Origin of the sequence: Pseudomonas sp. SMN11 (assembly GCF_052041945.1) — a bacterium.
GTDB lineage: Bacteria > Pseudomonadota > Gammaproteobacteria > Pseudomonadales > Pseudomonadaceae > Aquipseudomonas.
Genome location: NZ_JBKGGW010000030.1, coordinates 1 through 57,201 on the forward strand (window position 1 = coordinate 1; position 57,201 = coordinate 57,201).

A 57,201-nucleotide genomic window follows, 5' to 3' on the forward strand; every position below is an offset into this window, starting at 1 on the left:
CGGTGGCGAGTCGATTTCCACTAGCCCGCAACCGCGGACTGTGCGCACGATTTCGCGCTTTCGCGTGCTCAACGACGATGGCGTCAACGTCACGGTGCGTGCTGCACAGAACATCCGCGAGTTCCGCAAGGAAAGCCTCAAGCACTACAGCGCCGACCTGACCTACACCCTGGTCCGCGCCGAGGGTGGCTTCAAGATCCACCGCAAGGTGATCAGCCTGATCAACAGCGACGATGCCCTCGCCGGCATCGGCTACATCCTCTGAGGTGCATGCCATGAACCAAGTCGCATTGGTAACCGGCGCCGGCCAGGGACTGGGCCAGCGCTTCTGCGCCCGGCTGCTTGCCGCAGGCTTCGATGTGGTGGTCTCGGACCGTGACCTGGCGCTGGCCCAGGCCACCGCCAAACAGCTGGGTGGCCGCACTTTGGCAGTCAAGCTCGACGTCGGTAGCAAGGCCGACTTCGAACAGGCACTGGCCCAGGTGCTGGAGCACTTCGGCGCCCTGCACGTGGTGGTCAACAACGCCGCCGTGACCAAGACCACGCCGCTGATGCAGATCAGCCCCGAAGAGTTCGACGCCGTGGTCGGCCTCAACCTGCGCAGCGTGTTCCTCGGCTGCCAGGTACTCGGCGCGCACCTGGCCGAAGCCGGCTACGGGCGGATCATCAACATGGCCTCGCTGGCCGGGCAGAACGGCGGCACCGCCACTGGCGCGCACTACGCGGCGAGCAAGGGCGCAATCGTCACCCTGACCAAGATCTTCGCCAAGGAATTCGCCGCCCGTGGCGTCACCGTCAATGCCGTCGCCCCTGGCCCGATCGACTCGCCTGCGGTACACGCCGCGGTGCCGGCCGAGCGCATGCAGGGCCTGCTGGCGAACATTCCGGTGCAGCGCCTGGGCGATGCGGATTTTCTGGGCGACCTGATCGTGCAACTGGCGCGGCCCGAGGCCTACTTCACCACCGGGGCGACCTGGGACGTGAACGGCGGCCTGTTCATGCGTTGATATTTTCCGGGGCGCCCACGCGCCCCTCTGTTAGGCGGGACACCGGCCATGAATGAACAACTGTTGAACGTAGTCGTGCGCAAGCGCGAGATCCAAGGGGCCGACGTGGTCGTGCTCGATCTGGGCCGGGCCGATGGTGCGGCGCTGCCGGCCTTCGAGGCGGGCGCGCATGTGGACATCCATGTCGCCCCGGGCCTGGTGCGCCAGTATTCGCTGTGCAGCGACCCGGCCGATGCCTCGGTGTATCGCCTGGGCGTGTTGAAAGACCCGGCTTCCCGCGGTGGCTCGGTGAGCGTGCACGACACCCTGCTGGAAGGGCACGCGGTGCAGATCAGCACCCCGCGCAACCTGTTCCCGCTGGCGGCCGATGCCCACCGTTCGATCCTGCTGGGTGGCGGCATCGGCATCACGCCGATGATCGCCATGGCCCACGCCCTGCACCAGCAGGGCGCCGAGTTCGAACTGCATTACTGCGGGCGCTCGCGCAGCCGCAGCGCCTTCCTCGATGCCCTGGCCAGCGCACCGTTCGCCGCTCGGGTGTTCACCCACTTCGACGACGAGGATGCGGGCCAGCGGTTGAACCTGGCGGACGTGCTCGGCAGCGGCACGCCCGGCACCCACATGTACACCTGCGGCCCTTCGGGTTTCATGGACTGGGTGATCGCCGGCGCGCGCCAGCAAGGCTACAGCGAGGATCACATCCACAAGGAGTACTTCCAGGTCGAGGTCGACGCCAGCGGCGCAGGCTTCGAAGTGGTCGCCGCGCGCAGCAACAAGACCGTGCAGGTCGCCGAGGGCCAGAGCATTCTCGACGCCCTGGCGCAAGTGGGCATCAAGATCGACATCTCGTGCGAGCAGGGCGTGTGCGGCACCTGTATGTGCGAAGTGCTCGAAGGCGAGCCGGACCATCGCGATGTGTACCTGACCGATGAAGAAAAGGCCGCGAACGACCAGATCCTGGTGTGCTGTTCGCGGGCCAAGTCGAACAAGCTGGTGCTGGATATCTGAGGAGCATGACCATGGTTGACGTATCGCAATTTCGCAACGCAATGGCGCTGCTCGGTGGCGCCGTATCGGTCATCACCACCGATGGCCCCGCCGGCCGCTTCGGCTTCACCGCCTCGGCGGTGTGCAGCGTGACCGACTCGCCACCCACCTTGCTGGTGTGCATGAACCGCGCCTCGTATTCCAACGAGCAGTTCAAGGCCAATGGCGCACTGTGCGTGAACGTGCTGGCCGGCACCCACCAGGAACTGTCGGGGGCGTTTGCCAACCGCAACCTGAACATGGACGAGCGTTTTGCCGTTACCGACTGGACAGTGCTGGAGAGTGGCGCACCGGTGATGCAGGAAGCCCTGGTGAACTTCGATTGCCGGATTGCCCAGGTGCATGAGGTGGGTTCGCACAGCATCTTCTACTGCGAAATCCAGGACATCCGCCACGGCGGCGCTGATGACGGGCTGGTGTATTTCAACCGGGCCTATCACCGGGTCTGTGAATCTTCTAAAGCCTGCTGAAACGGGGGCTGCTGTGCAGCCCTTTCGCGACACAAGGCCGCTCCTACAGGGATCGCGCTCTTCTGTAGGAGCGGCCTTGTGTCGCGAAAGGGCCGCACAGCGGCCCCGGCGATCTAACGATTTACAAGGTCTCGAGGTTGTGGAACACCACTTCCAGCATCTTGTTCAACCGCTGCACCTGCGCCTCGGTCAGCCCCTTGAAGCTGCGCTGGAACAGTTCGCGGGTCACGTCCTGCATGCGTTCGATGTTCTGCAGGCCGACCTCGGTGATGCGCACCTGGGTCACGCGCCCGTCTTCAGGGCTGGGCGCGGTGTCGACCAGGCCATCTTCCTTCATGCGGTAGACGATCTTGGTGATGGTCGACAGCTTGGCGATGGCGTGGGTGGAGATCTCGGAAATGCTCGATTTACCGTTCTCGTTGAGGATCCACAGCACGCGCCAGCGCGGCACGTCGAGGTCGACCTTCTTCAGCAGACGTTCCATGTTCTGGGTGTAACGGCCGTGCACACGGGCCAGCCAGTAGAAGGGGAAATCTTCCTTGCGAAATTCATCGCTGGCCGGGTCGTGATGGCTGTGGCCTTTGTTTTTCGAAATGCTCATCGATTCACTACTTGTGCGGAAATAGTCGCGACATCATAGACCTTTCCGCGCATTTGACCACCGCAACCGTGCCAGGAATTACGGGAATGTTCAGTTGACATTTCCACTAATTGACACGCATGTTCATGGCTGGGCCACGGTCCGGCATCCATTCTTGAAAAGGGCTCCACGAAAATGACAATCATAGTAGAAACCCTTGATCTGGGCGGCAGCGGCCCCCGGGTCGTGGTCAAGGACACCATCGACGTCGCCGGTACCGCGACCCGCGCCAGCAGCCAGGCGCTGGAGCATGCGCCGCTGGCCGAACGGCATGCCGAAGTGGTCAGCCAGTTGCTGGCCAACGGCGTGCGCCTGACCGGCAAGGTCAGCCTGCATGAACTGGCGTTCGGTACCACCGGCATCAACCACTACACCGGCACAGCGGCCAACCCACGCTTTCCCGGGCGCATTCCGGGTGGCTCGTCCAGCGGTTCGGCGGCAGCGGTGGCTGCAGGCCTGGCCGACTTCAGCCTGGGCACCGACACCGGTGGCTCGGTGCGTGTGCCGGCTTGCTGCTGCGGTGTGTTCGGCTTCAAGCCGACCTTTGGCCGGGTCAGCCGCAAAGGCGTGATGCCGGCACACACCAGCCTCGACTGCGTCGGCCCGTTTGCCGCGAGCCTGCCGATGCTGGTGCGGGCGATGACCATGATCGACCCGACCTTCACCCCGGCGCAGGTCCCGGCCAGGGCCCGAATCGGCGTGCTGCGGGTCACTGCCGAGGCGGCGATCCACAAGGTGGTGCAGGGCGCCCTGACGGCCAGCGGCCTGGCGCTTGGCAATGTCGAGCTCAAGCATTTCGGCGCGGCCTACGAGGCCGGCATGGTGGTGATCAACCGTGAAACCTTCGCGGGCTGCGGTCATCTGCTGGAAACCGGCAAGGTCGGTGCCGATATCGCCGGGCGCCTGGCTGCGGCGGGGCAGACCAGCGACACCGCGCTGGCCGAAGCCGAAGAGGTGCGTCGGCGCTTCACCGCCGAAGTCGACCAGGCCCTGGCCAGCTACGATGTGCTGGCGCTGCCGACCCTGCCGGACTTCCCGCTGCGCCTGGAAGACGCCGCCGATACCCGGGCGGTGCTGGGCATGACCTCGCTGGTGCGGCCATTCAACCTGTCGGGGCACCCGGCCCTGAGTATCCCTTTGGGCAGCGAAGCCGGCCTGCCGGTCGGGCTGCAACTTGTGGGGGCCAAGGGCGCCGACGAGAAGCTGCTGGCGGTGGCCGAGCGCTTGCTGCTGAACCTGTACTGAGGTGGCGATGACCGATATCCATGAACTGCAGGCCCGCCTGCAACGCTTCGAAGATCAGCAGGCCATTCGCGTGTGCATCAACCGCTACATGGAGCTGTGCGACCAGCTTGACGCCAGCACCCCGCTGGACGAGCTGGCCGGGCTGTTCACCTGCGAGGCCCTGTGGGAAGGCAAGGGCGCCAAGTATGCCGCGAGCTTTGGCGGCTATCGGGGGCGTGAGGCGATCCGGGCGATGTTCGCCACCTACATGAAGACCCCGGCGCACTTTGCCTTGAACGTACATTTCCTGACCAGCGAGGTCATCCAAGTGGACGGCGGGCAGGGGCTGGGGCGTTGGGTGATGCTGCAGACCAGCACCTTTGCCGATGGCGCCTCGCACTTGAATGCGGCGCGCCTGACGGTGCGATTCGCGCAGGAAGAAGGGCAGTGGCGGATGGCGCATTTCCAGACCGAGAACCTGTTCAGCCGGCCCGTGACGGCCTGGAACAGTGAAGCGCCGTTGCCGGTGCCTGAGCGGTAATCCGGGCTGGCTTCTTCGCGGGCACGCCCGCTCCCACAGGTACTGCACTGGTTTCGTGAGCTGTGCAGTACCTGTGGGAGCGGGCGTGCCCGCGAAGAAGTCGGCTCAGAAGGTACTGACGAACACCACCTGGCTATACAGGTTGCGGTTGTCATTGCCCAGCTGCGTCCCGCCTTGCTCCGCACTGCGATCCGGCTGGTACAAGCCCACCAGCGGCACGATCATCAGGTGCTCGTTGATCGTCCACTCCGCATACAGATCCACTTCATGCCCGTCGGCATTGCCCAGGCTGCGGTCGAGGGTGTCGAACTTGAACCCCAGCAGTCCGACGTTGAGCGACTGGGTCGGGCTCACCGTCAGCCCCACTTTCTGAATCCGCGCATTGCTGTTGAACGGCCCGGCATAGTTGCCGGCCACTTCACCCTGGAACCAGGTGCCCAGGCCGCGGCCCAGCCCGTAGAACAAGGTGTCATAGCCTTCGGAGAAGCGGCTGTAGCGGTAGCTGATGTTCGGTTGCCACGGCACGTCGGCGAAGGTCCAGCCGGCTTCCAGGTACCAGGCATCCTCGGTGGCGGTGTGTGGTTTGTCCTGCTTGGCGTACTCGCCGGACAGGAACAGGTTCTCCACCCCGGCATTGCCCTGGCCGCGCAGGCTGTAGGTCTTCATGCCGTCGCGTTCCAGCTGCTGCGGCGAGGCAAACTCCTTGTCGACGTGGGTGGTGTCGATGTAGGTCAGGCCGACCGTGCCGGCATCGGCCACGTGCTCCAGAGTGGCAACGTGCATTTCGGTCTTGGCCTGGGCGCGGTTGTCCGACTGCAACCACATCAGGTCGCTGCGCCAGCCCTGCTTGCCGCCCAGGCGCAGCACGGCGGTCTTGTCGAAGCTCTTGCGCGCCGCCAGGTAGTAGGCGCCGCCGCGGTTGAACTGGCCATCGGCCAGGCCGTGGCCCACGTTGAGCGAGTCGCCCTGGATCAGGAAGCCGTCACCGACCGCGACCATCTGCTTGCCGAATGACAGGTCGATGCCGTCCTCGCCCAGCGCTGGCACCAGGTTGCCGGACTTCCAGCCCAGGTAGGCATCCTCGATCTTGGTGGTGCGCTCGCTGCCGTCACTGAAGCCCGCGGCGTCGCCATCGCCCCAGGTTCCGGAGCTGAGCAGGGCGAAGGCGCCGTACAGCGAGCCGCTGCCACCCAGGCGCTGGTCGCCGCTCAGGCCGTACTTGACGTAGCCCTCGCGCCACGAGGTGGAGCCGGGCTGGTCGCGGGCGATGGCGTAGCTTTCTTCGCTGTGGAACACACCGAACACGGCCTCCACGTTGGCATTGAGGTGGCGCTCGTCATCGCCGTAGAGCTCCAGGGCGGACGCCTCAAGCGAGACCCCGGCCAAGACTGCGGCCAGGGTGAGACGGAACGGGCGGTGGTGCATGGTCTGGCTTCCTTTGTTATGGGTTTGGCAGAAGTTCCGAAGACATGCCAAGGATCATGCAGGAAGCCCGGGAGCCGGCTTTTGTGCTGGCTGCCAGTTGATTTGGGTGCTGTGCCAAGGCGACGGCAGGGCGCAAATGCAAAAGGCCCCGTTGCGGGGCCTTCGTGGGTTTGCTCAGCGTGTCAGTTGGCGTGGCGTTTGCGGTATTCACCGGGGGTCATGCCAAAGCGGCTCTTGAACGCGGTGCTGAAGTAGCTGGAGTCGGAAAAGCCCCAGGCATAGCCCAGCGACGAGACTTTCTGGTCCATGGCCGGGTTACGCAGGCTTTCGGCACAGAAGTCCAGGCGGCGGTTGCGGATGTACTGGGCGATGACCAGTTCGTGCTTGGCGAAGATGCGGTACAGGCTGCGCATCGAGATGCCCACTTCGCGGGCGATGAACTCGGGGCTAAGGCCTTCGCAGGTGATGTTCTGGTCGATCAGCGCCAGGGCCTTGCGGAACATGCGCTCGTGGCTGCCCGGGATGGCGTCCTGGGCAATGGCGGGGCGCAACACGGTGATCAGGGCGTCTAGCACCGCCTGGCTTTCGTGGTTGGCCATGTGCGAGGTGCGGCCGGCTTCGAGCATCATCAGGCGGGCGATGCTGGCCAAGGGCGTGCTGGCCTCGATCCGCCTGGCGCAGGCCACGCCAACGCCACGGGTGCCGCTTTGCACCTGGCTGCGCGGGAGGATCAACGACAGCTGGCGTGAGCGCTGGTGGAAGTGCATGTCCAGCGGGGTGCTGGCATCGATCAGGGTCAGGTCGCCGGCCTGCAGTTCGATACAGGCGTCCTGGTGCTCGATGCGCGAGGTGCCTGCCATCTGCAGCACGGCGTAGTAGTGGTCGGCACTGCTGGCACGGATTTCCCGCTGGCCACGAAACAGGTTGACCTGGGTCATGTCGACGATGCTCATGGAGATCTGGCCGACCTGGCACTTTTCCAGCTGGCCGATGAAGCCGGGGTCGAGCTTGCGGCCGTTGAAATGGCCGCAGGCTTCATTGACCTGGCTCAGCCAGGCCTGGAAGTGGTCGTCGGAAACGCGGCTTGCAGGGGTCATGGATGCCTCACGCAGTAGAACTTGACGTGGATCGCTCGGGCGAACTCTAGGTCTTTGGGCTTGCATTACAAATCACTTGAATATTCAAGCAAAAAACAGGCCTGAAGACCTCCGCGATCATCCTGTATGCGAGGTAAGGCATTGATATAAATGAGGTAATTAACGCGTTTTGGCAGCTTGGAGCACACCCGTCATGCGGCGAGCGCCGTGATGGCGCTTCGAAATGTAGCAATGTGAGACCGCAGTGTTTCCACCTGCGCCTCAGGTGTGTGGCACCGCCTTTGCCGCCGGCGTGCCGGCATATTGGGGCTTCAGATGGCCCTGCTCATCGAGCAGGTAGGCATCCATGACTTCGCGCACCACCGGCCCGGCAACGCGGCCGCCGGCCTCGCCGTTCTCGATCATCACCGCCACCACCATGCTCGGGTGGTCGGCCGGGGCGAAACCGACGAACAGGGCATTGTCGCGATGCCGTTCGAGGGTCTTGTTGCGGTTGTAGCGCTCACCTTGCTTGATCGCCACCACCTGCGCCGTGCCGCTCTTGCCGGCGATGCGGTACTGTGAGCCCGCCGCGGCGGCGCGGGCGATGCCGCGCGGGTCGTGCATGACCATCTGCATGCCGACGTTGACCTGGTCCCAGGCGTGCTTGTCGTGCAGCACGATATCAGGCATCGGGTTGGGGTCGACCGGGGTTTCGCCACCCACGGTCATGGCCAGGTGCGGGCGATGCCACACGCCCTTGCTGGCCAGCAGGCTGGTGGCCTGGGCCAGCTGCAGCGGGGTGACCTGCATGTAGCCCTGGCCAATGCCGAGGATCAGCGTCTCGCCCGGGAACCAGGCCTGGCGGCGGGTAGCGCGCTTCCAGGCTTGCGAAGGCATCAGCCCGGGCGCCTCCTCGAACATGTCCAGCGAGACCTTCTGGCCCAGGCCGAACTCGGCCATGTAGTCGTGCAGGCGGTCGATGCCGAGCTTGTGCGCCAGGTCGTAAAAGTAGGTGTCGTTGGAACGCATGATGGCGGTGTACATGTCTACCCAGCCATCGCCGCTGTGGTTCCAGTTGCGGTACTTGTGGTCGTAGTTGGGCAGCTCGTAGTAGCCCGGGTCGAACACCCGGCTGCCTGGGGTGATCACGCCACTGTCGAGGCCGGCGATGGCCACTTCCGGCTTGACCGTCGAGCCGGGTGCATACAGGCCGCGCAGCACGCGGTTGAACAGGGGCCGGTCGATCGAGTCGCGCAGTGCGGCGTACTGCTTGAAGCTGATGCCTTTGACGAACAGGTTGGGGTCGAAGCTCGGGTTGCTGACCATCGCCAGCACGTCGCCGTTGGCCGGGTCGAGCACCACCACCGAGCCGCGACGGTCGCCCAGGGCCTTTTCGGCGGCCACCTGCAGGTGCGAGTCGATGCTGAGGACGATGTCCTTGCCGGGGATCGGGTCCTTGTGGTTGAGCACGCGCATCACCCGGCCCTGGGCGTTGGTTTCCACTTCTTCGTAGCCGACGTGGCCGTGCAACTGGGCTTCGTAGAAGTGCTCGATGCCGGTCTTGCCGATCGACTGGGTGCCACGGTACTCGGTGCTGTCGAGGGTCTTGGCTTCTTTTTCGTTGATGCGCCCGACGTAGCCCACCGAGTGGGCAAAGTGTTCGGCCAGCGGGTATTCGCGGATGAACTGGGGTTCGACGTCCAGGCCGGGCAGGCGGAACTGGTTGACCGCGATCAGGGCGATCTGTTCTTCGGTCAGGCCCACCATCAGGGTCACTGGCTCGAACGGCTTGCGACCGCGGCGCAGGTCCTTGTCGAACTGCTTGCGGTCGTCTTCACCGAGGCTGAGGATTTCCGCCAGGCTGTCGAGCACCTTGGCCGAGTCACCGGCGCGCTCGCGGGTCATGGTCAGGTCGAAGCTGGGCTTGTTGTCGGCCAGCACCACGCCGTTGCGGTCGTAGATCAGCCCGCGTTCGGGGGCGATGGGCAGGATGTGCACGCGGTTGTTTTCCGAAACCGCGCTCTGCTGGTCGTGCTGCAGTACCTGCAGCACATAGAGCCTGCCCACGAGGACGGCGCACAGGCTGAACACCAGGGCGGCGCAGGCCAGGAGCCGGCGGTTGACCAGGTGTTTTTCCTTTTCGTGGTCCTTGAGGGGGATCGGTTGCGGCATGGGGGCTCTGTGCAGTAGCGGATTCGGCAGGCGAGGGCTTCGCCCTCGTTCGCGGGGCAAGCCCGCTCCTACAGGAAAACGCGATCACCTGTAGGAGCGGGCTTGTCCCGCGAATGGGCCGCCCAGCGGCCCCGGGGCCGGCGATGCTACGCAACCCCGCCCCCCGCCTCAAGGCAAACGCGCCCCGGTCACAGCCCCGGATCGAGCATCCACCCCACCATCAGGGCGTTAACGGCCAACATGAAGATTTGTTCATGTGGTTTCAGGTTTGCCGGTCAGTGAGCGTGCTCTGCCTGTTTTCTGGCCGCTGCCGGAGCATGCCCGTGGGCCTCATCCACTTCGATGATTGGCACTTCCTTGCCGTCACAGTCAAACAGCTTGCCATCGCGGAAGAAGTCGCCTTCGTTGAGCCAGGCTACGTCGTGGTAGCGCAGGGTCCGCTCGCTGGCGGCGACGAACACCGACTGCTGGTCGGAGTTGCCGGCGCGCAGGTGGTTGAACAGCAGGTTGAGCAGGATCGCCATGATCGCCGACGAGCTGATGCCGGAGTGGAAGATGGTCTCGAACCAGCTCGGGAATTGGTGGTAGAAGCCCGGTGCGGCAATCGGGATCATGCCGAAGCCGATCGAGGTGGCGACGATGATCAGGTTCATGTTGTTGCGGTAGTCCACCTGGGCCAGGGTACGGATGCCGCTGGCCGCGACGGTGCCGAACAGCACCACTCCGGCGCCGCCGAGCACGGCGGTCGGCACTGCGGCCACCAGCCGGCCCATCACCGGCAGCAGGCCGAGGGTGACCAGGATCAGACCGGCGCTGGCGACCACATAGCGGCTTTTGACCCCGGTCACCGCCACCAGGCCGACGTTCTGCGCGAAGGCGCTCTGGGTGAACGAGCCGAACAGGGGGGCCAGGGCGCTGGAGATCATGTCTGCACGCAGGCCGTTGCCCAAGCGCCGGGCATTGACGTCGGTGCCGATGATCTCGCCCACGGCGAGGATGTCCGCCGAGGTTTCGACCATGGTCACCATGATGACGATCAGCATCGACAGGATCGCCGCCAGCTGGAACTCGGGGGTGAAGTGCAGCACCTCGGGCAGTGCCACCGAAGGGCCGTCCAGCGCCCGGGAGAAATCCGCCATGCCGAATGCCATGGCCACCAGGGTACCGATGACCATCGCCAGCAGGATCGACAGGCGCGACAGGCTGGCGCTGCCCAGCTTGCTCAGCAACAGCACGCAGGCCAGGGTGAACGCGGCCAGGCTGATGTTGGCGGTGCTGCCGAAGTCGGCCGCCTGGCTGTTGCCGCCCATGGCCCAGCGCGCGGCCACCGGCATCAGGGTCAGGCCGATGGTGGTGATGACGATGCCGGTCACCAGTGGCGGGAAGAACTGGATGATGCGCGAGAACAGCGGGGTGATCAGCAGGCCGATCAGTGACGACACGATCACCGCGCCGAACACCACCTGCAGGCCGTTGGTGCCGTCATTGCCGATGATCGCAACCATGGTCGCCACGCTGGCGAAAGACACCCCCTGGACCAGCGGCAGGCGGCAGCCGAAGAACGGGATGCCGAGTGTCTGCAGCAAGGTCGCCAGGCCCCCGGCGAACAATGAGGCAGCAATCAGCATGCCGACATCGGCCGGTGACAGGCCGGCAGCCTGGCCGATGATCAACGGCACGGCAATCATGCCGCCATACATGGTCAGCACATGCTGCAGGCCGTAGGCGAAGTTGGCGCCAATGCCGAGGTTCTCGTCCTCCGGACGAGGTGTAGCGGGAGAAGTCATGGTGAGTAGCTCGCTTTTGTTTTTGTTACGCGTCTAACTGCACGGATTCAGTCGCATTTCGGTACAACAGGTGTAACCGCAGCGCGGGTTACAGGGCGCAGCCAGGCGCGCCGCGCTCTTGCGAGCGCGGCGGCCGGGGTGGTTCAGGTCATTCGCCGCTGACGAGCTGGTAGGCCAGCTGGTTGTGGCGTTCCAGCACGCGGGGCAGGTCGATGGTGGTGATACGGCCATCCTGCACCACCACGCGGCCGTTGATCACGCTGGTATCAACGTGGGTCGGGGTGCAGAACACCAGGGCCGCCAATGGGTCATGCAGGGCGCCGGCATAGGCCACGTGGCCCAGGTCGAAGGCGACGAAGTCGGCGATCATGCCCGGCGCCAGGGCGCCGATGTCGTTGCGGTTGAGCACCTTGGCACCGCCCAGGGTGGCGATTTCCAGGGCTTCGCGGGCGGTCATCGCGTCCGGGCCAAAGCCCACACGCTGCAGCAGCAGTGCCTGGCGCACCTCGCCGATCATGCTGGCGCCGTCGTTGGAGGCCGAACCATCGACACCCAGGCCCACCGGTACGCCGTGGTCGCGCATCTTGCGGATCGGCGCGATACCGGAGGCCAGGCGCATGTTCGAGCAGGGGCAGTGGGCGACACCGGTGCCGGTGCGGGCGAACAGCTCGATGCCGTGCTGGTCGAGCTGCACGCAGTGGGCGTGCCACACGTCATGGCCGACCCAGCCGAGGTCTTCGGCGTATTCGGCCGGGGTCATGCCGAACTTCTCGCGGCTGTAGGCGATGTCGTTAACGTTCTCGGCCAAGTGGGTGTGCAGCGATACGCCGTAGTTGCGCGCCAGCACCGCGGCTTCGCGCATCAGGTCGCGGCTGACCGAGAACGGCGAGCAGGGCGCTACCACCACGCGCAGCATCGAACCATGGCTGGCGTCGTGGTAGTCCTCGATCAGGCGCTGCGACTCCTTGAGGATGTCGCTTTCCTTCTCCACCACCGAATCAGGCGGCAGGCCGCCCTGGCTGCGGCCCACGCTCATGCTGCCGCGGGCGGCATGGAAACGCATGCCGATCTCGCCGGCAGCCTGGATGCTGTCGTCGAGCTTGCAGCCGTTGGGGTAGATGTACAGGTGGTCGCTGGAGGTGGTGCAGCCCGACAGGATCAGCTCGGCCATGGCCGTCTGGGTCGAAACCGAGATCATTTCCGGGGTCAGCCGGGCCCAGATCGGATACAGGTTGGTCAGCCAGTTGAACAGCTCACCGTCCTGTGCCGCCGGCACCACGCGGGTGAGGCTCTGGTACATGTGGTGGTGGGTGTTGACCAGGCCCGGGATGACCACCTTGCCGGCCATGTCGAGGATCACGTCGGCGTGCTGTGGCAGCGTATCGCTGGGGCCGACCTGCTTGATCATATTGTCTTCGATGTACAGGCCGCCGCCTCTGATCTCGCGGCGTTCGCCGTCCATGGTGACCAACAGTGCGGCGTTCCTGACCAGGAGGGTCTTGGGGGTGTGTTGCAGGGAAGCTTGCATGGCTCATGCCTGGCGCAATACGCAGCGACGTTGGCCGGTGTCGTAGGCGCACAGGCATGCATGTAAGCAAAGTTTGAAATTTTTGTATACATAAAAATGCCGGGGCCCGCAGACCCCGGTTGGCGTCAACCCGCTTGCACGGGCGCCTTGCTGGGGCCTTTGCGCAGGCCCGTGACACCCCAGGCGAGACCCAGCACGGCCGCGATCACCGAGCCCGACAGCACGCCGAGCTTGGCTGCACCCAGCGAGGCCGGGTCGCTGTAGGCCAGGTTGGCAATGAAGATCGACATGGTGAAGCCGATACCGGCCAGCAGACCGATCAGGGTAATGCCGCGCCAGTTGACCTGCGCCGGCAGGCTGCACCAGCCCAGACGCACCATCAGCCAGCTGACGCCGATGATGCCCACGGGCTTGCCGACCACCAGGGCCACGGCCACGGCCGTCATCACCCAGTGTGGCCCCGAAGCGGAAAGGTCGATGCCCGATAGACCCACACCGGCGTTGGCCAGGGCGAACAGCGGCATGATCGCGTAGGCCACCCAAGGGTGCAGGGCGCCGCCCACACGGGTTACCGGGGCCACCAGCTCGCGTTGCGCCAGGCGCAGGCGCTTGAGCGGATCGATCAGGTCGCCGGTGTCCGACTCGGGCGTCTTGGCCCGGCCCAGCAGGTCGTGAGTGAACCGCGAAATCGCATCGACCGGGCGCTCGCCCAAGGGCATGGCGACCACTGGGGTCATCAGGCCGAGGATCACGCCGGCCAAGGTTGGGTGCGCACCGGTCATAAGCATGCCGACCCAGGTGATGGCGCCGGGGATGATATAGGCCCAGGCCGAACCAATGCCGATCTTCTGCAGCCCGACCACCAGCAGCAGGCCGATGGCGGCCACGCCGAAGCCGCTGTAGTCGAGGCCACCGGAATAGAAGATGGCGATGATCAGCACGGCGATGATGTCATCGATGATCGCCAGTGCCAGCAGGAACACGCGGATGTTGGACGGGATCGACTTGCCCAGCAGGGCCAGCACGCCAACCGCGAAGGCAATGTCGGTAGCGGTCGGCACGGCCCAGCCTTGCTGTTCGGCCGGCGCATGGCCGAAGGCCAGGTAGATCAGTGCGGGGACGGCGACGCCGCCCACTGCGGCAGCCATCGGCAGCGTGGCCTGGCGCAGGCTGGATAGCGCACCTTCGTGGATTTCGCGACGGATCTCCATGCCCACCACCAGGAAGAAGATGGTCATCAGGCCATCGTTGATCCAGAAGTGCAGGGACTGGGAGAAGCTCAGCGAACCGATGCCGAAGCTGATCGGAGTGTGCCAGAGGGCGTCGTAGCTGGCGGCGGCTGGAGAGTTGGCCCAGATCAGGGCAGCAACGGCGCTGATCAGCAGGACGATACCGCTGACCGCTTCGATGTGCAGGAAACGCTCGAAATTGGCGAAGGCGCGTTGGGCCAGGCGCTGGGCGCGGGTCAATGTGGTTTTTTGCATAGGCGCAAGAACTCCTGCAGGCGGCCCGACCTGCACTGTTCTTTAACCTGCATCACTGCACCTTGCAGCTAGCACCCGCGGGGGATTTTAACGGGTAGGGAAGGGGAGGCCAAGGATTTCCGCCTTTGCTGGCTCCGACGAGTATGGCTGGGTTCATGGTTGCTCTGCTTGAGCGGGGGAAGTGCGGGATTCCAAGTCCATTTCGGCTGGCCAATCGACTTTTGGGGCGCGTTGATCGAATGGGTTGGAGTGGATTCCATCATTCCAGTCCCAAGGCGGATTGACGAATTCGGGTAGTGCTTCGGGCCCTTGCTGCATGAATAATCTTGCTGTATTCCAATATTGCTTACCTTGTTCGATGTCGTCGGTGAAGAAAAAACGATCAACTATTTCATTGGTTCCGGGCTTGTGAACAGAAATTCGGACTTCTTCCTTTAGGCCGCCATGGCCCATGGGTGCATAAAATCGATAAACTTCGGCAGTGAGATTCTCCCAATCGTAGGCGATCGGTTTAACCCCCCAGTTTTTGCGGCCGAACGGGTTGAGACGGTCCATTCGGTATTGGTAGAAATAAACTTTTCGCCGGTGCCTGTTGAAACGGATAGGCTCGTCGCGTGGAAGTTCCAGCTCTAAACGAATGAAGGGGGTGACTAGAAAAAATGAGCCGATGAATAGGGTCAGCGTTACGACCGCAAGAGCGATATCAATATCAGGTGCTGAGTTAAAGTCATAAAATATTGCGAAAACTGTTTCTAATGTGACTAGTAGAAGCAAGATAGGTCCGATAGTGATCCAGTATCCCCTAAGCTTTAGTGTTGCTCTCGGGATCTCAAGGTGGCTCTGACTGATTTGATTTGGTGGAGGGTCCAGTTTTTTGCAAATTGATTGCGGAACAACGGGTTCGCCTGGAGAGGGTAGGTCGTACTTCCAGCCAAGTCCGCGATGCGGGAGGGTCATGGTTTTTCCTCCTGAATTTTTACTTCTGCGACAGCATTTTGGATGTTTCGGTCCGGCCAGTAAGCAGTAACAAGGGTGGCTGACATAATGTTGTGTCTTCCAATGTCAGGGATGAGCTCTACACGTCCGGTGATGATTTTTAAAATTTGGTTGTTGTTGGGCTTTGGAAGCTCCTGGTAGCTGTGTTCTATTTTAATGGTATCTGCTCTGTAGTCCGGGATTCTAGGGCGTTTCGAAGGCTCCAGAGAAGAGTGGCTTAGGGTTGTTGTGGTCATGGAAGGAGCAAAATGCTGTTCGCTTGCAACTACTTCGCCTCCTGTGTGGTTTGGTGGATTTCCGTCTCCAAAGCGATGAACTATTAAGGCCCAATCGTAGCTGGAGGTGCTTTCTACGAATTGAGGAAGAAAGATTTTGAATTTCAATGTTGTTTTAGTTTCAAGGTTGACAAGGCCGCCAATTTTAGAGCTTGCTGCGTGGTCTGCTCTCAACGTTTCGAATGTTAGTCCGCTGGTCAGGCCCAGCGTGCAGGCATTCAACTCGGAAAATGCGATATCCGCATAGCTTGGAGAGTCCCAATGGATTCGTGGTGATTCGTTGGCGATGCCAAAATAGCAGCGCCTAGCCCACCGCTCCAGAGGTGTTGATTCGTTATCTGTAGCCTCTTTTATTAGGGCGTACGTGAAAAAGCCGAGGGCAATAGCGATTCCTAAAGGGCCAATCATGATTGGGTAAAATACGGCTGCGGTTGAGAATACGGTGCTGAATGTGCCTGCGATGAAAGCGCGTCTATACCATTTGTATGAAGTTTCGTCTCCGGAAGTGCTGCTACGCCTCATTGCAATGAATGACTGGGTTGAATCAAATAGTCCGGTGATAGCGCTGATGATCGCCCCGGTTCTTGCAATTGTGCGACCCATGGTGAATTTATTTTCTATGCTCGCTCTGTGCGGCATCAATAAACCAAGTAACTCAACTCCCCCGCCAAGAAGGCCTAAGCTCGATCCGTAAAGGGCTATCATGGCCTCATTTGACTTCGGGCCAATTTCCTCCTCCGATATTTTAAGGTTCTTTTCAAGACTGTCGCTCATCAAGTAAAGCCCGCCAAGCGAAAGCAGCAACTCCCAGCTTTTTCCCGTGCCTTGTAGTCCAGTGAAACTGTCACGTACCAACCGCGATGCCTGTTGCGCACTGATCCTCATGCCGTTCAGTGCCTTTTGCGCATCCAGTTCCAGCGTCCCTGCCGCCACCTTGATCTCCACCAACGCCATCTGTGCGGCGTCATTCAGTTGATTGACATTCAGCTTCACCTCCCTGGCCAAACGCTCTTGCAGCTCGTACGCCGTGCCCTCGACCCAGACGCTGACCGGGATCACCTGGTGTGCAATCTTCGGGTCGAGTACCGCAAGGCTCAGCAGCCCGGTCTGGATGATCGGCTTGACCTTGGCCATCGGTTTGAAAACACCGGCCTTCACGTCTTCGAGGTCCGGCATCATCCCTGCCCGCGCCTTGGCCAGTTTCTCGCTGGCGCGGTTCTGCAGTTCACGCAGATGGGCACTCTGCAAGGCGTAGTACTCGCCCAGCTTCATCTGCACCTGCAGCTCGATCAGGTGTACGCCGTTGTAGACCCGTTGGCTGGCACTGTTCAGGTGGCGCACGACGTGCTGGATGCCAGGGTCGAGCTGCGCCTGCAGGCGCTGGCTGGCGGCATTGACTGCGCCCTGCAGCTCGGTGATGGCCTGCTTGAGCGAATCGCGTATCTGCAGGCCGAAGTCTTCACTGGTGATGAACTTGCTAAGGGCGGAGTAGAGCTTTTCGCTGTCGTTCCACTGGTTCGGCTCGGTCGACGAGAAGCTGGGTAGCAGGGCGGCTAGCAGTGCCTGGTCGCGCAGCAGCAAGGCGCGGTAGGGCGGGCTGTTCGGGGCCTGCAGCCATTTCAGCCACAGTGCTTCGCTGGTGCCGGGCGCTGGCGGGGACGGCTTCGCACCTGCTTGGACCGCCTCGGTGATCCCGCCCGCCAGGCAGGCGGCCATGGTCTTGCTGTAGGCGATGCCCGATTCTCGGTCCCGGCCATCGTAGTCGTGACGTTCGATGAGAGCGAAGGCCGCGCTCTCGCAGAGTTCCGTGTAGGTACCGGCATGCCGGTCGATATAGGCCTGGAAGCGGGCTTCCTCTTGTTCGTACTCGGCTTGGAACGCCGCGCGCCGGGGTTCGTCATAGCGTTCCTCGAGTTTTTCATCGCTCTCGCGCTGGCGCTTCTCGATGATGCGCTGGCGTACGACCTCGGGGTCGCTGAACACCGGTGGCCGGTTTCTGAACTGTGGTTCGAGCGTCGGCACTTCCTGCGCCGCCCATTCGCGCTGAGTCGCGCGGATGATCTGCAGAATTTGCGACGTCTGCAGCTGGTAAGCGTGTAGCGGGTCCTCACGCCAGGCCTGGCGCTTGACCACCCAGTTCAGGCGCTGATGGTTGTACTCCTGGATCAGGCCAACGGTGTCGTCGAGTACCACTGCCAGCACGCCGTTTTCCAATTGGTGGCGGGCCATGGCGTTGACCACGTAACCGCGCAGGGCGGTCTTGCGCAGGAAGCGGCTGTGAAAACCATGGGCGCTGTCGAACGGTCCGTTCAACTGCTGGGCGTATTCGAACACCTGACGGTCAACCTGGAGGTTGTCAGGAGTCATGGCCAGGCCCAGCAGTTCGGGTTGTTTGCGCGCTTGGATCAGGTCCAGCCCCTCGAAGCGATGTGCAGGCGCCTGGCCACACTTGTAGGCCTGCAGCACGCTGACCGGCCAGGGATCGCTGGAAAAGGCCAGCCAGGCCGAGCCGTAGCTGTTGGTGTCGATGTTGAGGAAGGACGAGGGGAGGTCGTGGTCCTGATGCACGCAGCGTTCGGGCAGGGACGGTGGTGGCCCGGGTATTGGCTCGTAAGGATTGAAGCGGCGCAGGTGGCCTTGCGCGGTGACTTCGTAGGCGTGCCAGATGCGTTGGTCGAGCAGCACGTAGAGGTAGCCGCTGCGCAAGGTGCGCAGGCCCATCCGGGTTTGCGTGGCGGGGTCGCTGCCGGGGCGGGTATCGGGGACCACGGCGTGGCGCAGGGGCAGGATGGGAAGGCCCTGGCGCTGGCAGGCTTTACAGGGGGTCAGAAGGAAGTCGACTTCAGCGACTGCATTGGCAATGTCTTGAGTGATACTCACGGGAAGTCCTCGTCTAACAGCTGGCCGCGCTCGAACTGCAGTTCTGGATAGAATTTGAAGTCAGCCTTTGCAATTAAGCTGAAACAAGAAAACTAGCGAGGAATCAATTCGTTGTGAAATTTTCCCTTTCCTAAAGTGTTGTAGGAAAAGTTGCTAAAGCACGGGGCTTTTAAATTTGTGAAATAACAGGGGATAAAGGTTTTCTGAATTCGAATAAAAAATGGGGCAATACGAGACTTTAAAAATGGAGTGAATTCAGAGATTTTTCTTCATTCACGATTGCTGGGGCCGCTGCGCAGCCCTTTCGCGACACAAGGCCGCTCCTACACAAAGGCCAAGCCGGACATGGCCGATGATTGAGTTTGAAAGTAGCCATGTGCCACTATCTAGCATGCCCAGCTGCCAGTGTGCCGCTTGCGCCCGGCATGTTTGTCTCGACTGATTACACTGTTGAAGTCGCCACATAAGGAATGCTGCGGATGGTCTGCGTGTTGCTGGGTCGTGCTGCCGAGTCGGCAGGTCGCCTGCGGGCGGACAGGGTATGTATCGAGCGTTCATGGAGAGAGCAGCCATGAGTAACGCCGGTCGTGGAATTTCCCTGCAATGGCTGATAGCCCTGGCCATCATGCTCGGCATGCTCCTGCTCGGCGCCGGCCTGGCCTGGCAGGGCTACAGAGGTATCAGTCAGGCCTTGGTGGCCGCTGCCGGCGACGCCGCGCAACAAGTCGGCAAGACCATCGACGAGCGGGCTCGGCGCCTGGTCGACCCCGCACAGAGCAGCATCCGCCTGCTGGCCTTCAACCCTGTCGCCAACAACCTGCAGCAGCGCCTGGAGCGCCTGCCGCAGCTGGTTGAAAGCCTGAATGCCAACAAAATGCTCAGCGCCGCCTACGTCGGTTATCCCAATGGCGAGTTCCTGCTGGTGCGCCGCTTGCGCGACCCGCAGTTGCTGGAGCGTTTTGCCGCGCCTGCGGGCAGTCACTTCCTGGTGCAGAGCGTCAGCCTGGGCGGCGGTGGGACGATGTCGGGGGAATGGCGCTTCTATGACCAGGCCCTGAGCCTGCTCAAGACCCAGGCCATGCCGGACTATCACTACGATCCACGCACACGGCCCTGGTTCGTCGAAGCTTCCGCGCAAGCCGGTACCGTCCTGACCCACCCCTATGTGTTCTTCACCACCCGCGAGATCGGCATGACCATGGCCCAGCGCAGTGTCGACGGCGCGGCGGTGCTCGGCATGGATGTCTCGGTCAACGACCTGGCCAGCGAAACCCGTGACTTGCGCATGACCCCGGGCACCGAAATTGCCGTGGTCGACGACCAGAGCAACGTGGTGGCATACCCAGACTTGCAGCGGGTCATCATCCACGAGGGCCAGACCGTGCGCCTGTCGCGAATCGCCGAACTGGGCGTGCCCAGCTTGCAGCAGGTCTACAGCGACCTGCCCCAGGGCACACGACCACAGCTCTATCAGGTCGAGGGCGCCAAGTGGTTCGGCATGCGCGTGCAACTGACTACCCTGGCCGGGCAGGACCTGCAGGTGCTGATCGCGGTGCCGGCACATGAGCTGCTGGCCGGCGCGCGCAAGGTGCTGTTCGAACAACTTCTGTGGACCGCCGCACTGATGGCCGTGCTTTTGCTGCTGGGGGGCTGGCTCGGTCAGCGCATCGGTCGGCCGCTGCACCAGCTGGCGGAGCAGGTGCGGGGGCTGGCCGACTTCGACTTCAGCCGCGAAGTCGGAGTGGCCTCGCGGGTGTCCGAAGTGCGTGGGCTGAGCCGGGTGCTGAGCCGCATGTCCGGCACCATCCGCAGTTTCCAGGCGATGACCCTGATACTCAGCCGCGAGACTCAGCTGGAGCGCATGCTCGAGGGTGTGCTGACGCATCTGGTGGAGGCTGCCGGAGTCAGCGCAGGCGCGGTATACCTGTTTGAAGAAGACCGCGCCCGCCTGCGCCTGGCGGCTGCGTGCCGAGGCGATGGCTATCCCGAAGCGCTGGCGGTTGGCGAGGGCGATCATCGCGACCTGGCTGCGGCAGTTACCCAGAGCCTTGCACTGGGAGGGCGCAGTCTCGCGGTGGAGCTCAAGGACCGTGGTCATGACCAGCTCGGCATTCTCGTCCTGGAATTGAGGGGCGAGAATGCCGATGTGGGCGAGCCGTTCCGCCGCTTCGTCGAAGAATTGTCCGGCGCCGCTGCCGTGGCCATCGAGACGCGCCAGCTGGTCGAAGCCCAGAAGCGCCTGCTGGAGTCGATGATCAAGCTGCTGGCCGATGCCATCGATGCCAAGAGCCCTTATACCGGGGGCCATTGCGAGCGCGTGCCGCAGCTGGCGCAGATGCTGCTGGACAAGGCCGTGCAGGCCGACAGCGGCCCGTATGCCGGTTTCAACATGACCGAGGACGAGCGCTACGAATTCCACATTGCCGCCTGGCTGCATGACTGCGGCAAGGTCACCAGCCCTGAGTACGTGGTGGACAAGGCGACCAAGCTGGAGACCCTGTACAATCGCATCCACGAAATCCGCATGCGTTTCGAAGTGCTCTGGCGCGATGGCGAACTGGCCTATTGGCAAGGCCTGGCAGCGGGGCAGGACAAGCAGGTGCTGCAACGCTGGCTGGAGCAGTACCGTGGCGAGCTGCAGGATGAGTTCGCCTTCGTCGCCAAGGCTAATATCGGCGGCGAGTTCATGCAGGATGAGGATGTCGAGCGCCTGCAGCGCATCGGCCAGCGCCGTTGGCTGCGCTACTTCGACAACCGCTTGGGCATTTCCCGCGATGAGGAGCAGCGCTATGCCGGTGCCGCACCGGAGCCCTTACCGGTAGTAGAGCCGTTGCTGGCTGACCGTCCCGACCATCAGGTGCCCTGGGGGCCACGCAAGCCGCCGGTGGCCAAGGACGACCCGCGCAACGTCTGGGGCTTCGACATGCGCCTGCCGGCCAATGCCAGCAACCACGGTGAGCTTTACAACCTGGCAATCCGCCGTGGCACGTTGAACGATGAAGAGCGCTTCAAGATCAACGAACACATCGTGCAGACCATCATCATGCTCACCTCGCTGCCGTTCCCGCGCCAACTGCGGCGCGTGCCGGACATCGCCGGCAATCACCACGAGCGGATGGACGGCGGCGGCTACCCGCGGCGACTGGGCAGGGACGACCTGAGCATCGCCGAGCGGGTGATGGCCATTGCCGATATCTTCGAGGCGCTGACTGCCGCCGACCGTCCGTACAAGGCGGCGAAGAGCTTGTCCGAGTCGGTGAAGATCCTGGTGTTCATGGCCCGCGACCAGCACGTCGATGGGCAGCTGCTACGGCTGTTTCTCAGCAGTGGGGTGTACCTGGAGTACGCCCGGCGCTTCCTGCGCAGCGAGCAGATCGATGAGGTGGACGTGGCGTATTGGCTGGCCCAGCTGGAGCGGCAGCCTGAGCGGAGCTAACGCATTTCCCGGACCTTGCCCGTGCACACGATGCCCTGCACGAACGCCACCATCTGCTCCCGCGCCGCAGTCATGCTGCCCCAGTGCGCTTGCCCGCACAGCAGGCTCAGCACCGCCTGGGCAATGGAGCGGGCGCGCGGTACGGAGGTCGGCCCGCATAACCCGCATTCGGCAACGACGATCTCGCTGAGCAGGCTGGCATAGGCGTTTTTCAGCAGCTCCACTTGCCGTGCCTGGTCCTCGCTCAGGTTCACTGCTTCGCGTGTCAGCAAGATCAGCTTGTCCGGGTGGGCCTGGCTGTAGCTGACGAACGCCTGGACGAAACACGGCAAGCGCTCGCTGGTGGAGCGGGCGCCTTTGAGGCATTGTCGGGTTTCATACAGCAGGTCGGTCAGGCTCGACTCGATCAGCTCGAACAGCAGGCCCTGCTTGCTCTCGATATGGTGGTAGAGCGAACCGGCGCGCAGGCCCAGGTGGCTGGCCAGGTCACGCAGGCCGATGGCCTGGTAGCCGTGGTTGGCAAACAGGCTGCTGGCCGCTTCCAGCAGGCGGTCACGGGCATCGGGTGAGGCAATGTGCGAGTGGCTGGAGGCGGGCATGGCAGGACCTGTCGGCGATTTGATGTTTGACCAAATGTAAGACAACAGGCATCTTACGTAAAGACTCAATCGCGGAGGTGTTGTGTGGACAATCAAACTGTTGTGATCGTAGGTGGTGCCTCGGGTCTGGGCCTGGAGACAGCCCGGCTGATGGTCAAGCGCGGTGCCGGCAAGATCGGCCTGATCGACCGGAACGAGCAATTGTTGGTACAAGCGGCCGAGGAGCTGCGCGGCCAGGGCGTGGAGGTGGCCATCGCGGTCGGCGACATCGCCCGCAAGGACACCGCCCATGCCGCCTTCGGCGAAATCGTCAATGCCCTGGGCCGGGTGCACTGCCTGGTCAACAGCGCGGCGATCTACCCGCGCAAGGACATCTTCGAGATCACCGACGAAGAGTGGGACCTGGAAAACGCCGTCAACATCAAGGGCACCTACCACATGATGGTCGCTGCCGTACGCCACATGCAGCAGTACGTCGCCGCGCCGGCGGTGACCGGGCGCATCGTCAACGTGACCTCGGTGGACGCCTTCAAGGCGCACCCGCAGAACGCCCACTATGCCGCCACCAAGTCGGCGGTGGTGAGCCTGACCAAGTCCTTTGCCCAGGCCTGTGCCAAGGACCAGATCCTGGTCAACTCGGTGGCCCCGGCCGGTTTCGCCACCGAGCGTGCCAAGCAGCTGGGCTTCCTCGGCGAACTGGCCGCAGCCAACCCCCTGGGCCGCGCTGCAGAGCCTGCAGAGATCGCCGAATGGATCGTGATGATGGGCAGCAGCCGCAACAGCTATGCCACCGGCGAGAACGTCATCGTCAGCGGAGGTTACATCTATGCCTGAAGTCGCATTCCCCGAGGGCTACCAGCGCGCACTGGTGACCGGGGCCACCAGTGGTATCGGCAAGGCCATCGTGCTGGCGCTGCGCGATGCCGGGTTGCAGGTGATTGCCGTTGGCCGTAGCCAGGAAGTGCTGGCTGAGCTGGCGCGCGAGCCGGGTGTCAGCACCCTGCAGGCCGATGTGCGCGACTATCGGTCGTTGAGCGCTGCGCTCGAAGGGCAGACAGTGGATGTGCTGGTCAACAATGCCGGGATTCTTTCCACCCGGGCGGCATTCCAGGACATCGACGAGGCCGAGATCGACAACATGCTCGACATCAACCTCAAGGCGCCTTTGCACCTGGCGCGCCTGGTGTTGCCGGGCATGGTCGGGCGGGGCAGGGGGCACCTGTTCTTCATCGGCTCCAGTGCCGGCCGCGCACCGCACCCGGGGGCGGCGGTGTATGGCGCTTCCAAGGCTGGGGTAAGCCTGTTCTGTGATGCCTTGCGCTGCGACTTGCTGGGCACTGGCGTGCGGGTGACCGAGATCGCGCCGGGGCGGGTGCAGACCCAGCTGTACAAGGCCGCCATGGGTATGCAGGCGGCGGGCAGCGAGCTGTATGACGGCTATGAATCGATCCAGCCGGAAGATATCGCCGAGCTGTTGCTGGCGGCATTGAAGATGCCGCGGCAGGTGGATGTGTCGCGCCTTGAAGTGTTCCCCACGGCGCAGGCGGTGGGTGGCGGGCGGATGGTCAGAACCGCGGGTTGAAGGTTGCCTGTGCTGGCCTCTTCGCGGGCAAGCCCGCGCCTACAGGGGAACGCGAGTTCCTGTAGGAGCGGGTTTACCCGCGAAGAGGTCGGTACAAAAGACGCAGATTTCAGCAAACAGGTGCTTGACCACCTGTAAGACAACATATAACTTACATGAAGACCGCTTCAGCGGATCGGTACAACTACAAAGCATTGCAGGGGATATGACGATGACTGCGACATCATGCCGGGTCGGCGTGGACATAGGCGGCACCTTCACCGATATCGCGCTGGACGTGGACGGCGTGCTGCATTCGACCAAGATCCTGACCGACTACGAGCTGCCCGAGCGCGCCATCCTCACTGGCGTGCGCCAGGTGGTGGAGCAGGCCGGCCTCACGCTCGCGGATATCGACCAGCTGATCCACGGCACCACCCTGGCCACCAACGCCCTGATCGAGCGCCGTGGCGCGCGCACCGCCTTCATCACCACCGAAGGCTTCCGTGACACCCTGGAGATGCGCACCGAAAACCGCTTCGAGCAGTACGACATCAACATCGCCCTGCCGCCGCCGCTGATCGACCGCGAACACCGCTACACCCTGCGCGAACGCCTGGACGTCAAGGGCCAGGTACTGATCGCCCCGCAGCAGGCTGAAATCGACGCGCTGATCGAGCGCGTTGCCGAAGGCAACTACGAGAGCGTCGCCATCGGCTTCCTCCACAGCTACGTCAATGGCGCCCACGAACGCCAGCTGCGCGATGCCCTGCAGGCGCGCCTGCCGCAGCTGTCGATCTCGATCTCCAGCGAAGTCTCGCCGCAGATGCGCGAATTCGAACGCTTCAACACCGTGTGTGCCAACGCCTACGTCAAGCCACTGATCAAGTCCTACCTCGACCGCCTGGTGGTCACGCTGAAGAAGGAAGGCGCCGATTGCCCGGTGTTCATGATCCACTCCGGTGGCGGCATCATCTCGGTGCAGAGCGCGGCCGAGTTCCCGGTGCGCCTGGTCGAGTCGGGCCCTGCCGGCGGGGCGATCTTCGCCGCCGACATCGCCCGCCGTTATGCGCTTGAGAACGTGCTGTCGTTCGACATGGGCGGCACCACGGCCAAGATCTGCCTGATCGAAGACCAGGTGCCGAAAACCGCCAAGACCTTCGAGGTGGCGCGCACCTATCGCTTCAAGAAGGGCAGCGGCATGCCGATTTCCATCCCGGTGGTGGAAATGGTCGAAATCGGTGCCGGTGGTGGCTCCATCGCCAGTATCGACAGCATGCGCCAGATCCGCGTCGGCCCGCACAGCGCGGCGTCCGAACCTGGCCCTGCCTGCTATGGCCGTGGCGGTCTGGAACCGACCATCACCGATGCCAACCTGCTGCTCGGCCGCCTGGACGCCGACAACTTCGCCGGTGGCGCCTTGCGCTTGTCCACCTTGGCAGCCGGCAATGCCATGGCGCGGGTGATTGGCCAGCCCTTGGGGATGAAGCCCGAGACCGCAGCCTTCGGCGTCTGTGAAGTGGTCGACGAGAACATGGCCAACGCCGGCCGTGTGCATGCGGTGGAAAGCGGCAAGGACATCGCCGACTACACCATGATCACCTTCGGCGGCGGCGGCCCGCTGCATGCCGCACGCCTGTGCGAAAAAATGGGCGTGGCCCGTTTCATCGTCCCGGCCGGTGCTGGCGTGGGCTCGGCCATCGGCTTCCTGCGCGCCCCCTTTGGCTACGAGGCGGTACGCAGTTCGTTCGTGCGCCTGTCCGAGTTCGATGCGCTCGCCATCAATGGCCTGATCGCGGAAATGAAAGCCGAATCGCTGGGCTTCCTGCGCCAGGGCATGCCCGAGGGCGAGCCGGAAATGGAATGCACGGCGTTCATGCGTTATGTCGGCCAGGGCTGGGAAATCCCCGTGGCGCTGCCGTTCAAGGCTTTCAGCGCAGCAGACACCGCCCAGTTCCGGGCGCTGTTCGAAGAGGCCTACACGCGCTTCTTCGGTCGCCCCATCGAAGGCCCGGACATCGAGATCGTCAGCTGGTCGGTCAAGGCCAGCTCGCCGCTGCCGCCGGTCGAGCGCATCGAGGAAGTGGGCGCTGCCTACCGTGCCCATGAAGTCGCTCGCCGCCAGGTGTTCGATGTGGCTGCCGGTGGTTTCGTCGAGGCCGCCATCCACCCGCGCGAAGAGCTGCAGGTCGGTGCCCGCGTCGATGGCCCGGCGATCATCGTCGAGCGCGAGACCTCGACCTTCGTCACCTCCAACTTCACCGCCACGGTCCAGCCAGACGGCTGCCTGCTGGTCGTGCGCCGCTAACGCCTGATTCGGAAGCCAGAACCATGAGCGATACTTTGATCGACATTCAAATGCAGGTGATGTGGAACCGCCTGGTCTCGGTGGTCGAAGAACAGGCCCTGACCCTGATCCGCACGGCCTTCTCCACCAGCGTGCGCGAGGCGGGCGACCTGTCTGCCGGGGTGTTCGACCGTGCCGGCAACATGCTCGCCCAGGCGGTGACCGGCACCCCGGGCCACGTCAACACCATGGCCGAGGCGGTGGTGCACTTCATCAACGACATCGGCGAAGACAACATCTTCGAAGGCGACGTGTACGTGACCAACGACCCGTGGAAGGGCACCGGCCACCTGCACGACATCACCATCGTTTCGCCGTCGTTCTACAAGGGCAGGCTGATCGGCTACTTCGCCAGTACCGCCCACGTGGTCGATATCGGCGGCCGCGGTTTCGGCCCGGATGCTCGCGAGGTGTATGAGGAAGGCCTGTTCATCCCGATCATGAAGCTGTTCGAGCGCGGCAAGGTCAACCGCGACCTGATCAACATCCTGCGCAACAACGTGCGCGAGAACGACCGAGTGGTGGGCGACTTCTATGCGCTGTCGGCGTGCAACGAGACGGGCCACAAGCGCCTGCTCGACATGCTCGAAGAGTTCAGGCTGGATGACCTGGAGCACATCGGCGGTTTCATTCTCGAGCACAGCCGGCGCGCCACGCTGGAGTGCTTCAAGTCGCTGCCCCATGGCACCTACAGCAACAGCATGACCCTCGACGGTTACGACGTGCCGGTGACCCTGGCCGTGACCATCACCGTTGGCCCGGACGGTATCAAGAGCGATTTCACCGGCACCTCGGGCATGAGCCAGTTCGGCATCAACGTGCCGCTGGGTTACGCCAAGGCCTATGCCTGTTACGGCCTCAAGTGCATCGTCGCGCCGGAGATCCCCAACAACACCGCGTCGCTGGCGCCGTTCGAAGTCACCGCGCCGGAAGGTTGCATCCTCAATGCCAAGCACCCGGCACCGGTGTCGGTGCGCCATGTGCTTGGGCACTTCGTCCCCGACCTTGTGCTCGGTGCGCTGCACAAATGCCTGCCGGGCAAAGTGCCGGCCGAAGGTGCCAGCGCCTTGTGGAACCTGCACCTGAGCGTGCGCCCGCTGGAAACCAACCCCAACGGCCGCAACGCCGAGATGCTGATGTTCAACAGCGGCGGCATGGGCGCCCGGTCGGCGATGGATGGCCTGAGCGCCACCGCCTTCCCCAGCGGCGTGCACACCATGCCGGTGGAGGCCACCGAGCATGCAGGCCCCGTGGTGGTCTGGCGCAAGGAGCTGCGTGAGGGATCCGGCGGTGCGGGTGAGTTGCGCGGCGGCCTGGGCCAGGAAATCGAAGTGTCGGCGGCCGAGGGCTACAGCTTCCGCTTCAGCGCCATGTTCGACCGCATCCAATACCCGGCACGCGGTCTGGCTGGCGGCCAGCAGGGCGCCGAAGGCTTCGTTGGCCTGGACGACGGCACCTTGCTGCGTGGCAAGGGCCAGCAGTTCGTGCCGGCCGAACGCCGCCTGGTGCTGCGCCTGCCCGGTGGCGGTGGCTACGGCGACCCGCGTCAGCGCGACCGCCAGCAGGTCGAGCGCGACCTGCGCTACGGCTACATCAGTGCCGAACAGGCCCGTGACGATTACGGCTTCGATGCCGCCCAGGAGCGCTGAACCATGGAAATCCAGAGCAGCCGCGTACGTGCGGTAAAGAGCTCACCGAGCATGGCCGTATCGGTGCTGGCCAAGCAGATGCTGGCCAAGGGCGAGCCAGTGATCAACCTCGCGCTCGGCGAGCCGGACTACAACGTCCCGGCCCACGTGATCGAGGCCGCCTATCAGGCGATGCTGGCGGGCAACAACCACTACACCGCGCCAAACGGCCTCGAGAGCCTGCGCCAGGCGATCGTCGATAAGTTCGCCCGGGAAAATGACCTGGCCTACGGCCTGGACGAAATCTGTGTAGGCAACGGCGCCAAGCAACTGCTGTTCAACGCTTTCCTGGCCACGCTGGAAGAAGGGGATGAAGTCATCACCCCGGCACCTTACTGGGTGTCCTACACCGACATGGCCATGCTCAATGGCGGTGTGCCAGTGGTGATCCCCTGTGGTGCCGAGCAAGGCTTCAAGGTCACCCCGCAGCAGCTGGAAGCCGCCATCACCCCGCGCACCCGCTGGGTGATGCTCAACTCGCCGAACAACCCGAGCGGGGCGATCTTCACCCGTGAAGAGCTGGCGGCCCTGGGCAAGGTGCTGGAGCGCCACCCGAACGTACTGATCATCTCGGACGAGATCTACGAGCACATCGTGCTGGGCGACCAGCCCTTCGTGTCGTTCGTCACGGCCTGCCCGCAACTGCGCGAGCGCACCCTGCTGATCAACGGGGTGTCAAAGGCCTATGCCATGACCGGTTACCGCCTGGGTTACGCGGCAGGCCCCAAGGACCTGATCGTGGCGATGAACAAGACCCAGTCGCAGACCACCACATGCCCGTCGAGCATTTCGCAGCTGGCGGCGGTGGCAGCACTGAACGGCCCGCAGGACTTCGTGCGCGACGCCAACCGCGAATACCAGGCGCGTGGCGAGCTGGTGATGCGCGGCCTGGCCCAGATCCCGGGGCTCAAGCTGGCGATGCCGCAGGGGGCGTTTTACGCCTTCCCCGAAGTCAGCGCCTACATCGGCAAACGCACCCCGGACGGCCAGCTGATCAGCAACGATACCGAGCTGTCTGCCTATTTGCTGCGCGTCGGCAAGGTGGCCACGGTGCCGGGCTCGGCGTTCGGTGTAGAGCCTTACATACGCCTGTCCTTCGCCACCTCGCGCCAGGAACTGGAGCAGGCGCTGGGCCAGTTGCGCGAAGCGTTCGCGGCGCTGGCCTGAACACACGAATCGAACAGAGGTAAATCATGAGCAAGCCATTCAAACGTCTGCTGATCACCGGAGCCGCCGGGCGCCTGGGCAGCGTGCTGCGCAAGCACCTGGCGCAGTTCGCCGACGAGTTGCGCCTGACCGACATCGCCGACCTGGGCCATGCCGCGCCGCACGAAGAGCTGATCCGTTGCGATTTGGGCAACTTCGATGACGTGCTGCCGCTGACCGAGGGCGTCGACGCCATCGTGCATGCCGGTGGCGTGCCGGTCGAAGATACCTTCCAGAAGATCCTCAACGGCAACATCGTCGGCACCTACAACATCTACGAGGCCGCCCGGCGCAATGGCGTCAGGCGCGTGGTGTACACCAGCTCCAACCACGCCATTGGTTTCTACGACCGCACCGAGACCATTGACGCCACCGCCGCGCACCGCCCTGACAGCCTGTACGGCGTGAGCAAGTGTTTCGCCGAGGACCTGGGCCGCTACTACTGGGACAAGTTCGCCATCGAGTCGGTGAACCTGCGCATCGGTTCGTCGTTCCCCGAGCCACTGGACCGGCGCATGCTCGCCACCTGGCTGTCGTTCGACGACTTCGCCCAGCTCACCGAGCGCGCGCTGCTGGCGCCGCGGGTCGGCCACATGATCGTCTACGGCATGTCGAACAACCGCGAAAGCCTGTGGGACAACCGCCTGGCCTCGTCCATCGGTTATGTGCCGAAGGACAGCGCCGACGACTACCGCGAAAAGGTCCTCGCCGAGCACCCGCCGCTCAAGCCTGACGAGCCTGCTGCGCGCTACCACGGCGGCAACTTCGCCGGCGCCGGCCACTTCGAAGACCCTAAGTAACCAGAGGATTCCTGTAGGAGCGGGCTTGCCCCGCGAACACCGGCGAAGCCGGTGCCAGGCACCGCGTCGCATGCTTCGCGGGGCAAGCCCGCTCCTACAGGGGGCCCAGCTATCTCCAGAAAGAGAGCTTATTCCATGGCTTCCACCGCTAAACAACAGAATTACGATGTGGTGATCGTCGGCGGCGCGGTTAACGGCAGCGCCACCGCCTACTTCCTGGCCAACAACCCGGACTTCAAGGGCTCGGTACTGGTCATCGAGCGCGACTGGACCTACAACAAGTCGGCCACCGCACTGTCGAGCAGTTCGATCCGTCAGCAGTTTTCCAACCCGATCAACATCGAAATCTCCAAGTTCGGCGCCGAATTCGTGCGCAATTTCCCGGACGTGATGGAGGTGGACGGCGACCGTCCGGACCTGGCCTTCCACGAAAACGGCTACCTGTTCCTGGGCGATGACAAGGGCTATGAAGTGCTGCGCCGGCTGCACGACACCCAGGTGTCCCACGGCGCCGACGTGCACCTGCTCGACCCCGAGCAGCTGCAGCGCAAGTTCCCCTGGGTCAATATCGACAGCCTGGCCGGTGCCAGCTACGGCCAGAGTGGCGAAGGCTGGTTCGACAGCCTGGGCATGCTCAATGGCTTCCGCCGCAAGGCACGCTCGATGGGTATCGAGTACATCGAGAACGAAGTGGTCGGCATCCAGCGTGAAGGTGACCGCATCACTGGCGTACAGCTGGCCAGCGGCGAGCGCATCGGCTGCGGCCTGCTGGTCAACTGTGCCGGCACCCGCGGCACCAGGGTCGCGCGCATGGCCGGCCTGGACATCCCGGTCGAGCCGCGCCGCCGCTCGCTGTTCGTGTTCGACTGTCGCACCCCGCTGCAAGGCACGGTGCCGCTGACCATCGACCCGACCGGGGTGTTCTTCCGCCCGGAGGGCAAGTTCTACCTGGGTGGCACCTACCCGAAAAACGACCCGGAAGTGGACTTCGAGGACTTCGAGGTGCTGCACGCCGAGTTCGACGAAGAAGTCTGGCCGATCCTCGCCGAGCGCGTGCCGGCGTTCGAAGGCATCAAGGTGGTCAACTACTGGGCCGGGCATTACGACTTCTGCGTGCTCGACCACAACGCCATCGTCGGCCCGCACAACGAGGTAAGCAACTTCCTGTTCTGCAACGGCTTCAGCGGCCACGGCCTGCAGCAGGCGCCGGCCATCGGCCGTGGCCTGTCCGAGCTGATCACCTACGGTGGCTACCGCTCGCTCGACCTGGGCGCGCTGAGCTACCAGCGGGTGATCGACAACAAGCCGTTCCTGGAAGATTCGGTCATCTGAGCGCACTGCCTGAGGGAGAACAACAATGAGCAACTCCGAAGTGAAACGCAGTGGCGGCCAGGTGCTGGTCGACGCGCTGCGGGTGAATGGCGTCGAGCGTGCATTCTGCGTGCCCGGCGAAAGCTACCTGGCGGTGCTCGATGCGCTGCATGACGTGCAGGACCAGATCGACCTGATCGTCTGCCGCCAGGAGGGCGGGGCGGCCTACATGGCCGAGGCCTACGGCAAGCTGACCGGCAAGCCGGGCATCTGCTTCGTCACCCGTGGCCCGGGGGCAACCAATGCCTCGGTGGGCGTGCACACCGCCTTCCAGGACTCTACGCCGATGCTGCTGTTCATCGGCCAGGTGGCCCGCGACCAGATCGAGCGCGAAGCCTTCCAGGAAGTGGACTACCGGCGCATGTTCGGCCAGATGGCCAAGTGGGTGGTGCAGATCGACGATGCCGCGCGCATCCCGGAACTGGTCAACCAGGCCTTCCAGCGCGCCATCAGTGGCCGCCCCGGCCCGGTGGTGGTGGCACTGCCCGAAGACATGCTGACCGATCTGGTCCAGGTGCCGGATGCCCTGCCGGCCAAGCGTGTAGAGGCAGCGCCGGCACCTGAGGCCCTGGGTGAGCTGCAGCAGTTGCTGGCCAAGGCCGAGCGGCCGTTGGTGATTGCCGGCGGGGGTGGCTGGACCGCCGAGGCAGTAGCCGACCTGAAGACCTTCGTGCACACCCAGAACCTGCCGCTGGCGGCCTCGTTCCGCTGCCAGGACCTGTTCGACAACACCGACCCGCACTACGCCGGTGACCTGGGCCTGGCGGCCAGCCCGGTACTGGTAGAGGCGGTCAAGCAGTCCGACCTGCTGATCGTGATCGGCGCGCGCCTTGGTGAGATGACCACGGGCGGCTACGCGCTGGTCGATATCCCTACGCCGAAACAAGCCCTGGTGCATGTGCATGCCAGTGCCGAAGAGATCGGCCGGGTCTACCAGCCGACCCTGGGCATCAACGCAGGCCCGGGCAGCTTCCTGCGTCAGGCCAACATCCTCGGGCCGGTGCGCCCGGATGCCTTCGCCGACTGGGTCGCCCGCCTGAACAGTGGCTACCGCGGTAATTTCGAAACGCCACGCTCGCCGGGCGATGTGCAGATGAGCGAAGTGATTGCCTGGCTGAACAAGGCGCTGCCGGCAGACAGCATCCTCACCTGCGGTGCCGGCAACTACACCGGTTGGGTGCACCGCGGTTACCAGCACCAGGTGTTCCGCACGCTGCTCGGGCCTACCAACGGTTCGATGGGCTATGGCGTCCCTGCGGCGGTGGCAGCCAAGCTGACCTACCCGCAACGCACGGTGGTGGCCTTTGCCGGTGACGGCTGCTTCCTGATGAATGGCCAGGAGCTGGCCACGGCGGTGCACTATGACGCCCGGCTGATCACTATCGTGGTCAACAACGGCATGTACGGCACCATCCGCATGCACCAGGAGCGCAGCTACCCAGGTCGCGTTTCGGGCACCGAGCTGCATAACCCGGACTTCGCCGCCCTGGCCCGTGCCTATGGGTTGCACGGCGAAACCGTGACCCGTACCGAAGACTTCGCGGGTGCCTTCGAGCGCTGCCAGGCTTCGGGCAAGCCGGCGCTGATCGAGATCCAGGTCGATCCTGAAGCCCTGACCCCGCGCATGACCCTCAGCCAGATCCGCGACAAGGCCCTGCAGGCCAAGCGCTGATTCGCCTCAGGTGGGGCGCGGTCCGGCCCCACCTTTTTTCCTTTCCGAACGAGCCAATCGACATGAACCTTGCCGATCACGATCTGCTGCGTGAAGTTTGCTATATCGACGGAGAATGGCTGGCGGCCGACAGCGGCCAGCGCATTGCCGTGACCAACCCGGCCACCGGTGCCGTGCTCGGCCATGTGCCGCGCATGGGGGGGGATGAAACCCGTCGCGCCATCGCCGCCGCCGAGCGTGCCTTGCCGGCCTGGCGTGCGCTCACGGCCAAGGAGCGCGCGGCGCGGCTGCAGGCTTGGTTCCGCGAAATCCTCGCCCATCAGGAAGACCTGGCGCGGATCATGACCGCCGAGCAGGGCAAGCCGCTGGCCGAGTCCCGTGGTGAAATTGCCTTTGCTGCGGCCTATGTGGAGTTCTATGCCGAGGAGGGCAAGCGCCTATACGGCGACGTGATTCCTTCGCCCAGTGCCGACCGCCGCTTGATCGTCACCAAGGAGCCGATCGGTGTGTGCGCGGCCATTACCCCGTGGAACTTCCCGGCGGCGATGATCACCCGCAAGGCTGCACCAGCCCTGGCAGCCGGCTGCACGTTGGTGCTCAAGCCCGCCTCGCAGACGCCCTTCAGTGCGCTGGCGCTGTGCGTGCTGGCCGAACGTGCGGGCATTCCTGCGGGAGTGTTGAGCGTGGTTACGGGCGATTCGGCCGCTATCGGCGGCGAGCTGACGGCCAACCCGACCGTGCGCAAGCTGTCGTTCACCGGCTCCACGCCGATCGGCATCCAGCTGTTGCAGCAGTCGGCGGCGACGGTGAAGAAGGTGACCCTGGAGCTGGGTGGCAACGCGCCCTTTATCGTGTTCGATGACGCCGACCTCGAGAAGGCGGTGGAGGGTGCGCTGATCGCCAAGTTCCGCAACAGCGGGCAAACCTGCGTGTGCGCCAACCGCTTCTATATCCAGGAGGGCATTTACGAGCGCTTCGTTGCGCGCTTTGCCGAGCGGGTGCGCGAGCTGGTGGTGGGGCAGGGCGATGCGCCGGGTACCCACGTCGGGCCGATGATTGACGGGCGTGCCGCCAGTGGCGTCGAGCGCCTGGTGGGCGAAGCGGTGGAGGCGGGCGCGCGGGTGGTGGCAGGTGGGCGCCGGCATGCGTTGGGCGAGGCGTTTTTCGAGCCGACCTTGCTGGCCGATGTGACGCCAGACATGCGGGTGGCGCGTGAGGAAATTTTCGGCCCGGTGGCGCCGATCTTCCGCTTCAGCAGTGAAGAGGAAGTGATTGCCCAGGCGAACGATACCGAGTTTGGTCTGGCTTGCTACCTGTATGCGCGGGATGTCGGGCGTATCTGGCGGGTGTCCGAGGCCCTGGAATACGGGATGGTCGGGGTCAATGTCGGCGTGGTGGCGACCGAGGTGGCGCCGTTTGGCGGGGTCAAGGCTTCGGGGCTGGGGCGGGAAGGGTCGCGGTACGGGATCGAGGATTACCTGGAGATCAAGTACATGTGCCTGGGGCTCTGAAGCCGGGCTTGCTTTTTGTAGGAGCGGCCTTGCCGGGGCGCCGGACCGGTCGGAAAGGGCCGCGAAGCGGCCCCGGGGTTTCAGCTGCGCCGCTGAAATTGCCGGGGCTGCTGTGCAGCCCTTTCGCGACACAAGGCCGCTCCTACAAGACCGGTGCAGGCGCAGCTACTTTTTCAGGCCTTGCTGTCGAGCAACCGCTGATAGCGCGACAGGCTTTCTTCGAGGTGCTTGCGCAGCGCCGTGCGCGCACTGCCCACATCGCCCATGCTGATCGCCGACAGGATCGCCCCGTGTTCACGGCCGATCTTCTTGATATGCGCCTGGCGGTTCTTGCCGGTGACCTGGCCATGCTTGAGGTTCAGGTCGAGGATGATGTCCGGCCCCAGCGCTTCGAGCAGCTGGGTGAAGTGCGGGTTGTTGGTGGCGCGGGCGATTGCCAGGTGGAACTCGAAGTCGGCGCGGGCTTCTTCTTCCTGGCTGGCACCGTCGAGCGAATTGAAGCGGTCGAACGCCTCGGTGATCGCCGCCATGCTGGCCGGGCTGCGGCGCTCGGCGGCGCGGGCCACCGACTCGGTCTCGATCCCCAGGCGCAGTTCCAGGATCTGCGCCGCGGCACGCACGTCGTCGACCACGCTGTCGATGGCGAAACCGATGCGCTTGACGTCCTGCTCGACCACGAACACGCCCACGCCCTGGCGGGCGATCAGGCGCCCGCCCAGGCGCAGCGACGCCACCGCCTCGCGGATCACCGGGCGGCTGACGTTGAACTCCTTGCACAGCTCCTGCTCGGACGGCAGCTTGTCGCCCGGGCCGTAGGTGCCGTTGTCGATCCGGCCGGACAGCTCCTGGATCACGGTTTCCGCCAGATTGGCGCGGCGCGTGCCTAACGACGCATTCATAGAAGTGTTGCTCCTGAAACTGGTTGGCTCATCACGGTTGTTCTCCGGCAGGTTGCGCGCAGCCCGAAAGCCCATGCGGCGGGATCCGTAGCCAACCAGCGGTGATGTTGTCGGCATATGTTATCAAACATCTTACCGGGTGGCAGGACGGCGCCTTTTCAGCCGACGACTTCGCCTGTCGGCGCAAACATTTTTTTACCCACTCCCGAAGCATACACCCATTGACAGTTGCCTGCTGACTGTTATCTTACAAGTGCGATGGCGTTCCTGCCAATTCGCAGGCGGTAAGCACAGTGTTTCGAGGTTCGTCCAACTACGACTGGGAGCTGAGCATGAATAAGAAGAACGGCGGGCGTACAGCCCTCGCCACCGTAGTAACCTTGCTGATGGCCATGGGGACGGCAAACGCAGCAGACAGTGAAGTGGTCAGGATCGGCTTCGCAGGCCCCTTGACCGGGCCTTCGGCGCACCAGGGACAGGACGTCGAGCATGGCATCCAGATTGCCGTGGAGGAGGCCAACCAGCAGCAGCTGAAGATTGGCGACAAGGTCGCGCAATTCAAGCTGGTCTCCGAAGATGACGTCGCCGACCCGCGCACCGGCACCGCCGTCGCGCAACGCCTGGTGGACTCGAAAGTGGCCGTGGTGATCGGTCACTACAACTCCGGCACCAGCATCCCCGCTTCAAAGATCTACGCCGCCGCCGGCATTCCGCAGATCTCGCCCTCGGCCACCAACCCCACCTTGACCCAGCAGGGTATCCCGTCGGTGTTCCGCACCGTCAACGACGATGCCACCCTGGGCCGCTATGCCGGCAACTACCTGGTCAACCAGCTCAAGGCCCAGCGCATCGCCATCTTCGACGACCGCACCGCCTATGGCCAGGGCCTGGCCGATGAGGTGACCCGGGCGGTCAAGGCGGCGGGCGGCAACGTGGTGGTGCGCGAGTACACCAACGACAAGTCCACCGACTTCAACGCCATCCTTACCACGGCCAAGGCACAGAAGGCCGATGCCGTGTTCTTCGCCGCCCTCGACTACCAGGCCGCACCCATGGCCAAGCAGATGAAGAACCTGGGCCTGAAGGCCCGTTTCATGAACATCGGCAACCTGCCCAACGACTCGTTCAAGCAGATGGCCGGCAGCGCTGCCGAGGGCACCTACGCCTGGAACTACGGCACACCGTTGCTCGACATGCCCAAAGGCGCAGCCTTCGAGCAGAAGCTCAAGGACAAGTTCGGGGTAGGCGTGGTGCAGTCTTCGCCCGCCGCCTACGACGCGACCTGGGCCGCGATCAATGCCATGGTCAAGGCCGGCTCGGATGACCCCAAGGTCTACCTGCCGGTGCTCAAGAGCCAGAGCTATGACGGCGTCACCGGCACCATCGCCTTCGACGACAAGGGCAACCTGAAAAACCCCGCCGCCACCGTGTTCCAGTTTGCCGACGGCGGCTGGAAGACCCTGTCGGTCGAGCGCGACTGAGCGTCACCCCCATAACAAGCAGGCGCAGCCTGCAACATAACAACAAGACTTTTCCCACCTGCCAGGCCTGTCGGTGCACGGCGCTGTGCCGCCGTGCGCCGACGACAACGCAGTTTCGAGGATTCAGCTCGTGGACGGTAACTTCGATATCTTGTTGCAACAGGTCCTCAACGGCCTGGTGCTGGGCAGCATCTACGCCCTGGTAGCCCTGGGCTACACCATGGTCTACGGCATCATCGGCCTGATCAACTTCGCCCACGGCGAGGTGGTGATGGTCGGCGCCATGGTCACCATTTCGGTACTCACGATGCTGGCCGGTGCCGGCTTCGCCCCGGGCATTCTCACCTTGCTGCTGGCGATCATGGCGGCCGCGGTCGTCTGCATGCTGCTGGCCCAGGGCATGGAGAAGTACGCCTACCGGCCGCTGCGCAAGGCACCGCGGCTGACCCCGCTGATCCTTGCCATCGGCATCTCCATCGCCCTGCAGAATCTGGCGATGATGATCTGGGGGCGCGGCTACAAGACCTTCCCCGAAGTGGTCGAGGTGCAGCCGGTCGAGGTGTTCGGCGCGACCCTGACCAATGTGCAGGTGTCGATCATGCTGATCGCCGTGGTGATCATGTTCGGCCTCTGGCTGCTGGTCGACAAGACCCGCCTGGGCAAGGCCATGCGCGCCACCGCGCAGAACCAGGAAGTGGCCGGGCTGATGGGTATCAACATCAACCGGGTGATCTCCGTGACCTTCCTCATCGGCGCCAGCCTGGGTGCAGTCGCCGGGGTGATGCGCGCCATCAACTACGGCCAGGCCGACGCCTACATGGGCCTGCTGCTGGGCCTCAAGGCCTTCTCGGCGGCGGTGCTCGGCGGCATCGGCAACTTGTTCGGGGCTATGGCCGGTGGCTTGCTGCTGGGGCTGATCGAGTCGTTGGCGGCCGGCTACACCGGGCAGCTCACCGGGGGCTTTCTCGGTGCCAACTACCAGGACATCTTCGCCTTTGCCGTGCTGATCCTGGTGCTCCTGTTCCGGCCTAACGGCCTGCTTGGCGAACGCCAGGCCGACCGGGCGTGAGGACGTTGCCATGAAAAACCTCAAGAGCCAATACCTGCTGTTACTGCTCGGCTTCATCGCCTTGCCGTTCCTGGTCGATGCCATCCCGATGCTCGGCCCGACCTGGGTGCGCATCCTTGGTTTCGCCATGCTCTACGTGCTGTTGGCGCTGGGCCTGAACATCGTCATCGGTTATGCGGGCCTGCTCGACATGGGCTATATCGGCTTCTACGCCATCGGCGCCTACCTGTACGCCTTGCTGGCCTCACCGCACCTGAACCTGGCCGGCCTGGCTGGCGGCGTGATGGACTGGCCATTGTGGGTGATCATCCCGATGGCCGCGGTGGCTGCGGCGATCTGTGGGGTGCTGATCGGTGCGCCGGTGCTCAAGCTGCGCGGCGACTACCTGGCCATCGTCACACTCGGCTTCGGCGAGATCATCCGCATCTTCATGAACAACCTCGACCAGCCGGTGAACCTCACCAACGGCCCCCAGGGCATCAGCAATATCGCCCCGCTGCATGTGGATGGCGGGCCGTGGATGCATGCGGTGGGTGAGGGTGCTGCGCCGCTGCTGTCGTTGCAGCAAAGCTGGAGCCTGTTCGGCCTGCAGGTTTCGCCGGTGATCAACTACTACCTGTTCTTCCTGGCCATCGTGGTCCTCTGCATCGTGCTGTCCAAGCGCCTCGAAGTGTCGCGCATCGGCCGCGCCTGGATGGCCCTGCGCGAAGACGAAGTGGCCGCCGAAGCCATGGGCCTGAACAAGCGCAACCTGAAACTGCTGGCCTTTGCCATGGGGGCGACGTTCGGCGGCGTTTCGGGTGTGCTGTTTTCCAGCTACCAGGGCTTCGTCAGCCCCGAGTCGTTCACCCTGATGGAGTCGATCATGGTCCTGGCCATGGTGGTACTCGGCGGCATGGGCTCGATCCGTGGCGTGGTACTGGGGGCGCTGATCCTGTCGGTGATGCCCGAGCTGTTCCGCGACCTGGTCAACTGGGTGCAGCCGTGGGTGATGGACAACGTCACCTTCGTCAGCCGCGACATCCTGCGCAACGTGCTGGATGCCTCGACCCTGCGCATGCTGGTGTTCGGCCTGGCACTGATCCTGGTGATGCGTTTTCGCCCCGAAGGCCTGTGGCCGTCCGACCGCCGCCGCGCCGAGCTGCACGATGCCGACCCGGAGGCTGAGCCCACGGCCGCAGCACTCAGCACCGCCGTGCATGCCCCGGCCAGCGAGGCCTCCATCGAACTCCCGATCAAACAGGCGGACAAGGCATGAGCGAAATCCTTCTTGAGCTGCATCAGGTCAGCAAGTTCTTCGGCGGCCTGCAGGCCCTGCACAACATCGACCTGAGCATTCGCCGTGGTGAGATCCGCGGCCTGCTGGGCCCCAACGGTGCCGGCAAGACCACCTTGTTCAACGTGCTCACCGGCTTGTACCAGGCCGAGCAGGGGCGAGTGATGTTCGATGGCCAGCCGCTGCGCATCAGCAAGCCGCACAAGGTGGTGGAGGCCGGTATTTCCCGCACCTTCCAGAACATCCGCCTGTTCCACAACATGACCGCGCTGGAGAACGTGATGATCGGCCGCCATGTGCGTACCCGCAGCGGCGTGTTCGGCGCCATCCTGCGGACCCCGGCCTGTGTGCGCGAGGAGCGCGAAATCCGCCAGGCGGCGCGGTACTGGCTGAATTATGTCGGGGTCGCCCACCTCGCCGGTGAGCTGGCCAAGAACCTGTCGTACGGTGACCAGCGTCGCCTGGAAATTGCCCGCGCGCTGGCCACCGAACCCAAGCTGATCGCGCTCGACGAGCCGGCTGCGGGCATGAACGCGTCGGAAACCGAAGGCCTGCGTCAGCTGATGTGCAAGATGCAGGCGGACGGCAAGACGGTGCTGCTGATCGAGCACGATGTGAAGCTGGTGATGGGCTTGTGCGATCACATCACCGTGCTGGAATTCGGCCGCAAGATCGCCGACGGCCTGCCGGCCGATGTGCGCAAGGACCCACGGGTGATCGAGGCTTACCTCGGCGCGGAGGCAGTGGCATGAAGACCCTTCTGCAAGTGAATGAACTCAAGGTGTCCTACGGCGCCATCCAGGCGATCAAGGGTATCGACCTGAAAGTCGGCAAGGGTGAAATGGTGGCGTTGATCGGTGCCAACGGCGCGGGCAAGACCACCACCCTCAAGACCCTGGCCGGGCTGCTCAAGCCCAGCGCCGGGCAGATTACCTTCGATGGCAAGGCGCACGCGGCGATCAAGGGCCATGACCTGATTCGCGAAGGTCTGGCGCTGGTGCCGGAAGGGCGGGGCATTTTCCCCAAGCTGACGGTGCACGAGAACCTTGAGATGGGGGCGTTTTCCCGGCGCGACGGCAAGGACGCGATTGGCGCCGATATCGAGCGCATGTACGGCATTTTCCCGCGTCTCAAGGAGCGCGCCTTCCAGTTGGCCGGGACGATGTCCGGTGGCGAGCAGCAGATGCTGGCGATTTCCCGGGCGCTGATGGGGCGGCCAAAGCTGCTGCTGCTCGACGAGCCGTCCATGGGGCTGGCGCCGATCATCGTGCAGAAGATCTTCGAGACCATCGTCGAGGTGGTCAGGGGCGGCGTGACGCTGCTGCTGGTGGAGCAGAACGCGCGGCTGGCCTTGCAGACCTGCGACCGCGCCTATGTGATCGATGGTGGGCGGATCAGCCTGGAAGGCTGTGCGAAAACCTTGCTGCACGATGACCAGGTGAAGAAGGCCTACCTCGGCGATTGACCCATGCCCCGGCGTCTGGCCGGGGGCTCTGATAAAAAGACAAGAAGACTTGCACATGCTGCACCGGCCTCTTCGCGGGCACGCCCGCTCCCACAGGATACCCACAGGCCTCAGTTCAACGGGGTACTTGTGGGAGCGGGCGTGCCCGCGAAGAGGCCGGTGAGTCTGACCCAAGTCCCTCGAAGGCTCAAAAGATGTCGCTGCAACCGAACAAGCAAGCTGCACTGCAACACGGCCTGACCTCGCGCCAGGTCTCCATGATCTCCATCGCCGGCATCATCGGTGCCGGGCTGTTCATCGGCTCGTCCAAGGCCATCGCCTCCGCGGGCCCGGCGATCCTCATTTCCTACGCCATGACCGGGCTGCTGGTGCTGCTGGTCATGCGCATGCTCGGCGAAATGGCCGTGGCCAACCCCAACAGCGGTTCGTTCTCCACCTACGCCGCCGAAGCCATCGGGCCGTGGGCGGGCTTTACCATCGGCTGGCTGTACTGGTGGTTCTGGGTGCTGATCATTCCGGTCGAAGCCATTGCCGGGGCAGAAATCCTGCATGCCTGGTTCCCGGCGGTGCCGTCCTGGGCATTTGCCTTCGTGATCATGGCCGTGCTGGCGGCGAGCAACCTGGTCAGTGTGAAACACTTCGGTGAATTCGAATTCTGGTTCGCCCTGGTCAAAGTGATCGCCATCCTGGCCTTCATTGTCATCGGTGGCATGGCGGTGTTCGGCGCCTGGCCGCGGGCCGAGGTCTCCGGGGTGGCCCAGCTGTGGGCCAACGGCGGTTTCGTGCCCAACGGCTGGGGCACCGTGCTGGGTGGCGTGCTGATCACCATCTTCTCGTTCTTCGGCGCCGAGATCGTCACCATCGCCGCCGACGAAACCGCCAACCCCCAGGCGAAGATCCGCCGCGCCACCAACCTGGTGGTGTACCGCATCGCCATCTTCTACCTGGCGTCGATCTTCCTGGTGGTGGCGCTGGTGCCGTGGAACGACCCACGGCTGCTGGCGGTCGGCTCGTTCCAGCGGGTACTGGAGGTGCTCGATGTGCCGGGCGCCAAGCTCGTGGTCGATGCCGTGGTGCTGGTGGCTGTCACCAGTTGCATGAACTCGGGGCTGTATACGGCATCACGCATGCTGCATTCGCTGGGTGCACGGGGTGAAGCGTTGGCCATCACCTGCAAGGTCAGCGGCAACGGTGTGCCGGTGGTGGCGGTGCTGATGTCGACGTTGGCGGGGTTTGCCGGTTGCCTGGTCAACTATGTTTTCCCGGGCAAGGTCTTCGACTTCCTGCTATCGACCACGGGCGCGATCGCCCTGATCGTGTACCTCGTGATTGCCATCTCGCAGCTGCGCTTGCGCGCTCGCGCCGAGCGCGAGGGTCAACGCCTGGAGCTGAAGATGTGGTGGTTCCCCTGGCTGACCTGGCTGGTGATCGCCGCCATCGCCCTGGTGCTTGGCTACATGCTGTTCAGCGATGCCTACCGTTACGAAGTGCTGATGACCGCCGGAGTGACGCTGTTCATTCTGCTGGTGTGCGTGAGCCGCCGCTGGCTGGGTTCAGGCCGCATACAGCACGATGGCCGTCAGTTCGATTGCACATAAGACGGTGACGCCAAGGGCAAGCAGCAAGTGTTCGGTGACACCGGACACCACGCCCTCGTCATGCAGGCCGCGCACCAGGTGGTGATAACGCCGCCTCAGGCGCAGCCAGGTGGCGCCGGCCAGCAGCAGGCAAAGTGCTGCGGGCAGCGCCGCAAACCAATGGTGGTGGGGCACCCAGCGCAAGTACATGCAGCAGCACACGACCAGCGCCAGGATGGTCCGCCGCCATGCCAGCAAGGTGCGCTCCGGCTGCAGGCCGTCATCGGAGTGGGCCAGTTGCGGGTCAGGCATGGAAGAACACCGCATAGGCAAAGAACACCATCACCAGCGACACGCCAATCGACAGTGCCGGGGCGATCAGCGGGAACGGCAGCGGGCGCTTCTGGCGCATCGCCCGTTCCACGTTGAGCCAGCGGACAAAGGCCGGCAGGCTCAGCAGCAACGCCAGGCTGATCAGCGCCACCGCCAGCAGGCGGCGGGTACCGGGGTTGAAAATCTCGGCGGTGAACATGTCCACGGCAATGCCGCTGGCCAGCAGCGCCAGCGCGGTCCTGATCCAGGCCAGGAAGGTGCGCTCGTTGGCCAGGGTGAACCGGGGGTCCGGTTCCTGGCCGTCGGCGAGGAGCTTGCTGGCCAGCCAGCCGCGTGAGGGCTCGGTGTTCTTGTTCAAGGGCAGTCGTCCTCCTCGGGTAAGGTCGGTGGGCACGCGTCTGCCTCAGTTTGAGTGGCAAACCCTGGCAATGTCCATGGTTCGCCAGCTGCTGGCGCTATTCGTACTCGGTTACGCCGCTGATATGCCGCCCGGCGACATAGCCAAAGGTCAGCGCTGGCCCGAGGTTGATACCGCCGGACGGGTACCAGCCGCCGAACACGCTGGACATGTCGGTGCCGGCCGCGTACAGGCCGCTGATCGGCTGGCCGGCGTCGTTCAGCACGCGGGCGTGGCCGTCGGTGCGCAGCCCGGCGAAGGTGCCGAAGCAGCCGGGTTGCACCTTCACGGCATAGAACGGGCCTTGCTCGATGGGCGCCACGCAGGGGTTCGGCCCTTTGTGCAGCGGGTCGCCCTGTTTGCGATTGAACGGTGTCGAGCCACGGCCGAAGGCCGGGTCCTGGCCTAGGCGTGCATGCTGGTTGAATTCAGCGACCGTGGCGCTCAGCCCGGTGGGGTCGATACCGCACGCCTGGGCCAGTTGCTCCAGGGTGGCGCCGCGTTTCAGGTAGCCGCTGCGCAGGTGTGGCCCGACCGGCAGGGGGGCCGGGCGCGCATGGCCGAGGCCGAAGCGGCGCAGGAAGCGGTGGTCGCAAATCAGCCAGGAGCAGACTTCCTCGCCCTGCGGCACGGCCGCGACCATGGCGGACACATAGTCGTAATAGCCGTGCGCCTCGTTGACGAAGCGCTTGCCGCTGGCAAGCACGCCGATGATGCCCGGCTTGCCACGTTCGATGATATGCGGAAAGTGGCCGATGCTGCCGTCGCGGTGCGGCACCTTGGACACCGGCGCCCACGCCACCGGCGACTTGAGGTCAGTGGCTACCACGCCACCGGCCGATTCGCCCAGGCGCAGGCCGTCGCCGGAGCAGGAGGGCGGGGGCAGGGCGAGGTTGTCGTGACCGCTGTTATCACGTGGGAACAGTTGCCGGCGCCGTTCTGGGTCATTGGGGAAGCCGCCTGCGGCCAGCACCACGGCCTTGGCGCGGATCGTCCGTTCGCCATGCGCGGTTGTCAGCACGGCCCCCTGCACCTTGCCGTCTTCGATTATTAGGCCCTTGGCTGCGGTCGACTCGATCATCCGCACGCCCAGGTCATCCGCCGACTTCGCCAGCCGTGCCACCAGCGCCACCCCGTTGACCAGGTGCATCGCCCGGCCATGGCGGGCCAGGTGGTAGAGGTGGCGGGTGAAGCGTTTGCACACGTGCAGCAAGGCGCGCGGCGAGCGGGTCATGTTGAGAAAGGCGGCCAGGTCGGCGCCGGCCATGATCGGCATGCCCATGAACGAGGTCTCGCGCATCGTCTTGCGCAGGCGCGGCAGCAGTGCGCCGAGCTGGCGGGCATCGTAGGGCGCGGCAATCACCTGGTGGCCACCGAGGGCGGCGCCGGGCGTGTCGCCGTGCATGTCGGGGATGGCGTTGCCGTCGGCGAACTGCAGGGCCGTGTGCTGCTCGAAGAAGGCGACCATGTGCGGGCAGGCTTCAAGGAAAGCGTCGACACGCTCGGCGTTGTAATGGCTGCCCAGTTCGTTGCGCAGGTAGGTGCGCGGCTGGTCGATGTCCTCGATGATGCCGGCGCGCCGGGCCAGCGGATTGCGTGGCACCCAGGCCCAGCCGCCGGACCAGGCGGTGGCGCCGCCGAGCACCGGGTCTTTTTCGACCAGGGTGACCTTCTGCCCGTGCCAAGCAGCCGTGACGGCCGCTGCCAGGCCGGCCGCGCCGGAGCCGATGACCAGTACGTCGCAGTCGCTTGGGAAGGGTTCGGCGGGCATTGCGGTATCTCCTGCATTATTATTGGAACGTGATTCCATAATAATCATTTCCAACGGATGGCACTGCAAGGCCGAGGGCCAATTTCTGGTCGATAACCGGACACTTCAACGCAAGCAGGCTGCGGTGGCTATCGACGGCATGGAATCATCTTCTAGAATTCGGCAAATTTTCAGGGATACGTGTCATGGCTGGCAGTCAGATCGAACGCGCCTTCAGTCTTGTAGAAAGCCTTACCGGCGAGCCGCACGGCTTGCCCCTGCAAACCCTGGCCGAGCGCCTGGACATTCCCAAGAGCGCCGCCCACCGCATGCTCACCGAACTGGTACGCCTGGGCTACGTGCGGCAGAACCGCGACAACAGCCGTTATCAGCTGTCAGCCAAGCTGGTGGCGATGGGCTTTCGCTACCTGTCCAGCAGCGGTGCCGACATTATTCAGCCGATCCTCGACCGCCTGGCCCAGGACAGTGGCGAGCTGGTGCGCCTGGGCGTGATCGAAGGCCACCGCCAGACTTGGATTGCCAAATCCCAGGGCGCCCGTTCCGGATTACGCTACGACCCGGACATGGGGCGTGACGCACCGCTGTTCTACACCGCCTCCGGGCATGCCTGGCTGGCCAGCCTGAGCGATGACGAAGCGCTGCAGATGGTATTGCGTCAGGGCATTGCCGACCCGGCCCAGTTCGGCCCCAATGCGCCCCGTTCGACCGATGAGCTGCTGGCCTACCTGCACCGCGCCCGCGAGCGCGGCTATGCCTGGGTCGAGCAGACGTCGGCCATCGGCACTTCAGCCTTGGCCGCCGTGGTGCGGCGCCCGCAAAGCGACGAGGTGATCGGCGTGCTCAGCGTTGCCGGCCCCAGCGCTCGCCTGGCGCACACCCGCCTGGCCGAGTTGGCGCCGCTGCTGCTGGCGGCGGCAGAAGAGCTGTCGGCGGCCAGCCGGGCCAGCGAATTGTTTGCCTGATGGCTATTTCTGGTCGGTAATCGCACAGTCTGTGGGGTGTGGCGTTCTGAAAAGCTGAACTTGGTTCTACATTGTTTAGTGTCGATTCTGGAACTTGATTTCACAATCGGCACCACAATAACGACAAGAGGACAGTGCGTTGAACTCACCCCTACGAATCGCCCTGATCGGCGCCGGCATCATGGGCCGCCAGCATTACCAGCACCTGCGCCGGCTGCCGCAAGCCCAGCTGTGCGCCGTGGCAGACCCAGGCCCACAGGCCGAGGCGTTTGCCGCCGAATGCGGGGTTGCCTGTTTCGCCGATCACCGGCAGATGCTCGAACAGGCGCGGCCCGATGCGGTGATCGTCGCCAACCCCAATAACCTGCACGTGGCCACCGCCCTGGATTGCGTCGAGGCTGGTGTGCCGGTGCTGGTGGAAAAGCCGGTGGGCGTGCACCTGGATGACGTGCGTGCGCTGGTCGAGGCCTCACGCCGCCGTGGCGTGCCGGTGCTGGTCGGCCATCATCGCCGGCACAACCCGCTGATCGCCAAGGCTCATCAGGTCATCAGCCAAGGCAAGCTGGGCCGGCTGATCAATGTCACTGCGCTGTGGCAGCTGCAAAAGCCCGACAGCTATTTCGAGACGCCCTGGCGCCGTGAGCCGGGGGCAGGCTTTCTGCTCACCAACCTGATCCACGACCTCGACCTGCTGCGCCACCTGTGTGGCGAGGTGGTGCAGGTGCAGGCCTTCACCCGCAACGACGTGCGCGGCTTCGCCAACGAAGACAGTGCCGCAGTGCTGCTGCAGTTCGCCAACGGCGCGCTGGGCAGCCTGACCGGTTCCGACGCGGTCGCCGCACCGTGGAGCTGGGAGCTGGATTCCGGTGAAAGCCCGATCTACCCACGCCAGGACGGTCAGCCCTGCTACCTGCTGGCCGGTACCCAAGGGGCGCTGAGCATTCCGCAGCTCAAGCGCTGGCATTACGCCGAGGCCGGTTCCGGCTGGCACACGCCGTTGCTGCAGAGCGAGGAAGCCATCCCTGCAGGCGAGGCGCTGACCTTGCAGTTGCAGCACTTCATCCGAGTGGTCCAGGGCACTGAGGCGCCGCTGATCGATGCCGCCGACGGTGGCCGCACCCTGGCCCTGGTCGAAGCGATCCGCCAGGCTGCCGAAACGGGCCGGGCCTGTGCGCCAGAACTGATCGCCTGATTTCTCGTTCTTAGGTAAATGACATGACCGACCGAATCTTTTCCCTCGCCGCCCTGACGGTGCTCGAACTGTCCCCGCCAGACATGGTGGAAGCCGCCGCCCGCGCCGGTTACAGCCATGTGGGCCTGCGCCTGGTGCCGGCCACCGAGCAGGAGCAGCACTTCCCGCTGGTGGCAGACGCCGATCTGCGTCGGCAGACCCAGGCCCGCCTGCGCGATACCGGCATCCAGGTGCTCGACCTGGAGATCCTCCGGCTCAAGGCCGACACTTGCGTGGCCGATTTCGAACCGATCCTGGCAGTCGGCGCCGAGCTGGGCGGCACCGAGCTGCTGGTGGCTGGCAACGACCCGGATGAAGCGCGCCTGACTGCCCATTTTGCCGAACTGTGCGACCTGGCCGCCGGCTATGGCATTCACCCGCACCTGGAGTTCATGCCCTGGACCGACGTGCGCGACCTGCGCCAGGCCATGCGTGTAGTGGCCAACGCCGACCGGGCCAATGGCTGCGTGCTGGTGGATGCCTTCCACTTCAACCGCTCGCGCTCCTCGCTGGACGACCTGGCGAAGCTGCCGGCGCACTGCATGCGTTATGCCCAGCTGTGCGACGTCGCAGGCACCGTGCCCGCCGACATGGACGAGATCCTGCGCCAGGCGCGCAACGAACGGCGCTTCCCGGGGGAGGGCGATGCCGACCTGGTGGGGCTGTTGCGTGGCTTGCCGGCGAGCGTGCCATTGAGCCTGGAGATTCCCACCCGGCAGCTGATGGAGCAGGGCATCAGCGGTGAGCAGCGTGCACGCATGGCACTGGAGAAGGCCAAGGCCGTACTGGCCAGCGTCTGATCTCAGCACGGGCTGCACCTGTGAGAGCCGGCTCTCATAGAACTGCACAGGAGTCATTGATTTTGCGGGGCTGTGGGAGCAACTGTCTTGCCCAAATGTTAAAAGCTGGCGCCATTCCTGTGGGAGCGGGCTTGTCCCGCGAACACCGGCGAAGCCGGTGCCATCCAACGCGCCGCCTGCTTCGCGGGACAAGCCCGCTCCCACAACAGCCACTGTTCTCTGCGCGACAGCGCAGACCGGAAGGGCTGGGTGATCTCTCACAAGACTATCTCGAGCACAAGACAACGTCGCACCCCGTGCTGATGGTGTCGCCCAGAGCATGATGGCAACCATTCAACCCGGCTACCCTGCCACCCTGTCAAAGGAGTAATCCTCGAACACCTACCACCCGATCCCATGGAAGCCCTGTACATGCCTGTCGAGTTCAGACCCGCTCAAGCTTCGGACGCGCACGATATTGCGCGCTTCTTTCAACTGACCTCGGAGGGCATGGCCGATTACATCTGGAGCAAGCTTGCCTCACCTGGCGAAACATTGCTGAGTGTCGGTGCGTCCCGCTATGCCAGGGAACAGGGCGACTTTTCATACAAGAACTGCCTGATGGCCACTTTCGAAGGGCGCGTCATCGGCATGATGCATAGCTATGTCTTGCGCGAGACTCCTGACAGGCCTGTCGAGACAGACCCGGTCCTCGCGCCTTATTCCGACATGGAAATACCCGACACCTTGTACATATCCAGCCTGGCTCTGGATGAGGCCTGGCGCAGCCAGGGGCTGGGCGTGCAGTTTCTTCGCCATGCCCAACAGCGCGCCGAGGACGCTGGCCTGGATGGGCTATGCCTGATCGATTATGCCGAGAACCACGGCGCACGCCGCTTTTACGAACGTCATGGTTTTCAGATCGTTAAAACCTGCCAGATCGTTGCGCACCCGATGCTGGGCGTAACCGGTGAAGCCTATTTGATGTATCGCCCTAGCCACAACGTACTCGAGAAAAAACCATGAACAAGCAACTGACCGTGTTCCGCGAACTGGATATCCAACCGGTGCGCGACCTTCCCTTTTTTGAAGAGGTCGTGGAAGGCGACCCTCATACGCTGACGTCCAAGTACTATCACGATGAACAGCAAGGTCGCATTTCCGGGGAATGGGAAGCCAGCACCGGCGCGTGGCGCATCGACTACAAAGTCTGGGAGTTCTGCCATGTTCTGAGTGGATGCTGCGTCATCGAGCTTGAGGGTTGTGCCCCCGTCACACTGGCCGCTGGCGACACGTTCATCATCGAACCGGGCGCCAAAGGCAAATGGACCGTGCTGGAAGACATGAAGAAGAACTTCGTGATCCTCTTGCCTGCGAGCTAGAGACGGTGTCGCGTTTCATCCAGCGCAATGCAAGGACAGTTTGCATGCTTACCCGCTGGCGGCGCTCGAATGTTCCGTTGCGCCTGTCAGCTACCTTGTGGGAGCGGGTTTACCCGCGAACACCGGCACAGCCGGTGCCATCCGCCGCGGCGCTTGCTTCGCGGGTAACCCGCTCCCACAGGGTGCGCGTAGCGCTCACGATATCGTTTCTTTTTGAACGGCAGCCCTGGGTCGAAAGCTGCCGTACGCGATAGGCCGCTCACGACCCGTTGCGGCCGTTCACCGTGACTCGTCTGCGCCTATGAGACCGAGCGCCGCCCGCGCGGCGCATCGCGGATAAATCCGCTCCTACATCTGTTTCGGGCCAGTCACTCCTGTGAAGCCAACAGGGACCGCCTTGTTTGCATGGCGATGCATTTCGGTGGGTGCTGATGCCGCTTCACCTGTCTCCAGTCATGCACTAAGGCGAATCCTGTTGACGGCACAGGAGAGATTCGCCCGAAACAGATGTAGGAGCGGATTTATCCGCGATGCGCCGCGCGGGCGGCGCTCGATCTCATAGGCGATGTAAGTTTCACGGCGGATACATCCAAACACCGCCTTCGACCCCAAGGCATGGACGGTCCGCAATGGGTCGATAGCGGCAATTCGCGACCGGCAGCTATCGCCCCATAGCTGCCACTCGTGGTAAACGAATTCCACTGCCAGCCCCTTACGGTAGCCCCAGGAGAAATAAACACTATGGACTGTGTAGCAATCGTGCTTCTTGGCATGTGGCTTTACGCCATCTGGTCACTTATCACATTGCCGTGCAAGATCTTCGGCATGAAGCGGCGATCCCAGGACATTCGGGCCTTTCTGACGCGGCGGCGACTTCTCTTTCTTGGCGGGCTCTACCTGATCGCTGCACCGCTGGCAGGATTGGTCATCTTGGGCATTAGTGGCGCCGGGATAAGCGGCAGCAACGCATCGGGCGTGTCCGATACGCTTGTAGTTCTTGGCTGGCTGAATCTATGGACGTTTCTGGTGGCCGGCTGCTTTGCCTTGAGCGGCGCCTACCTATGGCGGCGCTGCTGATAACTCAGGTGAGTGCTGCATAAAACGGAGGCACTCTCAGCGACCCGCCTGAGTTCATTCAGCCTCAGCGCACGATGAGTTCGTCAGGAAAATAAACGCCCATAGAGCCGTTGGTACGTATTCCTAGCACCTCACCGGCCATGCTCTGCACCACCGCTGCCCGCCCTCGATGAGCGTTCCAGTGCGTCGATCCTGAGCTTGTGCGTCCGGTGGCAGGCTGAACAGCATCTGGCCCTGATCAAAGCTGACCTGGATATCGGCCGGATAGTGAATAGCGCCGAAGTTGAAGGGCTGGTTTGCGGAGCCTCGCCACCAGTGCCCATCCCCATATGGGCGATCCAGCATCATGCTCAGTGAGCGCAGTTCGATCCCCAGTAGCTTGACCGGGCGTTCCTCGGACCTAGCCTCCCAACCCGTGGTATTTGAGAACACCTCTACCGGGCCAGGCCAGACAATACCGCCCAGCTCGGTACCTGGCGCCAGCGTGCATTGGTGCATTTTCCACTCGGAAAACGTGAAATGAGCACCGAATGGAAAGCGGAACTCTACCTCCCCTGGGGCACATTTCCATCCTGCCAGGTCATGGGCCGACAGCGTCTCGACCGTCGCGAAACCGTGGCCCTGCGCCAGTTTCAGACGACGCACGGGCATGCCCATGATGTTGCCTGGCGTGCGGTCGAAATCAGCATGATCCAGGCTCTGCATGCCATAGGGCACGGGATCGCCGGACAGGTCGTTGAAAGGTTCCAGGTATTGCAGGTGGACCTGCGTACCAGCCGGAAGCACCAGGTCACCGAGCACTTCCTCGTGTTTGAGGCGGGGATTGTGCGAACGCCAATCCTGCCAGAGTCTGTTGGTGGACTCGATGTAAGGCACACTGCCGCCTGCCAGCAACATCAGCAACAAACCGAACCTCCAGCGCCGCGCCACCATATAACGACGGCTTCGCGGAATCAGCAGGGCGATCAGGCCGGCGATGAAAAGCCAGAGAAAAACTTCGGAAAAGATGTAGATCATGTAGCCGAGCAACATGAGCGGCATATCGACAGGAATCATGGACGTCCTTGTAAGTCCTGATGCAGACCGCGCAGAATAAACCAGCTCACACTGATGCACCACGCCCGGCTCTGGAAGTCGGATGTATGCTGCCAGGGCGCCCCGATTGAGCTTCAGCGCCACAGACGACAACCAAAACTACAAGGGAATGTATGCTTGCAAAAATGCTGCTGCTTGCAATCGTGTTATCTCTAGGCGGCTGCTTCAGCACTATTGGCCACATGAGTGGGGAACGCTGCGTTTATCACGGCACACGCGCATCCTGGGCCTGGGCAAATCACCCAGACACGTTGAGCAGTTGGCCATTTCTGATCGATACGCCGTTTTCTTTTGCGCTGGACACCCTCTTGCTGCCCTACGACCTTACGGCCTTTCTACCTGACAGCATGGGTGGCGACCGAAGCGAATGCGTGATCAAAGGTGGGTTGAACGTCATTATGTAATCAGCCCCTTTAACCGCGAACACGGGCGAAGCCTGTGCCATCCTCCGCGTTGCCTGCTTCGCGGGTGAACCCCGCTCCTACACGGATCGAGCCTGCTTTCGGACGTTGAGTAAGACAGTCTCTCCCCAAAGATTGCTGTTCGGCTCACCGGCAGCAACGGGTCGAAAGCAGCCGGTCGCGACAGACCGCTTTCCCAGGAATCGCGCCAGCTTTAAGAAGTTGAGCAGGGCAGTTGTTCCCGCAAGTACTGCACAGGTCTCGGGGCCGGTGGTTTACCTGTGGAACCCAGGCACGCATAAAAAAGGGCCCATCAGGGCCCCACCGAGGTAACTAGAGTTCGCGCTTATTGGGCTTCGATCTTGCGCGGCGCCATGAAGTACATCCAGATCAGCGCCAGGAAGTACATCGCCGGGATCATGGTGAACAGCACGGCATAGTTGTTGTTCGTCGCCATCAGCACACTGCCGACGATCTGCGTCATGAACATCCCGCCAATCGCCGCACACATGCTGGCAAAGCCGAACACCGTGCTGATCAGGTGCTTGGGCGTGTAGTCCATCACCAGGCTCCAGATGTTCGCGGTCCAGGCCTGGTGTGCGCCGACTGCCAGGGCAATGGCCAGCACCGCGATCCACAGGCCGCTGGCATGGGCGGCGAAGGTTACGCTGACCATGGTGCAGGCGAAGATCAGCATCGACACCAGGCGCGCGGTGGTGGCGCGCACGCCGCGGCCGATCAGCCACGAGGACAGGATGCCGCCGCCGATGCTGCCGAAGTCGGCGGTCAGCCAGATCAGCATCAGCGGGATGCCCATCTGGGTCACGCTGATCCCCAGGTTGTACTGCTGGTTGAGGAACGGCGGCAGCCAGTAAAGGTAGAACCAGAACACCGGCGCGGTGATCGCGTAGGCGACGGCGAAGGCCCAGGTGCCACGCATGCCGAGGATGCGGCTGAAGGGCAGGCGCGCCACCTCCGGCTCGACGTCCTGCTGGATGTAGTCGAGCTCGCTCTGGCGCACGCTTGGGTGCTCTTCCGGGTTGAAGTACTTCAGGCCCCAGAACACCAGCCAGACCAGGCCCAGGCAGCCCATGGCGATGAACGCGGCCTGCCAGCCCCAGACGGTCAGAATCAGGGGTAGCAGGGCCGGGGTGACCATGGCGCCGACGTTGGTGCCGGCGTTGAACAGGCCGGTGGCGATGGCGCGCTCGCCGGCAGGGAACCACAGGCGTACGGTCTTCACGCAGGCCGGATAGTTGGCCGCTTCGGTCAGGCCGAGGATGAAGCGGCAGACCATGAAACCCGCCGCCGAGGTGGCCAGGCCGTGGGCACCGGTGGCCAGGCTCCACAGCAGCACGGCGGCGAAGAAGGCGCGCTTGACGCCGACCTTGTCGATCAGCCGGCCCTGCAGCACGAAGCCGACCGCATAGCCGACCTGGAACCAGAAGTTGATGTTGGCGTAGTCCATCGCCGTCCAGCTCATGGCCTTGGCCAGTTCCGGCTGCATGATGCCGAGCGCGGCGCGGTCGATGTAGTTCAAGGTGGTGGCGAAGAACACCAGGGCGAGCATGCCCCAACGGGTCTTGCCGACGGCGAAGGCGCCACGGATCTTGTCGCCGATGCCGGCGGATGGCAGCCGTGGGCTGGCGGTGGTGAGCTTGGAGTGGTTCATATCCTGGTCGTTTCTTGAAATTGTAATGAACGGCTTTTTCTCGAACGTGACCTGGCCCCAGGCAGGGGGTACACGCAAGGCCGTTGCATGGTGAGCAGTGAATCGGCGACCGTCAATTCGCAGGAGGGGGCTATTGTTCGATAACCGAACAATAGCGAACCCCGCTCACACGCTGGCCAGCGTCTTGCCCGCCAGATAGCCGAAGGTCATGCCCGGCCCCAGGGTGATACCACCGCTAGGATAATGCCCGGCCATCACGCTGTGCATGTCGTTGCCGACCGCGAACAGGCCGGGTATCGGTTGCTGGGCGTGATCGAGCACGCGAGCCGAGGCATCCGTGTACAGGCCGGCGAAGGTGCCGAGGCTGCCAGGCAGCAGTTTCACCGCATGGAAAGGGCCGTGCAGCAAGGGGCGCAACGAGGGGTTCGGCCCCTGCAGCGGTTCGCCCTGGGCCTTGTTGTAGGCCGAGGCGCCGCGCTGGAAGACCGGGTCTTCGCCCAGCGCGGCATGGCGATTGAAGTCGGCCACGGTGTGTTGCAGTTGCGTGGCATCGATCCCGCAGCGCTGCGCCAGTTCTGCCAGGGACTGGCCGCTGAACAGGTAGCCGCGGCGCTGATAGAAGCCGGTCGGGAATGGGAACGGCTTGGCCCAGCCGATGCCATAGCGCCGTTGCGCGGCGTGGTCGCAGATCAGCCAGGCCTCGTGGGGGGCGCCCTGTGGCGTGGCGGCGAATAGCGCATTCATGAAGTCGTGGTAGCAGTCGGCTTCGTTGACGAAACGTCGGCCATCACGGCGCACGGCGATGAAGCCTGGCTTGGCGCGGTCGATCAGGTGCGGAAAGTGGCCAACGCTGCCGTCACGACGCGGCACACGCGAGACCGGTGCCCAGGCGCCGGCATGGGTAAGCGAGGGGCCAAGCCGGGCGCCGACCTGTTCACCCAGGCGCAGGCCGTCACCGCTGTTCTGCGGCGGTGCGGCCGAGTGATGCTGAGTGCCGTCGGGCGCATGGGGCATCAGCTGGGCAATGCGCTGGGGATCGTGGGCAAAGCCACCACACGCCAGCACCACGCCACGGCGCGCGTGGATCACCTGGCCATCGGCGAACTGGGCGCCGTCGATGCGCCCATTGCCGAGCAAGCGAGTGGCCGGTTTGTCGGTGACCAGTGTCACGCCGAGGTCCAGCGCGCTGCGCAACAGGCGGGCGACCAGGGCGTTGCCGTTGACCAGGTGCAGGCCGCGCCGATGCAGCAATAAGTCGCGACCATGGCGCAGCAGGCGCTTGCCGACGTGCAGGGCGGCCTTCGGCGAGCGGTGGGCATTGAAGAACGCAGCCATGTCCGCGCCACCGGCGATGCCCATGCCCGCCAGGCTTACGATGTCCAGTGGCGGGCGAAGCATGTGCAGCCACGGGCCAAGCAGCCGACCGTCGAACGGCAGCGCGCACAGCGAGCGCCCGCCGCGTGCGCTGCCGTCGCCTTCACGCATGTCGGGCATTTTGCTGCCGGACTGGAACTGCACGGCGGTGTGCTGCTGGAAGAACGCCACCATTTCCGGGCCATGGCGCAGGAAGGCGCGCTGGCGAGGGTCCAGTTCGGCGACCTGGGTCTGGGCGCGCAGGTAACGTTCTGCTGCGTCGTCAGTCTCGACGATGCCTTCGGCAACGGCCAGCGGGTTGCGCGGAATCCACAGCCAGCCCCCCGACCAGGCACTGGTGCCGCCAAGCTGGCTGGCCTTTTCCGCGACGATCACCTTGAGACCGTGATGCGCGGCGGTAACGGCGGCCGACAGGCCAGAGGCACCGGAACCGATGACAAGTACGTCGCACGCAAGGGGTTGCATGAATAGATCCTTATGCAGTCAGGCACGGTCATTGTGGAAGCGGCCTTGTGTCGCGAAAGGGCTGCGCAGCAGCCCCAAGGTTGCAGCGTTTTCGCCAAGATTGCTGGGGCTGCTGTGCAGCCCTTTCGCGCGTCGGCGCTTCTCAGAGATGAGGGTTATTGCAGCGGCGAAAAGCCCGTGGGCCGCAGCAGTCGCGAGTGCAGCTGCAGCACTGCGCCTAGCTCCCGATTGCGCCGCGAGAACTCTGCCCAGCGTGGGTCGGCTGCCATCGCGGCACGGCGTGCCATGCGCTCGTCGAGGCTGGTGTAGGCCCATATATGCACCACCTGGTTGACCTCGCCGAATTCGCTGGTGAAGAAGCCCACCAGGTTGCCCAGGTGCTCGCTTTGCACCTCCAGTGCATGGCTCTGGTACAGGGCCAGCCAGTCGGCCATCTTCAGCGGGTCGAGGGTGTAGGTTCTCAGTTCGTAGTACATGCGGGTTGCTCCTGTTGGGTGGCGGGCGCCTGCAGGCGCTCGGCGATATGGCTGGCTGCGATCCAGCCGAAGGTGAGGGCGGGGCCGAGGGTGATCCCGGGGCCGGGGTAGGTGCCGTTCATCATTGAATTCATGTCGTTGCCCACCGCATACAGCCCGGCTATGGGCGCGCCGCTGCGGTTCAGTACATTGGCATTGGCGTCGGTCACTAGGCCGCGTGCCGAGCCGAGGTCGCCGGTATGGAGGCGGATGGCGTAGTACGGCGCCTTGGTCAGTGGCGCCAGGCAAGGGTTGGGCTGGTGTTGAGGGTCGCCCATGTAGCGGTTGTAGCTGTTGCCGCCCTTGTCGAATGCGCGGTCGATGCCGTTGCGGGCGTCGGCATTGAAGTACTCCAGTGTCTGCTGCAAGGCCTGGGGATCGACGCCGATGGCCTCGGCCAACGCCGCCACGCTAGCGGCGCGGTGCAGGTAGCCAGCGGTGACCAGCGCTGTGTTGTCCACCGGCTTGGGTCGGGCCAGGCCAAGGCCATAGCGGTTCATCGCCTCGGCGTCGCAGATCAGCCAGCAATGGCCGATACCTTTGGCGAACATGGTCTGTACGAAGTGGTGGTACGAGTTGGACTCGTTGACGAAGCGCCGCCCGGCCGGGTCGATCGCGATCACTCCAGGCTTGGCGCGGTCGGTGACCAGGTGCGGAAAGCGCTCGCGCACGCCATTGGCATGGCGCAGCTCGGACACCGGCGCCCAGAAGAAATTGGCCGCCAGGCCGTCGCCCTGGGCCGCTGCCACCGTCTCGCCAAGGCGCAGGGCGGCGCCGTCATTGGTGGGAGGCGACATGCTCAAGTGTGACGCTGCGGCATCCGGGCGATAGCGGGCGGCCAGCAGCCCGGCGGCAAAACCGCCCATGGCGCAGACCACGCCTGCGCGAGCCTGCACCCGTACCCGTCGGCCTTCGCGCATCACCACCACGCCGGTCACCTTGTCGCGTTCGACGATCAGTTCCTCGGCCTCGCTGCGCAACCACAGTTCAGTGCCGTGGGCAAAGGCGCTGCTGGCCAGGCGCGCGATCAGTGCGTTGCCGGTGGTCAGGCGAGTCCCTCGCGGGTGGCGCAGTCGATCGCGCGCATAACGCGCCATCAGCTTCAGGCAGTGCCACAGCGAGGCGGGTGAGCGGCGCAGGTTGAGGAAGTGCTGGATGTCCACGCGGTTGACCATCATGCCGCCGAACAGCAGCATGCCGGGCGGTGGCATCTTCAGGTCCTTGAAGCGCGAGC

Annotated in this window: 48 protein-coding genes (1 of these 48 only partly in view); 29 read left to right on the forward strand and 19 right to left on the reverse strand. The window is 63.9% G+C overall.

From position 1 onward, the window contains the following. From ACLEJU_RS21370 to ACLEJU_RS21385, 4 genes are all read left to right on the forward strand, one after another. Window positions 1-265, forward strand: a 265-nt coding sequence (locus ACLEJU_RS21370) for an aromatic-ring-hydroxylating dioxygenase subunit beta (RefSeq protein ID WP_440776745.1), incomplete at its 5' end; no start/stop codon positions are given. A gap of 10 nt (window positions 266-275) precedes the next feature. Next, on the forward strand, window positions 276-1,007 hold the full coding sequence (locus tag ACLEJU_RS21375) for an SDR family NAD(P)-dependent oxidoreductase (RefSeq protein ID WP_435425680.1): 732 nt from the start codon (window positions 276-278) through the stop codon (window positions 1,005-1,007). A 48-nt stretch (window positions 1,008-1,055) separates the two neighbouring features. Beyond that, window positions 1,056-2,015: a PDR/VanB family oxidoreductase gene (locus ACLEJU_RS21380; RefSeq protein ID WP_435425681.1), complete on the forward strand. Its 960-nt coding sequence runs from the start codon at window positions 1,056-1,058 to the stop codon at window positions 2,013-2,015. 11 nt (window positions 2,016-2,026) lie between these two features. Continuing rightward, the gene (locus tag ACLEJU_RS21385) at window positions 2,027-2,524 is read left to right on the forward strand and encodes a flavin reductase (protein WP_110638223.1); all 498 of its coding nucleotides are present in this window, start codon (window positions 2,027-2,029) and stop codon (window positions 2,522-2,524) included. Window positions 2,525-2,645: 121 nt separating this feature from the next. Here ACLEJU_RS21385 and ACLEJU_RS21390 read toward each other — a convergent pair whose 3' ends face one another. Next, window positions 2,646-3,125 (reverse strand): MarR family winged helix-turn-helix transcriptional regulator, encoded by a 480-nt coding sequence (locus tag ACLEJU_RS21390; RefSeq protein WP_435424347.1) that lies wholly within the window; start codon window positions 3,123-3,125, stop codon window positions 2,646-2,648. 174 nt (window positions 3,126-3,299) lie between these two features. Here ACLEJU_RS21390 and ACLEJU_RS21395 point away from each other — a divergent pair, with 174 nt between their 5' ends. Continuing rightward, entirely contained in the window at window positions 3,300-4,409 is a 1,110-nt protein-coding gene (locus ACLEJU_RS21395) for an amidase (protein ID WP_435424348.1), read from the forward strand. A gap of 7 nt (window positions 4,410-4,416) precedes the next feature. After that, entirely contained in the window at window positions 4,417-4,929 is a 513-nt protein-coding gene (locus ACLEJU_RS21400) for a nuclear transport factor 2 family protein (protein ID WP_435424349.1), read from the forward strand. A 105-nt stretch (window positions 4,930-5,034) separates the two neighbouring features. Here the strand turns inward: ACLEJU_RS21400 and ACLEJU_RS21405 are convergent, their stop codons facing one another. The 8 genes from ACLEJU_RS21405 to ACLEJU_RS21440 form a co-directional block, all read right to left on the reverse strand. Further along, entirely contained in the window at window positions 5,035-6,354 is a 1,320-nt protein-coding gene (locus tag ACLEJU_RS21405; protein WP_435424350.1) for a hypothetical protein, read from the reverse strand. Window positions 6,355-6,536: 182 nt separating this feature from the next. Beyond that, the gene (feaR, locus tag ACLEJU_RS21410) at window positions 6,537-7,451 is read right to left on the reverse strand and encodes a transcriptional regulator FeaR (protein WP_435424351.1); all 915 of its coding nucleotides are present in this window, start codon (window positions 7,449-7,451) and stop codon (window positions 6,537-6,539) included. 261 nt (window positions 7,452-7,712) lie between these two features. Continuing rightward, a complete protein-coding gene (gene mrdA, locus ACLEJU_RS21415; protein WP_294335365.1) occupies window positions 7,713-9,605 on the reverse strand; it encodes a penicillin-binding protein 2 in 1,893 nt (630 codons plus the stop codon). A gap of 275 nt (window positions 9,606-9,880) precedes the next feature. After that, window positions 9,881-11,392 carry a nucleobase:cation symporter-2 family protein gene (locus ACLEJU_RS21420; protein ID WP_435424352.1) on the reverse strand — a complete coding sequence of 504 codons (1,512 nt, stop codon included), beginning with the start codon at window positions 11,390-11,392 and terminating at the stop codon, window positions 9,881-9,883. Window positions 11,393-11,540: 148 nt separating this feature from the next. Next, a complete protein-coding gene (locus tag ACLEJU_RS21425) occupies window positions 11,541-12,920 on the reverse strand; it encodes an 8-oxoguanine deaminase (protein WP_435424353.1) in 1,380 nt (459 codons plus the stop codon). 125 nt (window positions 12,921-13,045) lie between these two features. Continuing rightward, window positions 13,046-14,404, reverse strand: a complete 1,359-nt coding sequence (nhaA, locus tag ACLEJU_RS21430; RefSeq protein WP_435424354.1) for a Na+/H+ antiporter NhaA — start codon at window positions 14,402-14,404, stop codon at window positions 13,046-13,048. A 153-nt stretch (window positions 14,405-14,557) separates the two neighbouring features. After that, window positions 14,558-15,361 carry a DUF6708 domain-containing protein gene (locus ACLEJU_RS21435; protein WP_435424355.1) on the reverse strand — a complete coding sequence of 268 codons (804 nt, stop codon included), beginning with the start codon at window positions 15,359-15,361 and terminating at the stop codon, window positions 14,558-14,560. Next, window positions 15,358-18,555, reverse strand: coding sequence for a T6SS effector BTH_I2691 family protein (locus tag ACLEJU_RS21440; protein WP_435424356.1), 3,198 nt, complete (start codon window positions 18,553-18,555; stop codon window positions 15,358-15,360). The genes ACLEJU_RS21435 and ACLEJU_RS21440 overlap by 4 nt, the downstream gene beginning before the upstream one ends. Before the next feature lie 571 nt (window positions 18,556-19,126). Here ACLEJU_RS21440 and ACLEJU_RS21445 point away from each other — a divergent pair. Further along, entirely contained in the window at window positions 19,127-21,991 is a 2,865-nt protein-coding gene (locus ACLEJU_RS21445) for an HD domain-containing phosphohydrolase (RefSeq protein WP_435424357.1), read from the forward strand. On the opposite strand, the gene ACLEJU_RS21450 is transcribed toward ACLEJU_RS21445, so the two are convergent. Next, entirely contained in the window at window positions 21,988-22,590 is a 603-nt protein-coding gene (locus ACLEJU_RS21450) for a TetR/AcrR family transcriptional regulator (protein WP_435424358.1), read from the reverse strand. The two genes, ACLEJU_RS21445 and ACLEJU_RS21450, sit on opposite strands and share 4 nt — an antisense overlap. An 84-nt stretch (window positions 22,591-22,674) precedes the next feature. On the opposite strand from ACLEJU_RS21450, the gene ACLEJU_RS21455 reads away from it, so the two are divergent. From ACLEJU_RS21455 to ACLEJU_RS21495, 9 genes are all read left to right on the forward strand, one after another. Continuing rightward, window positions 22,675-23,424, forward strand: a complete 750-nt coding sequence (locus ACLEJU_RS21455; protein ID WP_435424359.1) for an SDR family NAD(P)-dependent oxidoreductase — start codon at window positions 22,675-22,677, stop codon at window positions 23,422-23,424. Continuing rightward, window positions 23,417-24,172: an SDR family oxidoreductase gene (locus ACLEJU_RS21460; protein ID WP_435424360.1), complete on the forward strand. Its 756-nt coding sequence runs from the start codon at window positions 23,417-23,419 to the stop codon at window positions 24,170-24,172. Before ACLEJU_RS21455 ends, ACLEJU_RS21460 begins: the two co-directional genes overlap by 8 nt. 211 nt (window positions 24,173-24,383) lie before the next feature. Beyond that, entirely contained in the window at window positions 24,384-26,459 is a 2,076-nt protein-coding gene (locus ACLEJU_RS21465; protein WP_435424361.1) for a hydantoinase/oxoprolinase family protein, read from the forward strand. A gap of 23 nt (window positions 26,460-26,482) precedes the next feature. Beyond that, window positions 26,483-28,147 (forward strand): hydantoinase B/oxoprolinase family protein, encoded by a 1,665-nt coding sequence (locus ACLEJU_RS21470; protein WP_435424362.1) that lies wholly within the window; start codon window positions 26,483-26,485, stop codon window positions 28,145-28,147. Window positions 28,148-28,150: 3 nt separating this feature from the next. Then, window positions 28,151-29,353 carry a pyridoxal phosphate-dependent aminotransferase gene (locus ACLEJU_RS21475; protein ID WP_435424363.1) on the forward strand — a complete coding sequence of 401 codons (1,203 nt, stop codon included), beginning with the start codon at window positions 28,151-28,153 and terminating at the stop codon, window positions 29,351-29,353. A 26-nt stretch (window positions 29,354-29,379) separates the two neighbouring features. Further along, window positions 29,380-30,192: an NAD-dependent epimerase/dehydratase family protein gene (locus ACLEJU_RS21480; RefSeq protein WP_435424364.1), complete on the forward strand. Its 813-nt coding sequence runs from the start codon at window positions 29,380-29,382 to the stop codon at window positions 30,190-30,192. A gap of 135 nt (window positions 30,193-30,327) precedes the next feature. Next, entirely contained in the window at window positions 30,328-31,524 is a 1,197-nt protein-coding gene (locus tag ACLEJU_RS21485) for an NAD(P)/FAD-dependent oxidoreductase (protein ID WP_435424365.1), read from the forward strand. A gap of 25 nt (window positions 31,525-31,549) precedes the next feature. Then, complete coding sequence (locus tag ACLEJU_RS21490) at window positions 31,550-33,235, forward strand: thiamine pyrophosphate-binding protein (protein ID WP_435424366.1); 1,686 nt, start codon at window positions 31,550-31,552, stop codon at window positions 33,233-33,235. 62 nt (window positions 33,236-33,297) lie between these two features. Beyond that, on the forward strand, window positions 33,298-34,746 hold the full coding sequence (locus tag ACLEJU_RS21495) for an NAD-dependent succinate-semialdehyde dehydrogenase (protein ID WP_435424367.1): 1,449 nt from the start codon (window positions 33,298-33,300) through the stop codon (window positions 34,744-34,746). 173 nt (window positions 34,747-34,919) lie between these two features. Here the strand turns inward: ACLEJU_RS21495 and ACLEJU_RS21500 are convergent, their stop codons facing one another. Continuing rightward, window positions 34,920-35,645: a FadR/GntR family transcriptional regulator gene (locus ACLEJU_RS21500; RefSeq protein WP_294335390.1), complete on the reverse strand. Its 726-nt coding sequence runs from the start codon at window positions 35,643-35,645 to the stop codon at window positions 34,920-34,922. Window positions 35,646-35,977: 332 nt separating this feature from the next. Between ACLEJU_RS21500 and ACLEJU_RS21505 the strand changes: the two genes are divergently transcribed. The 6 genes from ACLEJU_RS21505 (at window position 35,978) to ACLEJU_RS21530 (ending at window position 42,534) form a co-directional block, all read left to right on the forward strand. Further along, window positions 35,978-37,126 (forward strand): branched-chain amino acid ABC transporter substrate-binding protein, encoded by a 1,149-nt coding sequence (locus ACLEJU_RS21505; RefSeq protein ID WP_435424368.1) that lies wholly within the window; start codon window positions 35,978-35,980, stop codon window positions 37,124-37,126. A 130-nt stretch (window positions 37,127-37,256) separates the two neighbouring features. Beyond that, complete coding sequence (locus ACLEJU_RS21510; protein ID WP_294335394.1) at window positions 37,257-38,195, forward strand: branched-chain amino acid ABC transporter permease; 939 nt, start codon at window positions 37,257-37,259, stop codon at window positions 38,193-38,195. A 10-nt stretch (window positions 38,196-38,205) separates the two neighbouring features. Beyond that, window positions 38,206-39,453: an ABC transporter permease subunit gene (locus ACLEJU_RS21515; protein WP_435424369.1), complete on the forward strand. Its 1,248-nt coding sequence runs from the start codon at window positions 38,206-38,208 to the stop codon at window positions 39,451-39,453. After that, on the forward strand, window positions 39,450-40,223 hold the full coding sequence (locus tag ACLEJU_RS21520; protein WP_435424370.1) for an ABC transporter ATP-binding protein: 774 nt from the start codon (window positions 39,450-39,452) through the stop codon (window positions 40,221-40,223). Before ACLEJU_RS21515 ends, ACLEJU_RS21520 begins: the two co-directional genes overlap by 4 nt. Beyond that, entirely contained in the window at window positions 40,220-40,936 is a 717-nt protein-coding gene (locus tag ACLEJU_RS21525; protein ID WP_435424371.1) for an ABC transporter ATP-binding protein, read from the forward strand. The genes ACLEJU_RS21520 and ACLEJU_RS21525 overlap by 4 nt, the downstream gene beginning before the upstream one ends. 194 nt (window positions 40,937-41,130) lie before the next feature. Beyond that, window positions 41,131-42,534, forward strand: a complete 1,404-nt coding sequence (locus ACLEJU_RS21530; RefSeq protein ID WP_435424553.1) for an amino acid permease — start codon at window positions 41,131-41,133, stop codon at window positions 42,532-42,534. On the opposite strand, the gene ACLEJU_RS21535 is transcribed toward ACLEJU_RS21530, so the two are convergent. The 3 genes from ACLEJU_RS21535 to ACLEJU_RS21545 all read right to left on the reverse strand — a co-directional run bounded on the left by ACLEJU_RS21535 (window position 42,490) and on the right by ACLEJU_RS21545 (window position 45,014). Then, window positions 42,490-42,825 (reverse strand): DUF202 domain-containing protein, encoded by a 336-nt coding sequence (locus tag ACLEJU_RS21535; RefSeq protein ID WP_435424552.1) that lies wholly within the window; start codon window positions 42,823-42,825, stop codon window positions 42,490-42,492. The genes ACLEJU_RS21530 and ACLEJU_RS21535 overlap by 45 nt on opposite strands. Then, entirely contained in the window at window positions 42,818-43,204 is a 387-nt protein-coding gene (locus ACLEJU_RS21540; RefSeq protein ID WP_435424551.1) for a YidH family protein, read from the reverse strand. Before ACLEJU_RS21540 ends, ACLEJU_RS21535 begins: the two co-directional genes overlap by 8 nt. Before the next feature lie 97 nt (window positions 43,205-43,301). After that, window positions 43,302-45,014: an FAD-dependent oxidoreductase gene (locus ACLEJU_RS21545; protein WP_435424550.1), complete on the reverse strand. Its 1,713-nt coding sequence runs from the start codon at window positions 45,012-45,014 to the stop codon at window positions 43,302-43,304. Window positions 45,015-45,199: 185 nt separating this feature from the next. Between ACLEJU_RS21545 and ACLEJU_RS21550 the strand changes: the two genes are divergently transcribed. From ACLEJU_RS21550 to ACLEJU_RS21575, 6 genes are all read left to right on the forward strand, one after another. Beyond that, the gene (locus ACLEJU_RS21550; RefSeq protein WP_294335408.1) at window positions 45,200-45,976 is read left to right on the forward strand and encodes an IclR family transcriptional regulator; all 777 of its coding nucleotides are present in this window, start codon (window positions 45,200-45,202) and stop codon (window positions 45,974-45,976) included. Window positions 45,977-46,115: 139 nt separating this feature from the next. Beyond that, a complete protein-coding gene (locus ACLEJU_RS21555; protein WP_435424549.1) occupies window positions 46,116-47,168 on the forward strand; it encodes a Gfo/Idh/MocA family protein in 1,053 nt (350 codons plus the stop codon). A 23-nt stretch (window positions 47,169-47,191) separates the two neighbouring features. Next, the gene (locus ACLEJU_RS21560; RefSeq protein ID WP_435424548.1) at window positions 47,192-48,007 is read left to right on the forward strand and encodes a sugar phosphate isomerase/epimerase family protein; all 816 of its coding nucleotides are present in this window, start codon (window positions 47,192-47,194) and stop codon (window positions 48,005-48,007) included. A 411-nt stretch (window positions 48,008-48,418) separates the two neighbouring features. Then, the gene (locus ACLEJU_RS21565) at window positions 48,419-49,012 is read left to right on the forward strand and encodes an N-acetyltransferase family protein (protein WP_435424547.1); all 594 of its coding nucleotides are present in this window, start codon (window positions 48,419-48,421) and stop codon (window positions 49,010-49,012) included. Further along, the gene (locus ACLEJU_RS21570; RefSeq protein ID WP_435424546.1) at window positions 49,009-49,368 is read left to right on the forward strand and encodes a cupin domain-containing protein; all 360 of its coding nucleotides are present in this window, start codon (window positions 49,009-49,011) and stop codon (window positions 49,366-49,368) included. Before ACLEJU_RS21565 ends, ACLEJU_RS21570 begins: the two co-directional genes overlap by 4 nt. 771 nt (window positions 49,369-50,139) lie before the next feature. Further along, the gene (locus ACLEJU_RS21575) at window positions 50,140-50,445 is read left to right on the forward strand and encodes a hypothetical protein (RefSeq protein ID WP_435424545.1); all 306 of its coding nucleotides are present in this window, start codon (window positions 50,140-50,142) and stop codon (window positions 50,443-50,445) included. Between the two features lie 123 nt (window positions 50,446-50,568). Here ACLEJU_RS21575 and ACLEJU_RS21580 read toward each other — a convergent pair whose 3' ends face one another. Next, window positions 50,569-51,501 (reverse strand): hypothetical protein, encoded by a 933-nt coding sequence (locus ACLEJU_RS21580; protein WP_435424544.1) that lies wholly within the window; start codon window positions 51,499-51,501, stop codon window positions 50,569-50,571. 152 nt (window positions 51,502-51,653) lie between these two features. Between ACLEJU_RS21580 and ACLEJU_RS21585 the strand changes: the two genes are divergently transcribed. Further along, window positions 51,654-51,944: a YceK/YidQ family lipoprotein gene (locus ACLEJU_RS21585; RefSeq protein WP_435424543.1), complete on the forward strand. Its 291-nt coding sequence runs from the start codon at window positions 51,654-51,656 to the stop codon at window positions 51,942-51,944. 343 nt (window positions 51,945-52,287) lie between these two features. Here ACLEJU_RS21585 and ACLEJU_RS21590 read toward each other — a convergent pair whose 3' ends face one another. The 4 genes from ACLEJU_RS21590 to ACLEJU_RS21605 form a co-directional block, all read right to left on the reverse strand. Further along, window positions 52,288-53,613: an MFS transporter gene (locus ACLEJU_RS21590; protein WP_435424542.1), complete on the reverse strand. Its 1,326-nt coding sequence runs from the start codon at window positions 53,611-53,613 to the stop codon at window positions 52,288-52,290. 165 nt (window positions 53,614-53,778) lie between these two features. After that, complete coding sequence (locus ACLEJU_RS21595) at window positions 53,779-55,452, reverse strand: FAD-dependent oxidoreductase (protein ID WP_435424541.1); 1,674 nt, start codon at window positions 55,450-55,452, stop codon at window positions 53,779-53,781. A 155-nt stretch (window positions 55,453-55,607) separates the two neighbouring features. Beyond that, window positions 55,608-55,928, reverse strand: coding sequence for an NIPSNAP family protein (locus tag ACLEJU_RS21600; protein WP_435424540.1), 321 nt, complete (start codon window positions 55,926-55,928; stop codon window positions 55,608-55,610). Continuing rightward, window positions 55,913-57,201: the 3' portion of an FAD-dependent oxidoreductase gene (locus ACLEJU_RS21605; protein ID WP_435424539.1), read on the reverse strand. The gene runs 439 nt beyond the window's last position; 1,289 of the gene's 1,728 nt are visible here — the last part of the coding sequence; its start codon lies off the right edge, out of view; it ends in the stop codon at window positions 55,913-55,915. Before ACLEJU_RS21605 ends, ACLEJU_RS21600 begins: the two co-directional genes overlap by 16 nt.

Coding starts and splice junctions, on each gene's coding strand:
- ACLEJU_RS21520 (WP_435424370.1), top strand. CDS start 39,450: ATGAGCGAAATCCTTCTTGAGCTGCATCAGGTCAGCAAGTTCTTCGGC.
- feaR (WP_435424351.1), bottom strand. CDS start 7,451: ATGACCCCTGCAAGCCGCGTTTCCGACGACCACTTCCAGGCCTGGCTG.
- ACLEJU_RS21445 (WP_435424357.1), top strand. CDS start 19,127: ATGAGTAACGCCGGTCGTGGAATTTCCCTGCAATGGCTGATAGCCCTG.
- ACLEJU_RS21375 (WP_435425680.1), top strand. CDS start 276: ATGAACCAAGTCGCATTGGTAACCGGCGCCGGCCAGGGACTGGGCCAG.
- ACLEJU_RS21500 (WP_294335390.1), bottom strand. CDS start 35,645: ATGAATGCGTCGTTAGGCACGCGCCGCGCCAATCTGGCGGAAACCGTG.
- ACLEJU_RS21600 (WP_435424540.1), bottom strand. CDS start 55,928: ATGTACTACGAACTGAGAACCTACACCCTCGACCCGCTGAAGATGGCC.
- ACLEJU_RS21380 (WP_435425681.1), top strand. CDS start 1,056: ATGAATGAACAACTGTTGAACGTAGTCGTGCGCAAGCGCGAGATCCAA.
- ACLEJU_RS21535 (WP_435424552.1), bottom strand. CDS start 42,825: ATGCCTGACCCGCAACTGGCCCACTCCGATGACGGCCTGCAGCCGGAG.
- ACLEJU_RS21595 (WP_435424541.1), bottom strand. CDS start 55,452: ATGCAACCCCTTGCGTGCGACGTACTTGTCATCGGTTCCGGTGCCTCT.
- ACLEJU_RS21565 (WP_435424547.1), top strand. CDS start 48,419: ATGCCTGTCGAGTTCAGACCCGCTCAAGCTTCGGACGCGCACGATATT.
- nhaA (WP_435424354.1), bottom strand. CDS start 14,404: ATGCAAAAAACCACATTGACCCGCGCCCAGCGCCTGGCCCAACGCGCC.
- ACLEJU_RS21475 (WP_435424363.1), top strand. CDS start 28,151: ATGGAAATCCAGAGCAGCCGCGTACGTGCGGTAAAGAGCTCACCGAGC.
- ACLEJU_RS21405 (WP_435424350.1), bottom strand. CDS start 6,354: ATGCACCACCGCCCGTTCCGTCTCACCCTGGCCGCAGTCTTGGCCGGG.
- ACLEJU_RS21570 (WP_435424546.1), top strand. CDS start 49,009: ATGAACAAGCAACTGACCGTGTTCCGCGAACTGGATATCCAACCGGTG.
- ACLEJU_RS21460 (WP_435424360.1), top strand. CDS start 23,417: ATGCCTGAAGTCGCATTCCCCGAGGGCTACCAGCGCGCACTGGTGACC.
- ACLEJU_RS21425 (WP_435424353.1), bottom strand. CDS start 12,920: ATGCAAGCTTCCCTGCAACACACCCCCAAGACCCTCCTGGTCAGGAAC.
- ACLEJU_RS21480 (WP_435424364.1), top strand. CDS start 29,380: ATGAGCAAGCCATTCAAACGTCTGCTGATCACCGGAGCCGCCGGGCGC.
- ACLEJU_RS21385 (WP_110638223.1), top strand. CDS start 2,027: ATGGTTGACGTATCGCAATTTCGCAACGCAATGGCGCTGCTCGGTGGC.
- ACLEJU_RS21575 (WP_435424545.1), top strand. CDS start 50,140: ATGTGGCTTTACGCCATCTGGTCACTTATCACATTGCCGTGCAAGATC.
- ACLEJU_RS21395 (WP_435424348.1), top strand. CDS start 3,300: ATGACAATCATAGTAGAAACCCTTGATCTGGGCGGCAGCGGCCCCCGG.
- ACLEJU_RS21585 (WP_435424543.1), top strand. CDS start 51,654: ATGCTTGCAAAAATGCTGCTGCTTGCAATCGTGTTATCTCTAGGCGGC.
- ACLEJU_RS21485 (WP_435424365.1), top strand. CDS start 30,328: ATGGCTTCCACCGCTAAACAACAGAATTACGATGTGGTGATCGTCGGC.
- ACLEJU_RS21470 (WP_435424362.1), top strand. CDS start 26,483: ATGAGCGATACTTTGATCGACATTCAAATGCAGGTGATGTGGAACCGC.
- ACLEJU_RS21495 (WP_435424367.1), top strand. CDS start 33,298: ATGAACCTTGCCGATCACGATCTGCTGCGTGAAGTTTGCTATATCGAC.
- ACLEJU_RS21465 (WP_435424361.1), top strand. CDS start 24,384: ATGACTGCGACATCATGCCGGGTCGGCGTGGACATAGGCGGCACCTTC.
- ACLEJU_RS21400 (WP_435424349.1), top strand. CDS start 4,417: ATGACCGATATCCATGAACTGCAGGCCCGCCTGCAACGCTTCGAAGAT.
- ACLEJU_RS21550 (WP_294335408.1), top strand. CDS start 45,200: ATGGCTGGCAGTCAGATCGAACGCGCCTTCAGTCTTGTAGAAAGCCTT.
- mrdA (WP_294335365.1), bottom strand. CDS start 9,605: ATGCCGCAACCGATCCCCCTCAAGGACCACGAAAAGGAAAAACACCTG.
- ACLEJU_RS21530 (WP_435424553.1), top strand. CDS start 41,131: ATGTCGCTGCAACCGAACAAGCAAGCTGCACTGCAACACGGCCTGACC.
- ACLEJU_RS21525 (WP_435424371.1), top strand. CDS start 40,220: ATGAAGACCCTTCTGCAAGTGAATGAACTCAAGGTGTCCTACGGCGCC.
- ACLEJU_RS21420 (WP_435424352.1), bottom strand. CDS start 11,392: ATGACTTCTCCCGCTACACCTCGTCCGGAGGACGAGAACCTCGGCATT.
- ACLEJU_RS21560 (WP_435424548.1), top strand. CDS start 47,192: ATGACCGACCGAATCTTTTCCCTCGCCGCCCTGACGGTGCTCGAACTG.
- ACLEJU_RS21545 (WP_435424550.1), bottom strand. CDS start 45,014: ATGCCCGCCGAACCCTTCCCAAGCGACTGCGACGTACTGGTCATCGGC.
- ACLEJU_RS21505 (WP_435424368.1), top strand. CDS start 35,978: ATGAATAAGAAGAACGGCGGGCGTACAGCCCTCGCCACCGTAGTAACC.
- ACLEJU_RS21435 (WP_435424355.1), bottom strand. CDS start 15,361: ATGACCCTCCCGCATCGCGGACTTGGCTGGAAGTACGACCTACCCTCT.
- ACLEJU_RS21450 (WP_435424358.1), bottom strand. CDS start 22,590: ATGCCCGCCTCCAGCCACTCGCACATTGCCTCACCCGATGCCCGTGAC.
- ACLEJU_RS21580 (WP_435424544.1), bottom strand. CDS start 51,501: ATGATTCCTGTCGATATGCCGCTCATGTTGCTCGGCTACATGATCTAC.
- ACLEJU_RS21590 (WP_435424542.1), bottom strand. CDS start 53,613: ATGAACCACTCCAAGCTCACCACCGCCAGCCCACGGCTGCCATCCGCC.
- ACLEJU_RS21515 (WP_435424369.1), top strand. CDS start 38,206: ATGAAAAACCTCAAGAGCCAATACCTGCTGTTACTGCTCGGCTTCATC.
- ACLEJU_RS21390 (WP_435424347.1), bottom strand. CDS start 3,125: ATGAGCATTTCGAAAAACAAAGGCCACAGCCATCACGACCCGGCCAGC.
- ACLEJU_RS21490 (WP_435424366.1), top strand. CDS start 31,550: ATGAGCAACTCCGAAGTGAAACGCAGTGGCGGCCAGGTGCTGGTCGAC.